This is a genomic window from Shewanella sp. 5_MG-2023, assembly GCF_030547465.1.
GTDB lineage: Bacteria > Pseudomonadota > Gammaproteobacteria > Enterobacterales > Shewanellaceae > Shewanella.
The window spans coordinates 1-57,671 of record NZ_JAUORC010000016.1; the positions used below are offsets into that span (position 1 = coordinate 1).

The 57,671-nt window shown below is 40.6% G+C and carries 41 protein-coding genes, 2 tRNA genes and 2 pseudogenes (1 of these 45 running past the window's edge); 30 read left to right on the forward strand and 15 right to left on the reverse strand.

Annotation, left to right across the window (positions count from 1 at the left end):
* Window positions 1-2: 2 nt before the first annotated feature.
* Window positions 3-75: transfer RNA gene (locus Q4557_RS10890), tRNA-Asn, on the reverse strand.
* A 1,424-nt stretch (window positions 76-1,499) separates the two neighbouring features.
* On the opposite strand from Q4557_RS10890, the gene uvrB reads away from it, so the two are divergent.
* Window positions 1,500-3,539: an excinuclease ABC subunit UvrB gene (gene uvrB, locus Q4557_RS10895; RefSeq protein WP_102531716.1), complete on the forward strand. Its 2,040-nt coding sequence runs from the start codon at window positions 1,500-1,502 to the stop codon at window positions 3,537-3,539.
* A gap of 167 nt (window positions 3,540-3,706) precedes the next feature.
* Here uvrB and asnS read toward each other — a convergent pair whose 3' ends face one another.
* Both asnS and Q4557_RS10905 read right to left on the reverse strand, forming a co-directional pair.
* Window positions 3,707-5,107, reverse strand: a complete 1,401-nt coding sequence (asnS, locus tag Q4557_RS10900; RefSeq protein ID WP_102438161.1) for an asparagine--tRNA ligase — start codon at window positions 5,105-5,107, stop codon at window positions 3,707-3,709.
* Between the two features lie 538 nt (window positions 5,108-5,645).
* Window positions 5,646-6,239 carry a CoA pyrophosphatase gene (locus Q4557_RS10905; RefSeq protein ID WP_102438159.1) on the reverse strand — a complete coding sequence of 198 codons (594 nt, stop codon included), beginning with the start codon at window positions 6,237-6,239 and terminating at the stop codon, window positions 5,646-5,648.
* A gap of 404 nt (window positions 6,240-6,643) precedes the next feature.
* Between Q4557_RS10905 and malQ the strand changes: the two genes are divergently transcribed.
* From malQ to Q4557_RS10935, 6 genes are all read left to right on the forward strand, one after another.
* On the forward strand, window positions 6,644-8,830 hold the full coding sequence (gene malQ / locus Q4557_RS10910; protein WP_303412648.1) for a 4-alpha-glucanotransferase: 2,187 nt from the start codon (window positions 6,644-6,646) through the stop codon (window positions 8,828-8,830).
* A 54-nt stretch (window positions 8,831-8,884) separates the two neighbouring features.
* Window positions 8,885-11,122, forward strand: a complete 2,238-nt coding sequence (glgB, locus tag Q4557_RS10915) for a 1,4-alpha-glucan branching protein GlgB (protein ID WP_303412650.1) — start codon at window positions 8,885-8,887, stop codon at window positions 11,120-11,122.
* A 2-nt stretch (window positions 11,123-11,124) separates the two neighbouring features.
* Window positions 11,125-13,254: a glycogen debranching protein GlgX gene (gene glgX, locus Q4557_RS10920; protein WP_303412652.1), complete on the forward strand. Its 2,130-nt coding sequence runs from the start codon at window positions 11,125-11,127 to the stop codon at window positions 13,252-13,254.
* Window positions 13,241-15,754, forward strand: a complete 2,514-nt coding sequence (locus Q4557_RS10925) for a glycogen/starch/alpha-glucan phosphorylase (protein WP_303412654.1) — start codon at window positions 13,241-13,243, stop codon at window positions 15,752-15,754. The genes glgX and Q4557_RS10925 overlap by 14 nt, the downstream gene beginning before the upstream one ends.
* A 55-nt stretch (window positions 15,755-15,809) precedes the next feature.
* Window positions 15,810-17,072 (forward strand): glucose-1-phosphate adenylyltransferase, encoded by a 1,263-nt coding sequence (gene glgC / locus Q4557_RS10930; protein WP_102438149.1) that lies wholly within the window; start codon window positions 15,810-15,812, stop codon window positions 17,070-17,072.
* Window positions 17,073-17,234: 162 nt separating this feature from the next.
* Window positions 17,235-18,959, forward strand: a complete 1,725-nt coding sequence (locus Q4557_RS10935) for a glycogen synthase (RefSeq protein WP_368506494.1) — start codon at window positions 17,235-17,237, stop codon at window positions 18,957-18,959.
* 164 nt (window positions 18,960-19,123) lie between these two features.
* Here the strand turns inward: Q4557_RS10935 and pabB are convergent, their stop codons facing one another.
* The gene (pabB, locus tag Q4557_RS10940) at window positions 19,124-20,539 is read right to left on the reverse strand and encodes an aminodeoxychorismate synthase component I (protein ID WP_303412656.1); all 1,416 of its coding nucleotides are present in this window, start codon (window positions 20,537-20,539) and stop codon (window positions 19,124-19,126) included.
* A 157-nt stretch (window positions 20,540-20,696) separates the two neighbouring features.
* Here pabB and Q4557_RS10945 point away from each other — a divergent pair, with 157 nt between their 5' ends.
* From Q4557_RS10945 to Q4557_RS10985, 9 genes are all read left to right on the forward strand, one after another.
* Complete coding sequence (locus tag Q4557_RS10945; protein WP_303412658.1) at window positions 20,697-22,238, forward strand: fumarate hydratase; 1,542 nt, start codon at window positions 20,697-20,699, stop codon at window positions 22,236-22,238.
* A gap of 286 nt (window positions 22,239-22,524) precedes the next feature.
* A complete protein-coding gene (locus tag Q4557_RS10950) occupies window positions 22,525-24,585 on the forward strand; it encodes a S9 family peptidase (RefSeq protein WP_303412660.1) in 2,061 nt (686 codons plus the stop codon).
* A gap of 612 nt (window positions 24,586-25,197) precedes the next feature.
* On the forward strand, window positions 25,198-25,830 hold the full coding sequence (locus Q4557_RS10955) for a YchE family NAAT transporter (RefSeq protein WP_303412776.1): 633 nt from the start codon (window positions 25,198-25,200) through the stop codon (window positions 25,828-25,830).
* Between the two features lie 236 nt (window positions 25,831-26,066).
* A tRNA-Ser gene (locus tag Q4557_RS10960) sits at window positions 26,067-26,154 on the forward strand.
* Window positions 26,155-26,632: 478 nt separating this feature from the next.
* Entirely contained in the window at window positions 26,633-26,806 is a 174-nt protein-coding gene (locus tag Q4557_RS10965) for a hypothetical protein (protein ID WP_157936124.1), read from the forward strand.
* 47 nt (window positions 26,807-26,853) lie between these two features.
* Window positions 26,854-27,255 (forward strand): DUF3465 domain-containing protein, encoded by a 402-nt coding sequence (locus Q4557_RS10970; protein ID WP_303412802.1) that lies wholly within the window; start codon window positions 26,854-26,856, stop codon window positions 27,253-27,255.
* A 43-nt stretch (window positions 27,256-27,298) separates the two neighbouring features.
* Window positions 27,299-27,520, forward strand: a complete 222-nt coding sequence (locus Q4557_RS10975) for a hypothetical protein (protein ID WP_303412663.1) — start codon at window positions 27,299-27,301, stop codon at window positions 27,518-27,520.
* 50 nt (window positions 27,521-27,570) lie between these two features.
* Window positions 27,571-28,422, forward strand: a complete 852-nt coding sequence (locus tag Q4557_RS10980) for a CPBP family intramembrane glutamic endopeptidase (protein WP_303412665.1) — start codon at window positions 27,571-27,573, stop codon at window positions 28,420-28,422.
* Window positions 28,423-28,797: 375 nt separating this feature from the next.
* Window positions 28,798-30,384, forward strand: coding sequence for a BCCT family transporter (locus Q4557_RS10985; RefSeq protein WP_303412668.1), 1,587 nt, complete (start codon window positions 28,798-28,800; stop codon window positions 30,382-30,384).
* Between the two features lie 70 nt (window positions 30,385-30,454).
* Here Q4557_RS10985 and Q4557_RS10990 read toward each other — a convergent pair whose 3' ends face one another.
* Window positions 30,455-31,171 carry a 3'-5' exonuclease gene (locus tag Q4557_RS10990; RefSeq protein ID WP_102436210.1) on the reverse strand — a complete coding sequence of 239 codons (717 nt, stop codon included), beginning with the start codon at window positions 31,169-31,171 and terminating at the stop codon, window positions 30,455-30,457.
* 3 nt (window positions 31,172-31,174) lie between these two features.
* On the reverse strand, window positions 31,175-33,058 hold the full coding sequence (locus Q4557_RS10995; RefSeq protein WP_102476849.1) for a DUF294 nucleotidyltransferase-like domain-containing protein: 1,884 nt from the start codon (window positions 33,056-33,058) through the stop codon (window positions 31,175-31,177).
* Between the two features lie 267 nt (window positions 33,059-33,325).
* On the opposite strand from Q4557_RS10995, the pseudogene Q4557_RS11000 reads away from it, so the two are divergent.
* The 7 genes and pseudogenes from Q4557_RS11000 to Q4557_RS11030 all read left to right on the forward strand — a co-directional run bounded on the left by Q4557_RS11000 (window position 33,326) and on the right by Q4557_RS11030 (window position 38,398).
* A pseudogene (locus Q4557_RS11000) lies at window positions 33,326-34,324 on the forward strand (transposase).
* 429 nt (window positions 34,325-34,753) lie between these two features.
* A complete protein-coding gene (locus tag Q4557_RS11005; RefSeq protein WP_102436214.1) occupies window positions 34,754-35,101 on the forward strand; it encodes a hypothetical protein in 348 nt (115 codons plus the stop codon).
* 53 nt (window positions 35,102-35,154) lie between these two features.
* Window positions 35,155-35,484 (forward strand): annotated as a pseudogene (locus Q4557_RS11010) (DUF885 family protein); the annotation flags it as partial.
* A gap of 205 nt (window positions 35,485-35,689) precedes the next feature.
* Window positions 35,690-36,454, forward strand: a complete 765-nt coding sequence (locus Q4557_RS11015) for a response regulator transcription factor (protein ID WP_303412673.1) — start codon at window positions 35,690-35,692, stop codon at window positions 36,452-36,454.
* A 209-nt stretch (window positions 36,455-36,663) separates the two neighbouring features.
* Window positions 36,664-37,794, forward strand: a complete 1,131-nt coding sequence (locus Q4557_RS11020) for a M14-type cytosolic carboxypeptidase (protein ID WP_102436220.1) — start codon at window positions 36,664-36,666, stop codon at window positions 37,792-37,794.
* 8 nt (window positions 37,795-37,802) lie between these two features.
* Complete coding sequence (locus Q4557_RS11025; protein ID WP_076536453.1) at window positions 37,803-38,120, forward strand: zinc ribbon domain-containing protein; 318 nt, start codon at window positions 37,803-37,805, stop codon at window positions 38,118-38,120.
* Window positions 38,117-38,398 (forward strand): YeaC family protein, encoded by a 282-nt coding sequence (locus Q4557_RS11030; protein WP_102436222.1) that lies wholly within the window; start codon window positions 38,117-38,119, stop codon window positions 38,396-38,398. The genes Q4557_RS11025 and Q4557_RS11030 overlap by 4 nt, the downstream gene beginning before the upstream one ends.
* A 104-nt stretch (window positions 38,399-38,502) precedes the next feature.
* Here the strand turns inward: Q4557_RS11030 and ansA are convergent, their stop codons facing one another.
* Together ansA and sppA are read right to left on the reverse strand one after the other, a co-directional pair.
* A complete protein-coding gene (gene ansA / locus Q4557_RS11035; RefSeq protein WP_102435808.1) occupies window positions 38,503-39,513 on the reverse strand; it encodes an asparaginase in 1,011 nt (336 codons plus the stop codon).
* Window positions 39,514-39,675: 162 nt separating this feature from the next.
* Entirely contained in the window at window positions 39,676-41,517 is a 1,842-nt protein-coding gene (gene sppA / locus Q4557_RS11040) for a signal peptide peptidase SppA (protein ID WP_102519905.1), read from the reverse strand.
* Between the two features lie 163 nt (window positions 41,518-41,680).
* Here sppA and Q4557_RS11045 point away from each other — a divergent pair, with 163 nt between their 5' ends.
* Entirely contained in the window at window positions 41,681-43,696 is a 2,016-nt protein-coding gene (locus Q4557_RS11045; RefSeq protein ID WP_303412678.1) for an FAD-dependent oxidoreductase, read from the forward strand.
* Between the two features lie 148 nt (window positions 43,697-43,844).
* Window positions 43,845-44,510, forward strand: a complete 666-nt coding sequence (locus tag Q4557_RS11050; RefSeq protein WP_102439803.1) for an SDR family oxidoreductase — start codon at window positions 43,845-43,847, stop codon at window positions 44,508-44,510.
* Between the two features lie 117 nt (window positions 44,511-44,627).
* Here Q4557_RS11050 and Q4557_RS11055 read toward each other — a convergent pair whose 3' ends face one another.
* Both Q4557_RS11055 and Q4557_RS11060 read right to left on the reverse strand, forming a co-directional pair.
* Window positions 44,628-46,487 carry an SLC13 family permease gene (locus tag Q4557_RS11055; RefSeq protein ID WP_303412682.1) on the reverse strand — a complete coding sequence of 620 codons (1,860 nt, stop codon included), beginning with the start codon at window positions 46,485-46,487 and terminating at the stop codon, window positions 44,628-44,630.
* A gap of 61 nt (window positions 46,488-46,548) precedes the next feature.
* A complete protein-coding gene (locus tag Q4557_RS11060; protein ID WP_102439805.1) occupies window positions 46,549-46,731 on the reverse strand; it encodes a hypothetical protein in 183 nt (60 codons plus the stop codon).
* Between the two features lie 522 nt (window positions 46,732-47,253).
* On the opposite strand from Q4557_RS11060, the gene Q4557_RS11065 reads away from it, so the two are divergent.
* From Q4557_RS11065 to Q4557_RS11075, 3 genes are all read left to right on the forward strand, one after another.
* On the forward strand, window positions 47,254-48,093 hold the full coding sequence (locus Q4557_RS11065; protein ID WP_303412685.1) for a hypothetical protein: 840 nt from the start codon (window positions 47,254-47,256) through the stop codon (window positions 48,091-48,093).
* A gap of 2 nt (window positions 48,094-48,095) precedes the next feature.
* Window positions 48,096-49,103: a kelch-like protein gene (locus Q4557_RS11070; protein ID WP_303412687.1), complete on the forward strand. Its 1,008-nt coding sequence runs from the start codon at window positions 48,096-48,098 to the stop codon at window positions 49,101-49,103.
* Window positions 49,104-49,313: 210 nt separating this feature from the next.
* Entirely contained in the window at window positions 49,314-49,820 is a 507-nt protein-coding gene (locus Q4557_RS11075) for a cupin domain-containing protein (protein ID WP_102439808.1), read from the forward strand.
* Between the two features lie 111 nt (window positions 49,821-49,931).
* Here the strand turns inward: Q4557_RS11075 and Q4557_RS11080 are convergent, their stop codons facing one another.
* Entirely contained in the window at window positions 49,932-51,527 is a 1,596-nt protein-coding gene (locus Q4557_RS11080; RefSeq protein ID WP_102439809.1) for a BCCT family transporter, read from the reverse strand.
* A gap of 392 nt (window positions 51,528-51,919) precedes the next feature.
* On the opposite strand from Q4557_RS11080, the gene Q4557_RS11085 reads away from it, so the two are divergent.
* Window positions 51,920-53,473: an AbgT family transporter gene (locus Q4557_RS11085; RefSeq protein WP_303412691.1), complete on the forward strand. Its 1,554-nt coding sequence runs from the start codon at window positions 51,920-51,922 to the stop codon at window positions 53,471-53,473.
* 86 nt (window positions 53,474-53,559) lie between these two features.
* Here the strand turns inward: Q4557_RS11085 and Q4557_RS11090 are convergent, their stop codons facing one another.
* On the reverse strand, window positions 53,560-54,966 hold the full coding sequence (locus tag Q4557_RS11090) for an MATE family efflux transporter (RefSeq protein ID WP_303412692.1): 1,407 nt from the start codon (window positions 54,964-54,966) through the stop codon (window positions 53,560-53,562).
* Between the two features lie 115 nt (window positions 54,967-55,081).
* On the opposite strand from Q4557_RS11090, the gene Q4557_RS11095 reads away from it, so the two are divergent.
* Window positions 55,082-55,972 (forward strand): LysR family transcriptional regulator, encoded by an 891-nt coding sequence (locus Q4557_RS11095; protein ID WP_102439812.1) that lies wholly within the window; start codon window positions 55,082-55,084, stop codon window positions 55,970-55,972.
* Between the two features lie 70 nt (window positions 55,973-56,042).
* Here the strand turns inward: Q4557_RS11095 and yfaE are convergent, their stop codons facing one another.
* The 3 genes in view from yfaE to nrdA are tightly spaced (at most 55 nt apart) and all read right to left on the reverse strand, a layout consistent with a single transcriptional unit that may run on beyond the window.
* A complete protein-coding gene (yfaE, locus tag Q4557_RS11100; RefSeq protein ID WP_102476838.1) occupies window positions 56,043-56,381 on the reverse strand; it encodes a class I ribonucleotide reductase maintenance protein YfaE in 339 nt (112 codons plus the stop codon).
* The gene (nrdB, locus tag Q4557_RS11105) at window positions 56,371-57,501 is read right to left on the reverse strand and encodes a class Ia ribonucleoside-diphosphate reductase subunit beta (protein ID WP_102439814.1); all 1,131 of its coding nucleotides are present in this window, start codon (window positions 57,499-57,501) and stop codon (window positions 56,371-56,373) included. The genes yfaE and nrdB overlap by 11 nt, the downstream gene beginning before the upstream one ends.
* Before the next feature lie 55 nt (window positions 57,502-57,556).
* Window positions 57,557-57,671, reverse strand: partial view of a class 1a ribonucleoside-diphosphate reductase subunit alpha gene (gene nrdA, locus Q4557_RS11110; RefSeq protein ID WP_303412699.1) — the end only. Its footprint extends 2,174 nt past the window's final position; 115 of the gene's 2,289 nt are visible here — the last part of the coding sequence; the start codon falls outside the window, past its right edge — the gene reads right to left on this strand; its stop codon occupies window positions 57,557-57,559.

Below are 57,671 nucleotides of genomic sequence, written 5' to 3' on the forward strand. Positions count from 1 at the left end.
GGCTCCCCGGACTGGACTCGAACCAGTGACATACGGATTAACAGTCCGCCGTTCTACCAACTGAACTACAGGGGAATCGTCTTTAGCAATGTATTGCTGAGAACGGAGCGCATAGTAAAACGCCCTGATCAATCCGTCAACTCGAGATATAAAAAAAAGTGAAAAATTGATGTTAACTGCTCACCTAATACACATTGAGGCTTATAAATGGCCGTTATGGGTGTTTTTTAGTTAACTTATTTTTTGATTAAAACAGCTTTTAGAAATAAATGCTTGGTATTTCTAAAGCTTATATTTTCATATCGGCGCTAAAACAAGCTGATTTAAATGTTCAATACGCCTAATGTCACTTTTAGATTACTTTTTAGTGCTCAAGTGAATCTGCAAATAAGCCTGCCTGGTCAATTTAAGCTTTATGGTCATTACCACTTGTCGCAACTAAAGGACAGTTAAACGCTTCTATATAAGCTAAGTTCAAGCAAGCTGAGTAAAATAAAGACGTATCCCACTGCTTGGTCAAGCGGCTAATATAAGATGCTCGCTGTACATTTATAGGGCGACTTGAGTTATAGCGTTTGCTGGCTTGATATCTCTAGTCATAACTGCCATCAAATTGATCCATCAGCTAGCGCTATTCGTAACGTTATTAATTGGATTTAAAATTGATTGAAGCTTTGCTTATGTCACAAGGCTGGTATCAGCGCTTATTCACCATTCTTAACAACACCGAATAGGGAATACCAATAAAGGTTGCGCAGCAGTTTGTTTCACTCTTGGCAGAATAGTTAAAAATGGAGTAAGTATACTAGTAGTAATGGGTGATATGCAGCTTGAGTGTACTGAGCTAACGTCTTGATTAAAGTAAGTCAGGATATAGACTCAAGCAGGTATTTTAAGCTAAATGCTTGATGTTAATCACATGCTATTTAATTTGCTAAAACCTAATAATCGAAACAGTGCAATTGTTATGTAAATTTTTTCTAGTTCGTAAGTCTAACTTTCAAATGTAATTTTATTTCATGATAGTTTTTTTACGATTTTATTAAACCGCACCTATTGAAATAGCCCATCAGTATTGGGTTAGAGTGACTTATCCACTAAATCTGTGGATAAGCCTGTGTGTTACTCTTGAAATATGCCCTCAAGCCCTTATAAACATTGGTAGTGACTTAAAATCTACCAATATTCAGCATAAATAAAATTCTGTTTAATTTCATAGTGATAAGAAATGCAATGCTTTTATTCTAATGAATGTTGTTTAGCGAGCCTTAATGTAAACAAGCTTAAGTTAATGTTGTGTATTAAATGGTGCATTCATGAAGGGATTTAGGCACTTTGTTCACCTAATGCAGCCTAAAACTCCGTTTGTAGCAATATTTCATATTTCTAAGCTTGAAATGTAATAAATTACTGCTAAGTGTTGTTTTCTATAAATCTCATTCGCAAAGATGGATGGCTTCAGTATAAAATGCACCTTCAACAAAGAAGGATATATCCTAGTGTCAGAATCGGTTTTTAATCTTGTATCAGACTATACACCTGCTGGTGATCAGCCCACGGCAATCAAGCAATTAGTTGATGGCTTAGATGCAGGCGTGGCTAAGCAGACCTTATTAGGGGTTACGGGCTCTGGTAAAACCTTTACGGTAGCCAATATTATTCAAACCTTAGGACGCCCAACGATTATCATGGCGCCAAACAAAACCCTTGCAGCGCAGTTATACGGCGAAATGAAAGAGTTTTTTCCTAATAATGCCGTAGAGTATTTTGTTTCTTATTATGATTATTATCAGCCAGAAGCCTATGTTCCGGCGTCAAATACCTTTATTGAAAAAGATGCCTCGGTCAATGCGCATATTGAACAAATGCGGCTCTCTGCAACCAAAGCCTTATTAGAACGCAAAGACGTGGTGCTGATAGCCTCAGTGTCGGCAATTTATGGTTTAGGTGACCCCGAACTTTATATGAAAATGCTATTGCATCTTCGTCAGGGTGATCTGATGGGACAAAGAGACATCATTACCCGCTTAGGTGAATTGCAATACACTCGCAATGATATTGATTTACAGCGTGGTACTTTCAGGGTTCGCGGTGAAGTGATTGATGTCTTTCCTGCTGAATCAGAGCGTGATGCAATACGAATTGAATTATTTGATGATGAAATTGAGCAGCTCAGTGAATTTGATCCATTAACAGGGCAGGTTACTAAGCGCTTAGCAAGAACCACAGTCTATCCTAAAAGTCACTATGTCACTCCTCGTGAAACGATTATCGAAGCAACGGAACATATTAAGGAAGAGTTAAGAGAACGCCGTCAGGAGCTTTTGGATAACAATAAGCTAATAGAAGCGCAGCGGATCTCCGAACGGGTGCAATACGATATTGAAATGATGGTCGAACTGGGTTATTGCTCTGGTATTGAAAACTATTCACGCTATCTATCAGGTCGTACAGAAGGCGATGGGCCGCCTACCTTATTAGATTATCTACCAGCAAATGGCCTGCTGATTATCGATGAATCACACGTTACTGTGCCACAAATTGGCGCTATGTATAAAGGTGATAGAAGTCGTAAAACAACCCTAGTGGAATATGGCTTTAGACTACCGTCAGCGTTAGATAACCGGCCGCTTAAGTTTGAAGAGTTTGAGCAATTAATGCCTCAAACCATTTTTGTCTCTGCCACGCCCAGTGATTATGAGTTTGAACAAAGTGATGGCGAAATTGCAGAGCAGGTGGTTAGGCCGACAGGTTTATTAGACCCTGAATTAGAAGTGCGCCCAGTGGCGATACAAGTAGATGATTTGTTATCTGAAATTCCAAAGCGTGTCGCGGCCAATGAAAGGGTTTTAGTCACAACCTTAACCAAACGGATGTCAGAAGATCTTACAGAATACCTCGATGAACATGGGGTGAAAGTACGCTATTTACATTCAGACATCGATACCGTTGAGCGAGTCGAAGTTATTCGTGACTTAAGGCTTGGCGTTTTCGATGTATTGGTGGGGATTAACTTACTTCGTGAAGGACTCGATATGCCTGAGGTGTCTTTAGTGTGTATTCTTGATGCTGACAAAGAAGGCTTTTTGCGCTCTGAGCGCTCTTTAATCCAAACCATTGGCCGCGCTGCACGTAATGTTAACGGTAAAGTGATCTTATATGCTGACAAAATTACCAACTCTATGGCAAAAGCCATGGAAGAAACCGAACGTCGCCGCACCAAACAACATGAGCATAACCTGAAATTAGGCCAAGTACCTAAAGGGGTAGTTAAGAAAATCACCGATGTGATGGACTTAGGCGATCCTCACCGTGGTAACAGTAAACATCAATATACCGCCTTCGGTAAAGTTGCAGAGAAATCGCCTGAATATGGCGATAAAGACACTAAGGTGCTAAGTGTTGCAGAGTTAGCCAAGCAGATTGATGTACTTGAAAAGCAGATGCATCAACATGCGCGAGACCTTGAATTTGAACAAGCTGCAGCCTTAAGAGATGAAGTAAAACAATTGCGAGATAAAATCATTATTAACAGTTAACGATTAAAATATCAGTTCTTAAAAAACCTATTAAGTAATGGCTTAAAGTGATAATTACTTTGCTGAGAGCCTTTTTTATTGAATGAAATTCAAAGGTATTTTGCCATATTTAAGCCATAAAAAAACGCGCTAATTAAGCGCGTTTTTATTGAGTGAGCCAGTTAGATTTAGAAGTTGGCTGACTTAGGTGAACGTGGGAATGGGATCACGTCTCGGATATTGCTTACGCCAGTAACATAAGATACTAGACGCTCAAAGCCTAAACCAAAACCTGCGTGTGGCACAGTGCCATAACGACGTAGATCACGGTACCACCAGTAATCTTCTTGGTCTAAGTTCATCTCAGCAAGACGAGCATCAAGAACGTCTAAACGTTCTTCACGTTGTGCGCCGCCAATAATTTCACCAATACCTGGTGCTAATACGTCCATTGCTGCTACAGTTTTACCGTCATCATTAAGACGCATGTAGAATGCTTTGATGTCTTTAGGGTAGTTTTTAACAACAACAGGCGCTTTAAAATGCTCTTCAGCAAGGTAGCGTTCATGCTCTGAATGTAAGTCGATACCCCATTCAACATCAAACTCAAACTTCTTATCACAAGCTTTAAGAATCTCAATGGCATCAGTGTAATCGATTTGGGCGAAGTCACTGGTCACGAATGCTTCTAAACGCTCAATGGCAGTTTTCTCTACTCGTTGAGCAAAGAATTCTAAATCATCACGACGTTCTTCAAGAACGGCTCTGAAACAGAATTTCAGCATGTCTTCAGCAAGTTTGGCCGCATCATCTAAATCAGCAAAAGCCACTTCAGGTTCAACCATCCAAAATTCAGCTAAATGACGGCTAGTATTTGAGTTTTCAGCGCGGAAAGTCGGGCCAAAGGTATACACTTTTGATAATGCACAAGCGTAAGTTTCAGCATTTAACTGACCTGATACGGTTAAGAATGATTCTTTACCGAAAAAGTCTTCGCTGTAATCAACCGTGCCTTGATCGTTACGGGGTAGATTTTCTAAATCTAACGTCGAAACGCGGAACATTTCACCCGCGCCTTCAGTATCAGAAGCAGTGATAAGTGGTGTAGAAACCCAGATATAACCTTGTTCATTGTAAAAGCGATGGATAGCTTGAGATAAACAGTTACGAACACGGGCCACTGCGCCAATAATGTTAGTGCGTGGGCGAAGATGAGCTAATTCGCGTAAATGCTCAATTGAGTGACGCTTAGCAGCCATAGGGTAAGTATCAGGGTCTTCAACTAAACCTGCAACTTCAACCTTGGTTACTTGCATTTCAAATGCTTGGCCTTTACCCGGAGATTCAACAACTTCACCAGTCATGATCACAGAGCAACCAGCAGTAAGCTTTAGCACTTCATTGGTATAATTTTCTAAATTATTCGGTACAACACCTTGAATAGGATCAAAACATGAACCGTCATAAACGGCTAGAAATGAAATACCAGCTTTAGAATCGCGGCGTGAGCGAACCCAACCACGTACCGTAACTTGCGAACCGATCGCAAAGTCACCTTTAAATACAGAAGCGACAGATGTAATGCTCATTGTTGCTTAGTTCTCCAATGAATCAATGATATAAATAGGGGCTTTATATTACCTTGAAATGGGCTTTTCACAAGGGTAAAAGCCGCTTGCAGGCAGATATTTTCACAAGTTTTAACAAACCCAGCAGAATCTGCTTAAAAATATTGCGGCAATATTACTTTTTTATCTGAAAATTCAGTTATAAGCGTATGACAAAGTGATGTATTTAAAACCTGCCAAACTTAACTAGCGGTGATATGTAGATGACCAAGGCTAATACAAGTCTTACTTAGGCTGCTATCAGTGGCTGGCGCTTAGCCGTTTACCAGTTTGGGGATTTTAGTGAGACTTATGCTAATAGAAGCCGCTGTTATAGCGATTTAAATTATAGCTAGTTCCAATATAGCGAGCTCAAAAGGATTGAGAACCGATTATTCTGGGAGCCTGCTTTAACTGTAACACTTGAATATGTCACAGGTAGCGGGTTTGTAATTCGCTAGCTTATTTGAATGGTTGTTATCATCTCGTTTGTAGGGAAACTAAACTTAAGTTTCTTTTATTAACCATTAAAAACGTTAGCTGAATTGTTTAAATGACAACAGAGTAAATTAATGATTGCCGCTGTTACTCCCCAAATGAATTTACCTTGATAGGGCATATAATGGACATCATAAAAGCTGCCATGACGTTGATACTGAATACTGTGTCGATTTTTAGGGTTTAAAAAGTGTTTAAGTGGCACCCAAAAAGCCTCGGCGACTTCTCCTGGATCTAGCGCTATCTCAAAAGGTTGTTTAACAATGCCGATAACTGGGGTTATTTCAAATCCGGTAAAGGTTGTATGGGGCGGAAATGTACCGATCACATCAACATTTTCAGGTAATAAGGCAATCTCTTCTTCAGCCTCTCTAAGGGCAGTAAAAATCATACTGCTATCTTGTTTATCTACTTTACCGCCAGGGAAACTAAATTGACCTGGGTGGGCGCGTAAATGTAATGCTCTTTTGGTTAGCAACAGTTGAAGCTCGCCATCTACTTCGAGTAAAGGCACTAATACCGCGGCTTTTCTAGAGCGAAGCTCTTTTGGTGGGGAAACAATATGGTTTGTTAATGTTTGCAATGAAAAGTGAATATTGAACTGCGTAGTATTCATCAAACGTCCCAGATAATCATATTGGTTTTATAAAAATAAAATGGCGCAAGTCTTCCCTTTAAATTAGCACAATAACCGTAAGTTTGACGGTTTTCAGCTGTTTATAAGCAAAGTTTTATGGCTGTTATTTTACTTTATAGGCCCTGCAGTAAAATTGGGTTTGGTTTTTTTGCACGTTTGCTGTGCGTTAATGCACCAAAGTGATTGTTTTTAATTACGCTTTTAATTTCGTTTTAAACAAGTTTGTAAATTTAATTTACAATCAGTTGGTTTTAAGATCTTGAAATTTAATCTTTTTATTCTGTAATCTGATTGAAATTAAACTGTCGTTAAACTGTGATGTTGTGCTGGCATGGTAACTGCTGGGTTATTAATCAGTTAAGACATTCGCGAGGGCGACAAATATGGGACTAGGGAAGTTACTGTATTTGCAAGGCGTAGGCGCTGAGTTTATAGATTGCTTTGGCAACAATGTACAGATCCAGCCTCTAGATAGAAATGGAATTTTACAATCCATGTGTGTTAATGATGCATCAACTAAAGGTGCATCAACGAGTGACACGCTAAATAATATTGCTGCTAATCGTTCTTTTGTTAGCTCGACTTTAAGCGATGAATTTATTCAGCAACGGATTTTTGAATTAGATGCCGCGCCATGGTTACAGCCTCTGCATGGGTTTCAATGGAGCTATGTGGATGACCCTATTGTTGAGTTTCATTTACCTGAGCATTTTACTGGCAGCATAAAAGTTGAGATTGAAATTGAACATGGTGATAAATTTCATTTTCCAATCAGCCTCGGCCAAATGCGGGTTGTGGGTGATTATGGCATTGATGGTATCAGTTATCTTAAATATCAGTATCAATTAAATGATGACATTAATGCCCCGCTAGGCCTTGGTTACCACGGTATCAGTGCCACTGTTGAATCTGCAAGCTCCAGTGAAACATATACCGGTCAATTAATGATTGCGCCGCGCAGCGCCTATGTTCATGCTGACAGTAAAACAGCCAAATGGGGGCTTAGCACCCAACTTTATAGCCTTACTAGCCAAAGCCAGTGGGGGATTGGTGACTTTAATGATTTACAAAAGCTCATCGAGTTAGCTGCTGCCAAAGGCGCAGATTTTATTTTACTAAACCCATTACACGCTCTGGATTTACCAGAAAGTGCCAGCCCTTATAGCCCATCAGATAGACGTCGACTTAATCCGTTATACATTCACATCGAGTCAGTGGCTGAATACGCTGCCATTGAAGGGGTTATAACTTCTAAGCTTTGGCGAAATAAACAATATCAATTAGCTCAGTCTAGATTGCTTGATTACTGCGAGATACATGAAACTAAATTTTCTATTTATCAAATGCTGTTTAACGCGTTTATTAAAGAGCATAAAAACAACCACAGTAAACGCTATCTAGACTTTGCCTGTTTTAAGCAACAGCAGGGTGAAGGTTTAAGCCAATATGTCACCCACCAGCAACAGCGAAATTCGTGTTTTACAGATGCAGAATTTCTGTGTTATTTACAATTTATCGCTTATGAGCAATTACTTCAGTGTCAGGCAAAAGCCAAAACTGCAGGCATGTCCTTAGGGCTAATTCGTGATATGGCAGTCGGTGCCTCGCCTACGGGGGCTGAAGTCTGTGCAAATATCGATAATTTTTGTACCAATGCCAATATTGGTGCACCGCCAGATCCTTTTGCCCCTCAAGGGCAAAACTGGGGTTTAACGCCATTTGACCCTATCAAATTAGCCCAGCATAAATTTGAGCATTTCATTGATTTGATCCGCTCGAATATGGTGTCTTGTGGCGGTTTACGAATTGATCATGTCATGGGCTTATTACGCTTATGGTGGTGGCCTAAGCAGGAAGGTTTAGGCAATGGGGCATATGTGTATTACCCATTGGATACTTTATTAGCCATTTTGTGCCTAGAAAGTCAGCGAGCCCAATGTGTGTTAATTGGCGAAGACCTTGGCATAGTGCCGCCAGAAATTGTCGCCAACCTAGCTAAAGCAAAAATATTTTCAAACGAACTATTTTACTTTGCTAAACATCATGACGGCTTTATGAACCCCGCCTTTTATAAGTCTCACAGTTTGATGATGCTAGCAAACCATGATGTGCCGACATTAACGGCGTGGTGGACTGCGGCAGATATTGAATTACGGCATCAGTTAAATCTGTATGACAACGAGCAACAACTTGATGAGGCGAAATCGCTAAGGCTGATAGAGAAACAACAACTACTGGATTTACTTAGTCAGCATCATCTTATCAAAGCCAATATTGTGATGGGTGAAGTTGATTTTGAGCAATTAATGCTTGCTTGGCTCCAGTTATCGGCATCGGGTAATTCAGCCCTATATAGCATTCAAATTGACGATCTGATCGATGAAGTCAAACCGATAAACATTCCCGGTACTTGGAAACAATACCCCAATTGGTGTCGACGCTTAAGTCGCACTTTAGAACAAATTTCAGCAGATTCAACAGTCAATAACAGGCTCGATGCCATCAATAAAACCAGACGTAGCAAATATATAGATGGCAGCGGCAAGCCTGAATGGGCTGTTTACGGCTAATGCGAATAACGAACAGCGTAATCATTAATTCAAACATTTATGGAGCAATGCAAAATGACTAATAATGCCCCTTATTTTAATCATGGAACCGATACCGCATTACTGAGTGGTAATTTTACTGATGTATTTTCATTACTGGGTATGCATAAAGCCGACAATGGCAAATCTTTGATCGTTAGATGCTTCGTCAAAGGTGCAATAGAAGTTGAAGTGATCAGTCTAAAAGATGGTAAAAAAGTCGCTTCATTAACCCAAGTTGATGAGCAGGGTTTATTTGCTGGCACTATGGGACGACGGGTTAAGCCATTTTTATATAGCTTAAAAGTGACTTATCCAATGAGTATTGAAACCATAATCGATCCCTACCAGTTTGGCAGCTTGCTGAATGATGATGACATCTACTTATTTGCTGAAGGAAAGCAGCAAAAAAGCTACCAATTTCTAGGTGCGAACTGGAAGACTATCGCAGGTGTAGAAGGTGTTCATTTTTGTGTCTGGGCGCCGAATGCTCAAAAAGTTGCCGTAGTAGGTGATTTTAATCATTGGGATGGCAGAGCCCATATCATGCGCTTTCATCCTAGTAATGGCATTTGGGAAATATTTATTCCCAATGCTGTTGCAGGCCAATTTTATAAATTTAGTGTCACTACACAAGATGGCGCTTTAACTGAAAAAGCCGACCCTTATGCGATTCAAATGCAAGCAGCGCCGGGTAATTCATCGGTTGTTCCACACAAAACTGATTATAAATGGCAAGACAAAAAATGGCTTAAGCAGCGCGCAAAACAGCAACTACATCAATTGCCTATGTCTGTTTATGAAGTTCATCTCGCTTCATGGAAGCGTAAAGGTGAGTGGGGCGATAGTTACCTCAGTTATCAAGACTTAGCTGATGAATTGATTCCATATCTTAAAGAAATGGGCTTTACCCACCTGCAACTGATGCCAATCAGTGAATACCCATTTGATGGCTCTTGGGGTTATCAACCTGTTGGTTTATATGCAGCAACTTACCGCTTTGGTGATCCCGTTGGCTTAAAAGCCTTTATAGATGAATGTCATCAACATGATATTGGAGTTTTATTAGATTGGGTGCCGGCTCATTTCCCTAAAGACCCTCATGGACTGGCTAAGTTTGACGGCAGTTGTTTGTATGAACATCAAGATCCACGTCAAGGGGAGCATCCTGACTGGGACACTTTAATATTTAATTACGGCCGCGGCGAAGTACAAAGCTTTTTACTCAGTAATGCCTGTTATTGGCTTGAAGAGTTTCACTTCGATGGGCTAAGGCTAGATGCCGTGTCTTCCATGCTATATCTCGATTACAGCCGAGAATCTGGTCAATGGCTGCCTAATGAGTATGGCGGACGCGAAAACATTCAAGCCATTGAATTTTTGAAATTGCTCAATGAGCGAATCTATGCCGCCTACCCAGGTGTCACTATGGTGGCAGAAGAATCAACCGCTTGGGGCGGAGTGACTGACACCACTGAAAATGGTGGCTTAGGCTTTGGCTTTAAGTGGAATATGGGCTGGATGAATGACTGCTTGAGTTACCTTAGTCGCGATCCCATTTACCGTAAACATCACCACCATGAAATGACCTTTAGCTTAGTGTATGCCTATACCGAGCAATTTATTTTGTCCTTAAGTCACGATGAAGTGGTGCACGGTAAAGGCTCGTTACTGCATAAAATTCCCGGTGATGATTGGCAAAAGTTTGCCACCTTAAGAAGCTTTTTAGGCTTTATGTGGGGCCATCCAGGTAAAAAACTGCTGTTTATGGGCACAGAGTTTGCCCAACGTGATGAGTGGAATCATAACCAAAGCCTAGATTGGCATTTACTGCAATACGCGCCGCACCAAGGCATGCAAGATTGGGTTAGAGATCTCAATAGCTTATACAGTGAAAGCCCAGCCTTATATGAACTGGACCATCAGCCATCAGGTTTTCAATGGCTGGATTGTGATAATGGTGATGCCAGTATCTTTAGTTTTATTCGCTATGCCAAAGACAGTGGGCAGCATTTAATATTTGTGGTCAATATGACCCCGCAAGTGCATTACGACTTTAGGGTCGGTTTACCTTCTGAAAATGATTATATCGAAGTGCTCAATAGTGATAGCCCGTGTTATGGCGGTAGCGCGGTAAGCAATGACACCATTATTAATACCGATGTTGACTGGCAAGGGATGGCACGCAGTGGTCTGGTGACTGTACCGCCATTGGCGACGATTGTGCTCAGTGTTAAGGCCGCCCGCACCAGTTTAGAATCTGAAGAGGATTAACTATGGAATCGGTTAACCCTTTGCTTACAGGAAAGCCTTACCCCTTGGGCGCCAGCGTTGATGATAATGGCGTGAACTTTGCGCTATTTTCAGCTAACGCCACCCAAGTGGTGCTATGTCTTTTTGACGAGTTTGGGCTTAACGAACAACAATTTCCGTTAACCCAAAAAACCAGACAAATTTGGCATGGTTACTTGCCACAAGCGAAAGCGGGTACCTTATATGGTTATCGGGTTTATGGACCCTATCAACCCTTACTTGGGCACCGCTTTAATCATCATAAACTATTGCTAGACCCTTACGCCAAGCAGCTGTTTGGTGAACTTGAAGCTAACGATGCAACTTATGGCTATCAAATTGATAGCCCTGATTCTGATTTATCTTTTTGCAGCAAAGATAACGCCAAATACATGCCCAAATGCTGTGTAGTAGATGACAGAGCACTAAGAAACAGACCGGTTAAAAGGCTTAATATTCCTTTAGAGCAAACCATCATTTATGAAACCCATGTGAAAGGTTTTAGTGTGTTAAATCCTGAAGTAAATGATGATATTAAAGGCACTTATGCTGGCCTTGCAGCCCCCAGCAGTATCCAATATTTAACCCAGTTAGGGGTTAACTGTGTTGAACTACTGCCAGTGCAAAGCTTTTTCAATGAGCCATTTTTAATCGAAAAGAACCTCAGTAATTACTGGGGCTACAACAGTATTGGATTTTTTGCACCCAACGCAGCTTATATGAGTGGCGAGAGTATTACTGAGTTTCGTGACATGGTTGATAGCCTGCACGATGCGGGTATCGAAGTGATCTTAGATGTGGTTTATAACCATACCGCAGAAGGCAGTCGTTTGGGGCCCACCTTAAGCTTTCGCGGCATCGACAACGCCAACTATTATCGATTGGTGTCTAACGAACAGCGTTTGTATATCAATGATACCGGTTGTGGTAACACCTTTAATTCCAACCATCCGCAAGTGTTGCAATTGATTATGGACTCATTGCGATATTGGGTTGAAGTCATGGGAGTCGATGGTTTTAGATTTGATTTAGCCAGTTGCTTAGGCCGTGAAACCTATGGTTTTGATCCAGGATGCGGTTTTTTTGATGCCTTAGCGCAAGATCCCGTGCTGTGTCAGGTGAAACTGATTGCAGAGCCTTGGGATATTGGCCCTGGGGGTTATCAGCTGGGTAATTATCCTATTGCCTTTAGTGAATGGAACGATCGCTACCGAGATACTATGCGCCGTTTTTGGCGCGGCGATCATGGCATGCTCCCTGAATTTGCCAGACGCTTTCATGGTTCAGATGATTTTTTTGAACACCATGGTCGCAGTCCGTCGGCGAGTATCAATTTCATTACCAGTCATGATGGTTACACCTTAAAAGACTTAGTCAGTTTTAACCAACGGCATAACTTGGCCAATGGTGAAGGAAACCGTGACGGCCATCATGAAAACCTTAGTGCCAATTACGGCGAAGAAGGCGAAACCAGCAAAGTTGTGATTAACCAAACTCGTCAACGTCAGCAACGAAACTTTCTTGCCACGCTATTGCTGTCTCAAGGGGTACCCATGATCTTGTGTGGTGACGAGATGGGTCACAGTCAGCAAGGCAATAACAATGCTTATTGTCAAGACAATAAGATTAGCTGGATAGACTGGCAAACTATTGATTGGTCATTAGTTGAATTTACCTCGCAATTAATTAACTTACGTCAGCGCTTCCCGATTTTATGTCATAAAGACTTTATTCATGTACCTGATAATAAACGTGATAGTGGCTTTGTTTGGTATGGGCGTGATGGCGAACCTATGTCCAAACGCCAATGGAGTGAACAAAGCTGTCGCAGTTTGGCGGTGGTGATAACTTCCGGTGAATTGGCGCAACAACCCCACGCACTATTACTGCTACTCAATGCTGATGTTGAAAATCAATCATTTACCTTACCGAGTTTAAATTGTTACGGCCCTTGGCAATGCTTGCTGTCAACCCAAAACCTTAATAACGACAATTTAGCGCAAAGTGAATTGATTAAAGAAAGTAAGGCAGTACTCCAAAGTCGAAGCCTGATGTTATTTCATGCCAATTTTCAACTAGTTCAAGATAAGGAATTAATCGATGACAGTCACTAAAAGGAAAACCCGCGAGAAAAAACCGGCCACTAAAGCGGCTAAATCGACACTCAAAAGTGAACCAAAAAGTAATGACCATCTAGATTGCGATCCTTGTGACAGTTTAGATGCCACCTTTAAGCGACAGCTTCAAGGGGTGTTAAGCCGTGATGAAAATGCCACCAATGATATGTATGGGGCGTTAGCGTCAGCGGTTAAAGCCAATTTACTGCAGCAATGGCGAGAAACACGCTTAAAGGATAACCAATATCAGCAAAAACAAGTGGCTTATTTATCGCTGGAATTTTTAATGGGCCGCACTTTAGGTAATGCTTTACTCAGTTTAGATTTAACTGACCAAACTCGTGAAGCACTAAATAGCTACGCAGTAGATTTAGAAACCTTACAAGAAGCCGAGCTTGATGCTGGGTTAGGCAACGGCGGTTTAGGCCGCTTAGCCGCGTGCTTTTTAGATAGTTGCGCTAGTTTAGACCTTGCGGTTGTTGGTTATGGTATTCGCTATGAATACGGCATGTTTAAGCAAAAAGTGGTTGATGGATATCAAATAGAGCAACCGGATCGCTGGTTAAGAGAAGGCAATCCATGGGAAGTGAGATTAGCCAATCACACCATTAGTGTGCCATTTTTTGGCCATACTGAATCCTATGTCGATCTACAAGGTCATCGTCATTATGTGTGGATTGATACTCAAGATGTCAACGCAGTGCCACACGATATGCCAGTACCCGGCTATAAAAACGATCGGATTAATACGTTAAGGCTGTGGAAAGCTGAAGCCACTGATGATTTTGATTTAGCAGAATTTAATGATGGTGATTATACCGAGGCCGTGGCCCGTAAAAATATGGCCGAGCAAATTACCATGGTGCTGTACCCCAATGACGCCAGTGAAAATGGTAAAGAGCTGCGTTTAAGGCAGCAGTATTTTTTATCTTCGGCCAGTTTACAGGACATTTTACTGCGCTATGTGGCGGTTCATGGCAGCGATTTTAGTCGCTTTAGTGAGCTTAATGCCATGCAACTTAATGATACTCACCCCAGTATTTCAGTACCTGAATTAATGCGTTTGCTCATGGATACCTATGGCTTGGATTGGGATCAAGCATGGGATATTACCTCAAGCAGCGTGGCATACACTAATCACACCTTGCTACCAGAAGCGCTAGAGCGCTGGCCTGTGCGCATGCTAAAGCACATGTTGCCACGCATTTTGGACATTATTTATGAAATTAATGCCCGTTACCTCGAAGCCGTTGCTCACCATTGGCCAGGTGATAATGACAAATTAGCGGCGATGTCGATTATCGAAGAAGGCCACGAACCCCATGTGAGAATGGCATACCTTGCAATTGTGGCTAGCTTTTCGGTTAATGGCGTCGCAGGTCTGCATACCCAATTATTAAAGTCTGGTTTGTTTAATGATTTTTATCAGCTATGGCCACACAAATTCAATAATAAAACCAACGGTGTGACGCCAAGGCGCTGGCTGGCCCATTGTAATCCGCGCTTGGCACAGCTAATTACTCGCCGTTTAGGTGATAGTTGGGTGACCGATTTAACCCAGCTAACAGCCCTTAATGCCTTTACCGATGACCAAGCCTTTTTGAAGCAGTGGCAGACCGTCAAATTTGATAACAAGGTAGATTTAGCCAAATTAGTGGCAGCTGAGTGTGAGGTTGAGTTTGACCCTAAGATGATGTTTGACGTACAGGTTAAGCGCATTCATGAATACAAACGCCAGTTACTGAATATATTGCATGTTATTCATTTATATCAACGCATTGTGGCGGGTGATACCCAAGGGATGCAGTCCCGTTGTGTGCTGATTGGCGGCAAAGCGGCGCCTGGTTATGCCATGGCCAAGCAAATCATCAAACTCGCCAATAATGTGGCCCATATGGTGAACTCAGATCCTGTGGTAACGCCATATTTACGTTTTGCTTTTTTGCCAAACTATAACGTCAGCGCCATGGAAAAAATTTGCCCGGCCACAGATTTATCTGAGCAAATCTCCACTGCTGGTAAAGAAGCATCGGGCACCGGCAATATGAAATTTATGATGAATGGCGCTCTCACCATAGGCACCCTCGATGGTGCAAACGTTGAAATGCTTGAAGAAGTGGGTGATGACAACTTCTTCTTATTTGGTCTTAATGCTGACGAGGTTAGTCAGCTTAAATCTCACTACAACCCCCATCAATATATTCAACAGTCACCCGCACTCAAACATGTGTTAGAGATGCTTAAAAGTGGCCATTTCAATTTAGTGGAACCGGGTATTTTTGACAGCATTATTGCTGCCATTGAAGACCCATATGATCAATGGATGATCGCCGCCGATTTTGATGCATATCGCGTTGCACAAGAAAACGTCGCTGCTGCCTATGCCAATCAAGAACACTGGACTCAAATGAGTATTAGAAATACTGCATCCAGCGGACGTTTTTCTAGTGACAACACTATTAGTGCGTATCGTGACGACATTTGGTTTGCCAAATAATCACGCCATTATATTTTCAGCAAGTTGCTGAGTTTAAAGTTAGGAGTCTTAATATATGTCAAATGCTCGTTATATTAGTAATCTTACCCGTGATACCTATGCATTAATTCTAGCTGGTGGTCGAGGCTCTCGCTTACATGAGTTAACCGATTGGCGTGCTAAACCGGCGTTATATTTCGGAGGTAAGTTCCGCATTATTGATTTTCCATTATCAAACTGCATTAACTCAGGGATCCGCCGAGTTGGGGTTGTCACCCAATACAAATCTCACTCGTTAATTCGCCATGTTAGCCGTGGTTGGGGCCACTTTAAGAAAGAGTTAGGCGAGTCAGTGGAAATCTTGCCAGCATCACAGCAAACCTCAGGCAACTGGTATGAAGGCACTGCTGATGCGGTATTTCAAAATATCGATATTATTCGTCATGAGTTACCTAAATACGTGATGGTGTTATCTGGGGACCACGTTTATCGAATGGATTATGCCGGTTTACTGGCCGCTCATGCGGAATCTGGCGCTGATATGACAGTGTGCTGTTTAGAAACGCCCATTCCTGAAGCTGCTAATGCGTTTGGGGTAATGGAAGTGGATGAAGATATGCGGGTGGTCGGCTTTGAAGAAAAACCTGCCGTGCCAAAATCTATTCCAGGTAATGAAGAGTTTTGTTTAGCATCGATGGGCAATTATGTGTTTAACACTAAGTTTTTATTCGATCAGTTAAAGAAAGATGCCAATAACGAAAACTCAGACCGAGATTTTGGTAAAGATATTATTCCGTCCATTATCGAGCACGCCAATATATTTGCTTTCCCGTTCACCAGTGCAGTACCTGATGAGCCAGCATACTGGCGTGATGTTGGCACCTTGGATTCATTTTTTCAAGCCAATATGGAGTTATTGTCACCCACACCAGCACTGAATTTATATGATGCTAAATGGCCAATTTGGACTTATCAGGAGCAACTTCCACCCGCTAAATTTGTTTTCGATGATGATGATCGCCGTGGTATGGCGGTAGATTCAATCGTTTCTGGTGGTTGTATTATTTCAGGTGCTAAGGTCAAGCGTAGTGTGCTGTTTGATGAAGTGCGGGTGTGTTCATACTCATTAGTGAAAGACTCGGTGTTGTTACCTGATGTAGTGGTACTTAAAAATTGCCGTATTCAAAATGCCATTATTGATCGCGGTTGTATCATTCCTGAAGGTATGGAAATTGGCTTTAATCGTGCCCAAGATATTGCCCGTGGATTTAGGGTGTCAGAAAAAGGCATAACCCTAGTTACTAGAAAAATGCTCGGTTTACCTACGGGTTATGAGTAATTGATTTAGTCGACTTATTCAATTTAGTCGGCTTTTCAATTTAGTCGGCTTTTCAATTTAGTTGAGCTGCAGGTTTACCCTTTGGTTAAACTTGGCGGCTCAGCATTTTACATCATGTAACACCGAATAAAAAACCTAATAGCATTTAAAAGGTATTCACTAGTGAAAAAAGTATTAATGATCGCAGCTGAGAACGACGCGATATCTGGCGCGAAAGTCGGTGGTATGGCTGATGTTATTCGCGACTTGCCTCCAGCATTAGCAAGCGAAGATATTATTGTGGATGTGGCTATGCCTAATTATGGCTATATTGCACAAACTTATAATGCTAATAACATCGGCACTGTAGCGGTAAAATTTGGTGCTAATATTGAAATCGTCAGCGTGGCGCTGATGCCAAGACCCAGAACCAGTGTTGACGGCAATACAAACCTTAACAGCCAAGTATACTTATTTGAGCATCATTTATTTAATAGCGAGGGTAATCAAGTTTATTGTGCAGGCAGTAATGATAGGCCCTTTGCTGATGACGCCACTAAGTTTGCCTTATTTAATTTAGCGGTAGCCCAAGCTTATATTGATGGTTTAATCCCCGAAGTTGATGTGATGCATATGCATGACTGGCACGCCGGAATGCTGGTGATGTTACGGGCATTTGACCCACAATATGCCATGTTAAAGCAATGCCAATGTGTATTCTCAATTCATAATTTAGCCCTGCAGGGCATAAGACCAATACGTGATGATGTCTCATCATTTGCTGCATGGTTTCCTGAGCTAACGCACCTTTTAACAGATGAGCAAAAAGCTCATTTAAGCGATCCACGATATCCTAACTGTGTAAACCCAATGAAAATGGGTATTGAGCTCAGTGACAAGGTACATTTAGTGTCGCCGACCTATGCTCATGAGGTGTTAATGGCATCCGATCATCAAAATGGTTTTTTTGGTGGTGAAGGCTTAGAAGCATCCATGTTAGATAAACATAATCGTGGCGATATTGTTGGTATACTCAATGGCTGCGTTTATGAGAATGATGACAGTGGTGTTAATGATAGTGGTGTTAATGATAGTGGTGTTAATGATAGTGATGTTAATAGTGCTGAAAGTGAATTGACCACTGCAAAACCTGATAAGAAAACCGCCTCCCAATCGATCAATCAGCTATTAGTGAAATCACAAGATGCAGTCATTAAATGGTTAGGTAAAACAGACTCTGCTCGCAGTGTCGATCAAATAGCTTTAGTGCGTTTACAACAATGGCAAATGCAACAAATCAACCAAGCGAGCTCGATTGATTTCTTAATGACATCAGTAGGGCGGTTAACAGATCAAAAGGTGTTGCTGTTACGTCAGCCTTATCCCGCTGAGGCAAGCAGTGCCGGCCAAAGTTTATTAGACGCTATGTTGATTGAGTTAAAACGATTAAAACCCCAAGGGGTGTTTATGCTACTGGGGAGTGGCGATCATGTCATAGCCAAAGAGTTTCAACAGGTCGCATCAAGGCACAGTAACTTTGTGTTTATTAATGGCTATGATCAGCAATTATCCGATGAACTTTATCAGTTAGGTGATTTGTTTGTCATGCCAAGTAGCTTTGAGCCTTGTGGTATCAGCCAATTATTAGCCATGAAGCAAGGTCAGGTGTGTATTGCCCATGGGGTAGGTGGTTTACGAGATACCATTAAAGATCAGCAAACCGGTTGGTTATTTGAAGGTCATAATTTAGCTCATCAAGCGGAACAATTTATTCAGGTGTTAATTAACGCCTTAAGCTTGAGTAATGAGCAACCTGAGCAATATCGTCAAATGGAGATTGCTGCCAGTCAAGAACGCTTTAGCTGGCAACAGGTGGCTAAGCAATATCGCCAGCAGTTATACAGTTGAATACCTTTTTACTACTAAGTTAAAGGTTAAGTAAAGCGGCAGTGTGATGATTGTGAGATTTAACTCAACCCTTAGCTTAGTTAAGTTTTAGCTGAGTTAACTTTCGTAAGCTTCAGCTTAACCCTTAACAGAGCTATTACTATGGTTGAATTAATATGCTTGTTTTAGAGCTTTTCTAATATAGGCAGAATCTTACTGACCTTATCAAAGCATTCTTGATACTCAGCATCGGCATTAGAATCTGCCACTACACCGCCACCGGCCCAGCAATAAATCTTATCTTCTTCAGTCAGCAAGGTTCTAATGGTAATGCTGGTATCCATAGTGCCATCTTGACTGATATAACCAATACTGCCGCAATAAATACTGCGTCTTGATGGCTCTAATTCTTCGATAATTTGCATGGATCTAATTTTGGGCGCGCCAGTGATAGAACCACCCGGAAAGGCTGCCTTGATAATATCGATGGCAGACAAATTAGCCGCGAGGGTAGCTTCAATGGTGCTCACTAAATGATGCACCGCAGGGAAGCTTTCAATATCAAATAACTTGGGCACATTAACCGACCCCGCAGTGGCGACTTTACTGATGTCATTACGCAGCAAATCCACAATCATCACGTTTTCAGCGCGATCTTTTACTGAGTGCTGTAACTGCTGGGCTTTTTGTTTATCAATTTCAGCATCTGCTGAGCGAGGCAAGGTGCCCTTAATAGGCTTAGTAGAAATCTTATCACCAGAAAGTTGAATAAATCGCTCTGGCGAAATTGACATTATGCAGTGATTATCCAATCTCAAGAAGGCTGAAAATGGGGCTTTATTGGCTGCTGATAACGCGCAATAAGCTTGCCATTCATTGCCATGATAGTTAGCTGAAAATCGCTGAGTTAAATTTATTTGATAGCAGTCGCCAGAATGCAAATATTGTTGCACCCGATTAAATTTGTCTTGGTATTGCAGGCTTGTAGTTTGATTAGCCCAAGGAGAGGTTAGTTTGAATTTTGGCTGCGTGGATTTGTTTTTGGTTATTTTATTAGTAGCGACTTCAATTTTATTCAATGCAGTATCAAGGGCAATTTGGCCTTGATAATGTAAACCAAACCAACATTGCTGCTGATAGCAATAGATTAAGCAAAAGTCATAAAAACCCACGCTCATTTCAGGCAAGTGAATATCTTGGATAGCACTGTCTGGCAGTTTTTCTATCACTCTACCCAAGTCATAACTAAAGCTACCTAATGCGCCGCCGCTAAAAGGGAACTTGCATGGCTGTTTTGTCGGGTAAAGTAATTGCTGCAGCTGAGTTAGATTATAAAAAACAGCTTGCTTACTATCAAAGCTTGCTAGTAACGGGCTTAACGCTTCATCGACAATAGTGAGTTTACTGAGGTTTTTTTGATATGTTAAACAAGCAATTGGACTAATAACGATAATGTCGTATTTGGCATCAGTATGGGCTGCGTTGGCCGAATCTAACAGCATAGCCCAAGGCTGGTGGCAGAAATGTTCAAACAAGGTGTGCGTACTAATATCCCAATCCAGTTGCTGAATTGCCAGTGATTGCTTGCCCCGAGAATGCATGTTGTAACCTATTTAAAATGTGATGTAGCCCAAAAACGTTGGAAAGAGTATCATATTGTCCCTGAAAGGATTAATAGCTAATTGAATGCAATTTTAAAATTGCATTCATATAAAAATAAAACAAGTTATGCCGCAATGGCTGCTGGAGCGCCCCTATATGTCTACAAACTCATCTGCTAATGTCGTGATCAAGCAAGCTGACTTTATTGAAAGCATTGCTGATTCTCTGCAGTATATTTCGTACTACCATCCTAAAGATTTCGTTGATGCAATGGCTAAGGCCTACGATCGTGAAGAAAGCGAGGCAGCAAAAGATGCCATCGCACAGATTTTGATTAACTCACGTATGTCAGCAGAAGGTAAACGTCCTTTATGCCAAGACACAGGTATTGTGACCAGTTTTGTCAAAATTGGTATGGCAGTGCAGTGGGACAAAACCGATATGACTATTCAGGAAATGGTAGATGAAGGTGTACGCCAAGCTTACCTGAATCCTGATAACCCTTTACGTGCATCAATCGTTGCCGATCCTGCAGGTTCCCGCAAAAACACTCGCGATAACACGCCATCTGTAGTTCATATTGATATGGTGCCAGGTAATCATATTGAAGTCATGATCGCAGCAAAAGGCGGCGGATCAGAAAACAAATCAAAAATGGTGATGTTAAACCCGTCAGATGATATTGCTGCGTGGGTTGAAAAAACCTTACCGACTATGGGCGCAGGTTGGTGTCCGCCAGGTATGTTAGGCATAGGTATTGGTGGCACAGCTGAAAAAGCCGCGGTACTTGCAAAAGAGTCGTTAATGGACCCGGTTGATATCCATGAGCTAATGGAGCGCGGCGCTGAAACCACTGAAGAGAAGCTTCGTTTAGATATCTTTGAACGTGCCAACAATACGGGTATTGGCGCGCAAGGCTTAGGCGGCTTGACCACGGTACTTGATATTAAAATTAAATCAGTGCCGACTCACGCAGCGTCAAAACCTGTGGTAATGATCCCTAACTGCGCAGCAACACGTCACGTGCATTTCCATTTAGATGGCACTGGCCCTGCTGACTTAGTGCCGCCATCATTAGCTGATTGGCCTGAAATTACCCGTGAAGCAGGTGAGAATACTCATCGTGTTAATTTAGACACAGTCACTCAAGCTGAAATCGAAACCTGGAAAAGCGGCGATACCTTATTACTTAACGGTAAAATGCTAACAGGTCGTGATGCGGCTCATAAGCGCATTCAAACCTTGATTGAATCAGGTGAAGGTTTACCTGATGGCGTCGACTTTACTGGTAAATTTATTTACTACGTAGGGCCTGTAGATCCAGTAGGCGATGAAGTTGTGGGCCCTGCAGGCCCAACAACCGCAACCCGTATGGATAAGTTCACTGATCTTATGCTAGATAAAACAGGTTTGATGGGCATGATTGGTAAGTCTGAACGTGGGCCACAAACCGTTGAATCAATCAAAAAACACAAAGCCGTTTATTTAATGGCTGTCGGCGGCGCTGCTTACTTAGTATCTAAAGCGATTAAGAAATCTCGTGTGGTGGCTTTTGAAGACTTAGGTATGGAAGCTATCTATGAATTTGATGTTCAAGATATGCCTGTTACCGTGGCTGTGGATACTCAAGGCGTTAATGCCCATGAAACAGGTCCGGCAATTTGGAAAGTTAATATTGCTAATGCCAAAACCAAATAAGCGTTAATTTTAATTTCACGTTATGGTTTTTGTGGTTAATTTAGTCAAATAGCGCAAATAATCTCGCTCAGGTTTGGATTGTGTCAAAATCCTATTGCCTGAGCGTTTTTGTTTGGGTAGTGTGCTATCAGTACTTATTATTGGTATTTTTGAAACAGTGTACTTTCAGTCTGTAAACTGTTTGATAACAGCATTTCATCGATTAATCATTTTGCTGTGATGTAGCACTAAAAAAATAACACAGACATTGGTAACACAACAAAAATTAAAAAGAGAACTTCATCAAATGAAAAAATCGTCACTTTTACTCGCTATTGCAACTGCAGGCTTTGCCTTGTCAGTACAAGCAGCAGAGCCTGCTAAAACCCCCTTTAATGTTCAACAACTTGTAAAGCTGAATAAGCTTCATTCTGCAGCTGTATCAAATGATGGCAGCAAGTTAGTGTATGCCGTTAAGTTAATTGACGAGCAGGGCGACAGCAGCTCTGATTTATACTTACTGGATCTGAGTGATAAAAATGCTAAGCCAGTTCAAATTACCTCACATAAAGGCACTGAACATGACGTAACTTTTAGTGTTGATGGTAAATCAATTTACTTCTTAGCAGCGCGTAACGGTTCTAGTCAGTTATTTAACTTAGCCTTAACTGGTGGCGAAGCGATGCAAGTGACTGACTTACCATTGGATATCAATGGCTATAAGTTATCAAATGACGGCAAACAAGTTGTCATGAACATGCGCGTATTTCCTGACTGTAAAGACTTAGCTTGTACGGTTGATCGTATTGAGGCTGAAGAAAACAAAAAGACCACGGGTCGTGAATACAAACAACTCATGGTTCGCCATTGGGATACATGGGAAGATCACGCCCGTAACCATTTGTTTGTCGGTCAACTAAATGGCAAGCCAGTAACAGATGTTGTTGATGTTACCCAAGGTTTAGATACTGAAACCCCGCCAAAGCCTTTTTCAGGCATGGAAGAGGTGACCTTTACCGCAGATGGTAAACACATTGTTTATAGCGCCAAAGCCCCAAGCAAAGATCAAGCATGGACGACCAACTATGATCTATGGAAAGTGTCTGTAGCTGGTGGCACGGCTGAAAACCTAACGCCAGATAATAAAGCATGGGATGCACAACCGACTTATTCTAAAGATGGTCGTCAACTGGCTTATCTTGCGATGAGTAAGCCTGGATTTGAAGCTGACCGTTACCGCATTATGTTGCGTGACACAGTTACTGGCGCAGAAAAAGAAGTGGCACCGTTATGGGATCGCAGCCCAAGCTCACTGACCTTCAGTGATGATGGCCGCACGCTTTATGTCACGGCGCAAGATGTAGGTCAAGTGACCATCTTTGAAGTTAACACTCAGTTTGGTGATGTCCGTCCGATATACAATGATGGCAGTAACAACCTTGTCGCAGTGACAGAGTCAGGGCTTATTTTCAGCAACAAATCATTAGTTGAGCCGGGCGACTTATATAAAATTAGCCTTGAAGGTGAAAACCTCACCCGTTTAACCAATGTTAATGAAGACAAATTAGCTGAAATTCAATTTGGTGAGTTCCAGCAATTTAACTTCAAAGGTTGGAATAACGAGACAGTACACGGTTACTGGATTAAACCTGCTAATTATGAAGCCGGTAAGAAATACCCAATCGCATACTTAGTTCACGGTGGCCCGCAAGGTTCATTTGGTAACTCATTCAGTGGTCGCTGGAATGCACAACTTTGGGCTGGCGCAGGTTATGGTGTGGTTATGGTCGACTTCCATGGCTCAACCGGTTATGGACAAGCCTTTACTGATTCAATCACCCAAGATTGGGGTGGTAAACCGCTTGAAGACTTGCAAAAAGGCCTAGCAGCGGTTGGTCAGCAACAAAAATGGCTAGATACCGATAATGCCTGTGCATTAGGTGGCTCATATGGCGGCTACATGATGAACTGGATCCAAGGTAACTGGAGCGATGGCTTTAAGTGTCTTGTAAACCACGCTGGTTTATTTGATATGCGTAGCATGTACCACGTAACAGAAGAGCTTTGGTTTCCTGAGTATGAATTTGGTGGTACATACACTGAAAATAAAGAACTATATGAGAAGTTCAATCCAGTAAACTATGTTGAAAACTGGAACACACCAATGTTAGTGATCCACGGTGAGAAAGACTACCGCGTGCCTTATGGGCAAGGACTAGCGGCATTTACATACATGCAGCGCAATAACATCCCATCAGAGCTATTAATGTTCCCTGATGAGAACCATTGGATCTTAAATCAAGATAACCTACAGCAGTGGTACAAAAACGTACTAGGTTGGATGGATCGCTGGACTGAAAACAAATAGTTTTACGGTTAGGCGAACAAAAAAGAGATGCTATTTAGCATCTCTTTTTTTATGGGCTGAAAAATTAATTACTCTGAAATGGGTAATTTTTCAGCTAGATAGTTTCGAGGCTTGTTTTATCGACTATATTGAGTTCTGTAGATGGGCACTTTTGAGCCGTTTTAGTAATACATACAAGGTAAGTTAATCTTCTGCGTGAACCCGTCATTTTTCGATGACCATTTTTATGACAGATCCTAGTACGTTTACTCATAGTGTTTACCCATAGTGATTTCAATCTACTTACTGTCGTTAATAACGCCGATTAAGTAACTAACATTCAATAATGAGGTTTATTGTAACAGTACAAAGCTTGATGATGAATTTTTATAGCGCTTTTTTACTCGATTATGTCATTAAATTTCATTTATGTCGTAAGTGGTGTTTGTAGACATTGAATTTTGTTAATTGGCTCCGAAAAGCTATTGTCGTAAAAGTAAATTAAGGTCAGATTAGGTTTATTATTAACTAGCTCATATTTGTAAGAAAATACATTTGTAAAATGCATAAAAAGCAGTAGAGTTGCGCGATTATTTTTTTGACCACAAAACCATTGATATAGAGGGTAAGCTCGTGGATTTAATGCTTTACGTTAAGTTTTTCTTAGGATTGATAGCAATTATCAACCCTGTGGGCTTATTGCCTGTGTTTGTGACCTTAACCAGTCACCAAACTGAGGTAGAACGTAACCATACAGGTAAAGTGGCAAACTTTGCCGTGGTGATTATTTTGTTAACCACGATTTTTATTGGAGAGCATATTTTAAATATGTTCAGTATCTCTTTATCAGCCTTTAGAATTGCCGGTGGCAGTTTGATTGCCATCATCGCGATGTCTATGCTGCAGGGTAAATTGAGCCAAGTGAAACGTAACCAAGAAGAAGACCGTGAAGCATCAGGCATGGAGTCGGTTGCTGTGGTACCACTGGCATTGCCATTAATGGCTGGTCCTGGCGCCATTAGTTCAGTTATTGTATTTTCTTCTACCAATAACTCGTTAGTGGACATGATTGGCATGTCTATTACCGTGATAATTTTTGGTTTAATGAGTTTTGGTTTGTTCAGAATGGCACCGATTATTTTTAAGGTGCTTGGTACAACAGGCATTAACGTCATCACGCGTTTAATGGGGCTGCTAATGCTTTCAATTGGTATTGAAGTGATAGCTGCCGGTATTAAAGGTTTATTCCCAACGCTAATGAGTTAATAACGTGCTTTATTTAATCAATCGAGCAACGGAATTGCTCGATTTGAACAGCAAACGTTCAAGAGTTTGTAAAACATCGATTTCTGCTTGACCTCAAATACGCATTTGCGTAAAGTACCGCTCGTTCTACAACATAAGGTTTTTCATAATTACCTTATATTCAATAGTGTTAACTTATAGCAGTATAGATAAATAGAACCGTGCCACTCACACGTTAAAATGAATGCAACAAATTAGGTGACGTGTCCGAGTGGCTGAAGGAGCACGCCTGGAAAGTGTGTAAAGGGCAACCTTTCGAGAGTTCGAATCTCTCCGTCACCGCCAAATTCTCCAAGCTATTTTTATTTAAATCCCCAAGTTATTATTTAAACTCCCAAGCTATTATTTAAACTCCCAAGCTATTATTTAAACTCCCAAGTTATTATTTAAACCTCTAAGCTATTAATTAAATCCTCAAGTTATTCTTTAATTTAAAAAATTGATTTGTTTTAGCAAACTCAGTATAAAAACTAGGATTTTATTAATGCTTAGTATTTTTATACTGACATCAGCAATTAATCATCACTATAAAATTATCCCTCATAAAGACTTTGTCAGCCTTAACACTGTTCTATCATCTACATTTAGTGTCGTCGATATGAATTTGACAAGTCAAAGCGTGACTTATTTGAGTCTTGTACCTTTTGAGTCTGTTGCTATTTTGTTGTATCAGTTCAATGATTTAGCTAAACTAATTTTCCTTTCGATTTTGTTTTTAGCGGCGTTAAATTAATTTAGGTATCTAATTAAAGGGGATTTTTATATGTTCGCACAAATTTTTATCGTTTTTGTAGGCTTAGCCAGTTTGATTTTAGGTATACAAGATGGCGATTATTTATGGGCTTTTTGTGGGCTGATTATGTTTACAGCTTCGGTTGTAACACTCTATTACCTTAAAACGGGTAAGGTATTTGGCGACGATAAAAACAACCAATAAATGATTCACTTGAACGATTAAAGCAAATACTTTTAAGGATAATAATGATGAAATGGCTATTTATTTGTCTATTTACTTGCCTATTGGCGCTGACAAGTGTGTCACCCGTCGGGGCAAATGATACTGTCATTCAGCGCGCTTATGAGTCTAAAAGCGGCGATGTTCAAGTTAACGGCAGTGGTCGTGTGGTTCATATTCTTGCTGATGATAATCAAGGCTCAAGGCATCAAAAATTCATTATAAAACTCAATAGTGGCTTAACCTTGCTGGTAGCCCACAATATTGATTTAGCCCCGAGAGTTTCAAATTTGCGTGTTGGTGACCTTGTTGAGTTTTATGGTGAATATGAATGGAGCAAAAAAGGCGGGGTGATCCATTGGACCCATGCAGATCCTGCAGGGCGACACGCCGAAGGCTGGTTAAAGCATGATGGTACTACCTATAAATAATTAATGTTTTTTTAGTTTTATTAGATCAACAAGGAAGTTTTAAATGAATATTAGTATCACCAACAGAAATCTACTACTGCGCATCTTAATCAAAGGTGTTTTACTTTGGGGGATCTCAACTACGATTTTATTCCAGTTGATTATGCACTTAACAGGAGAAGAACACTTTTTTGATGGCATAGTGCTATCTTTAATTACTTTTCCTATTGGTGGTATTTTTTATGGTTATTTAACTTGGCGATTGCAGCATAAATCAAAAAAATAGCTTTATATATTATAACGGCCATATAGGTCGTTCATTTAGTGGAGTAAAGCTTGAACATTACTAGAGATAGCGTACTAACGCTGGCGACATTTTTCTCACTGGTTATCGTATTTTATGTTGTAGGCTACTGGTTAATTTTTAGGATGGGTCAAGCAACACCGCTAATGCTCTCTGTTGGCGCTGCCACTATCTTAACGTGTATTATTCGTAAGCGGAGCCTTTCAGGTCTTGGTTGGCACTGGGGGCAGTGGAAATACCAATGGCTAAGTTATCTTGTTCCTTTTGCCATCGCGTTAATGGCATACCTGTTGGTTTGGTTATTAGGTGTCGCAGACTTTTATGATGCTGATTTCTTGTTTACACAAAAACAAAAGTACAATTTAGTTCATTGGAACGACGCCAGTATATTTTTATTTCATTTTATATTAGTTGCGACAATCAGTTTTTTTGTGTCTTTACCTTCGATATTAGGCGAGGAGATTGGCTGGCGTGGTCTACTTGTGCCTGAGCTGTCTAAGTTTATGTCTTTCACTGGTGTTGCCCTCGTGAGTGGATTGGTTTGGTCCGTATGGCATTGGCCACTGATCATCAAAGGCTTATATGGAAATGATGTCACTCCTTTATATTATCAGCTCATCATTTTCAGTGTTTTTATCATTTCAACTGGGATGATAATGACTTATCTGCGGTTGAAAACAGGTAGTTTGTGGACTGGGGTGATATACCACATGAGTTCAAATATTTTTATTCAAAAAGTATTTACACCGATTACGCTGCAAAAAGCCGATTCGAGTTGGTATATGGATGAATTTGGTGTCATTACTGCGCTGGTAGCAGCTTGTGCTGCGTTTTATTTTTGGCGCAAAGGCAGGGTTGAACTCAATGATTTGAAAACGCTTTAAATTAAAAATGACTAATGCTATCTACGCATTTTAAACATTTATCTCTAGTCGATATTTAAGGGCTTACTCATAGTCAATTTTTGAATCGCTGATATGGCTTAACAATAAGCCATATCACTGGTTGATAAAACAGCCCAATCACTTCAAAAAAGCAGAATTTCAAATGCTTGGCCATTTATGCGCTAAAGTTAACTAGACTTTAAACTTAGTTGCTAATCCGACTAAACCTTAGCAGACATTTTAGCCAGAACGTTTAACTCATAGTGTGTCAGGTCACATCAAGGGCAGCTTTTGCCAGAATAGACAGCAAGTTGCCGCTAAATAAAGTAAAATAACCTTTCATGTACTAATGAAGTTTGTTCTAAATGAGGATTAATGAATAGCAATAACGATAAATATAGTATAGACAATACCGATTACACAGTCGGACAAGATAACATTCAAAAGTGGGGCTTTGACGTCCACAACCCTGTTTTTGGGATCAGCGCCTCCTTAATTGGACTCTTCTTAATCGCCATTCTCTTGGTTGAACCAGAAACATCAAAATCTGTATTAGATGGCATAAAATGGAAAATTATAGGTACTTTTGATGGCCTATTTATGTGGTCTGCCAATCTGTTTGTGTTGTTTTGTTTGGCAATGATCATTTCGCCATTTGGTAAAATTCGCTTAGGTGGTGATGAAGCCAAGCCCGATTACTCAATGTTGTCATGGATAGCCATGCTATTTGCCGCGGGAATGGGCATCGGTTTAATGTTTTGGGGGGTAGCAGAGCCTGTAGCTTATTTCACTGGCTGGTATGAAACCCCACTTAATGTCGAGCCAAACACACCTGAAGCTGCGAAGTTAGCACTGGGTGCCACCATGTTCCATTGGGGCTTACATCCATGGGCCATTTACGGTGTAGTATCACTATCACTTGCTTTTTTCGCTTATAATAAAGGCTTACCGCTTTCAATGCGTTCAGTTTTTTACCCAATATTGGGCGATAGAACTTGGGGTTGGCCAGGCCACGTTGTTGACATTTTAGCGGTACTTGCCACTTTATTTGGTCTGGCGACATCCCTCGGCCTTGGGGCTCAACAGGCTGCCAGTGGTTTTCACCATGTATTTGGTATGGATAATGGCTTAATGCTGCAAGTCGGCATTATCGTGATAGTGACGTTAATTGCTGTGGTTTCTGTGGTTCGCGGTATTGACGGTGGTGTAAAAGTTATCAGTAATGTCAATATGTTGTTGGCGCTGGCATTAATGTTATTTGTTATATTAGTGAGTTTTGCGGTTTCTATGGGTACCATTCCCATGACCGTAATGGGCTACATTGAAAATATCATTCCTTTAAGTAACCCAATGGGTCGTGATGACGAAGCTTGGATGCATGGTTGGACCGTGTTTTATTGGTCTTGGTGGATATCATGGTCTCCTTTTGTAGGTATGTTTATAGCGCGTATTTCCCGTGGCCGTACCATCCGTGAATTTATGATGGCTGTATTGATTGTACCTACAGTGGTGACAACCTTGTGGATGTCAGTATTCGGTGGCGTTGCGATTGATCAAGTGGTCAACAAGATTGGTACCTTAGGTGAGAAAGGCTTAACAGAAGTGCCTTTAGCGATGTTTGAGATGTTTGATGCATTGCCAATGGGCAATATATTATCGTTATTGGCCGTTGTATTGGTACTCGTATTCTTTGTAACCTCATCAGATTCTGGTTCACTGGTGATTGATAGCATCACATCAGGCGGTAAAGTCGATGCACCCGTTCCTCAGCGTGTATTCTGGGCCTTTATTGAAGGTGCGATTGCTGCGGGTCTACTTTGGGTTGGTGGCACCCAAGCCATTGAAGCATTGCAGGCTGGTGCGATTTCAACGGCTTTACCATTTACCATTATTTTATTGGTGATGTGTGTCAGTTTGATTATGGGTCTGCGAACTGAAAAAAGGCCTGGGTTAAGGAGCTAACCTAAACCTAAATCAAAACCAAAGCCCAGTTTCACTTGTCATTATTCAAGTGAAACTGGGCTTATTCGATCTATACCCATAGCTTTTTTATCGGTGTGTCTGGGCTAAAGTGGTACTGAATTTGAGCTTGCAGTAATTCAGCGGTTGCGATGGCATCGGTTAATGCATCGTGTGGTGGATAGGTGGGTAGATTGTATCGGCTACGACTATTAGCAAGTCGAATTGATGCTGGGCGAGTGTTTCTCAGCCAATCTAAAAAGCTTCGGGGTTTTGCCTGTTGAATATTAGCTTCGAGCTGCATGGTATCAACTACAGGGAATACAATCCCTTCGTTTATTAAACTGCGAAGTGCGGCGTCAAAAAAATCTCGTTCTATTCTGCGATAATGCACTACCACAATTTTGCCTGCCAACTCATCTAATAGTTGTTCTAAAATTCGGAGTAAATCAGGTGCGCCTTTTAAGTCTGAATGGGTAATACCATGGATGATGATGGAGTCTTCTTTGAGTTTATCTTCTGGTGAGATAAACCAATGTTTCGCCTTTCGACAGGCGATGCGATCTAAGGTAAACGGCACCAAACCTATACTTATAATGCTGTTTTGGTTGGCATCTAAGCCAGTTGTTTCGAAATCTACAGCGACAAATTCAATATCTTTCAGTTTGATTTCTTCGTGGTAAGTGCTGGCATTATAGAATTTTTTTAATCTGCTATCTTTACTTTCTTTGGCTTTGATTTGCAAAAAAGCTTTCCAGTTTAAAATTTCTTGGTTTGTAAAAAGTCGCATTAATTATCCTTGCATGCTGCTAGCACTGTAGCGGAACTTTAAAAAGTTTTGCGCACTGCTTAGTACCAAAAAAGCATCTTTTAAATTACGTCTTTCAAAATCAGACATGTTTTCAGGTTCAATATTATTATCAGGTTCTTGATCCGATTGAATATCTAATGCTTGATGGCGAATGCGAACTAAAGAGATAAACTCCATTGCATGCTGTAAATCTTTACCTTTTGACGGCGGTAAAATTCCGGCTTCGATAATGTCTTCTAAGCGATCAAATGAATTTTGCGATTGTGAGCCAATGGCGAGGGCGTGGACACGGATAAGATCAGCTAATGGCGCGGTGCCACGGCGCTTTAAATTAATTGAGTTGTTATGGCGACCGTCTTTTTCCATGACAAAGTCTTTAAAAAAGCCCAGTGGTGGGGTGCGATTAATGGCGTTTCTTGCAAGGCAGGCTAAAAAGCGATTATTCTTTTTTGCTTTTCTGAGTATAAAGGCGTTGAGCTGTTCAGCCCATTTGGGTCTACCGTATACCCCATAAAGATCAAAAAAGATTGAGCAGTTTAATAGTGCTTGAGGCTTTGGATTATCAATCCAGTCGGCAAAACACTCTTCCCATTGGGATTGGGTTTTTCGATACTCTGGATTTGTTGCCATTATGTCACCGGTGCAATAAGTGTAGCCACAGGCAGCTAAACCATCACATACATAGGTGGCTAATTGCTTAAAGTATTCACCATGAAGTGATTCTTGATATTGATTATCTAAAATAATCGCATTATCTTGATCCGTTACAATAAGTTGCTCATCACGAGCCATAGAGCCTAATGCTAAAAAACAATAGGGCACGGGTGGCGGTCCTAATCTTTCTTCAGCCAACTCCAGTAAACGCTGCTTAAAACTTCTACCAATTTCAGACATGGCGCGACCCACCATGTGTGAGTTTGCATCTTCGTTGACCATACGCACAAAACAATCTTTAAGCTGATGTGACAAGATAATTAAGTCATCAATACTGTTTTGCTGAAAAATACTGCTAACAATCAATAAGCTGTTTTGGGATTCATAGCGAATAATGTCACTGACTTCAATTAAACCAATAGGTTGTTTGTTTTTTAATATCGGTAAGTGATGAACGTTATACCTGAGCATCAGCAGCATGGCTTCAAAAATATAGGCGTTATGATCTAAAGAGATAAGCTCGGTGGACATGACCTCTGCAACTTGGGTTTCTACATCTAACCCTTGGGCGAGCACCTTTGCACATAGATCTCGCTCAGTGATGATTCCCACAAAGCTATTACCACCTTCATCGGCAAGATTGGGGTCGTTAATAATGGCCGCTGATACATGCTCTTCAGACATGGTTTTAGCCACGTTTTGAATGGTGGTAGTAATGGGTAGCATCACAGGTTCGCGACTCAGTAGCGTTTTAACCTTCGAAGTAGTGAGTGAGTTAGCATCGTCGCTATTGTCCTCAACCGCTTGCTGTAAACGAATGCTACCTTCGACCTCAACAAAGTCAGCAAAGGCGTCATAGCGCTCGCAAAAGTCTTCAAAAATACTTTCAGGAATACAGTAGAGTAGGGAGTCTTTGAGGGATTTTGCAGGTAAGCGTACTTTATTATTGGTCAGTAGCCCCATTTGGCCGAATAAGCCTCCTTGATCAAGGCGGTTATACAGTTCCCCTGAACGTCGGTAAACCTCCACGACACCACTGCGGATCATATAAAGTTCGTGTATTTTATCATTAAAATCAATGATCATACTGTTAGCACGACTATAGGATATCTCGACACTTTGTGATACTTCGATTAATGCCTCTTCTGGCAATTGATCAAAAGGTGGGTACTGGCGGATGAAGTTACGAATTTCAAGTAGCTCGACTTCCATTATTCGCTCGATATTAGGGGGATTTGAATAGATGTTAACTAGTATATGGCATATATAGGTGATCTGCAGCTTGGTGGGTCGCAGACTGGTATTAATATCTAAATATTTTCATCGTTTTAAAATAATAGCAGCGAAATATCGTTAATCTTTAACCATTCAATCAAGTCTGTTGTAAAAGCTTAGTCATGGTCATACAGTCGATTTTATGTCTTTGCTCATTAGCGGCTAAAAACCACCTCTAGGTCTTTTTAATGGTGGGTAAAATAGATGCCGCGCCCTCGTAGAAGCCAAATTAGCCTAGAACTATTACCAACGAGATAACCCTTATTGCCATTGTTGCAGCCGTGTGGTTGGCCGTGCATTCTTTTAGAGTAAAGAGTATGTGGTGGTGATAAATACACAGGTAACAACTATGACCACAGACGTGGCTGGGTTGAATCACTCATTCTTTAACTGACAGATGTGTTTGCCATTGATGTGGCGGCTTATGCGGTGATGTCTAATCATCTGCATGTGGTGTTACACATTGATATTGAAACAGTAAATAACTGGAGTGACCGCGATGTGGTGATTCAATGGCATAAGTTGTTTAAAGGCGATGGGTTAACCCAAAAATTTGCTAAAGGTCAGCTCATTGAACCTCACGAGGTGGTAAGGTAAAAGCACTGCATCGCTATTTACCGTAGCCGCTTATGTGACATCTCTTGGTTTATGCGCTGCTTGAATGAACCGATAGCCAGACAAGCCAATCAAGAGGATAACTGCTCGGGTCGATTTTGGGAGGGCAGGTTTAAATCTCAAGCGCTTTTAGATGAAGCGGCAGTTTTAGCCTGTATGGCCTATGTGGACTTAAACCCCATACGCGCCAATATGGCCGCCACACCAGAGCAATCAGACTACACCAGTATCCAACAACGAGTAAAAGCGGCTATCAAAGGTGAGCAGCCTAAAACCTTGTTGCCATTTATTGGTAATGAACGTGCTAACCAACCCAAAGGCATTGCATTTTCATTAAAAGATTACCTTGAGTTAGTGGATGATACAGGGCGCATTATTCGTGATGATAAACGCGGCGCAATCAGTCAAAGCAGTGCGAAGTTACTCACCAGGCTTAATATTCCGAAACAAAACTTGCTTAAAATCACCACCGAATTTGGTCAGCTATTTCATGGCCCAGTGGGCTCACTGCAAGAGCTAACACAATACTGTGAGCATTTACAAAAGCGGCGACGGCACTTTGCTACAAGCTGCCAGTATTTTCAGTAAGCAGGCACGTTAAATAGGTTCAATATAACTAATATCACCAAAGTTAAACACTCAATAACCATCATCCTTGCATGGTTGCAAAGTAACGGCTTAAAAACGGTAAATTAAGCCGAAAACACTCAAATATCATCATTATCAACCTTCCAAGCCCACAACCAAACGCCGCGGGCTACTTAATCAAGCATGTTCACTTGTACATAGTTGAAAAGGTCGTTATGTTATTGATTTACATTGGCTGTCTAGTTTGTTTCGTTTTATTTTTTTTTAGTAAAGATGGCTGGCGCATAAAGTTATTCTGTCAGCTACTAACAAGCTGCTAAATCCAGGTTCACCAAGGTTGTCACGCCATTGCTGAGCAAATAGCCCGCCAGCATATGGTCCACTTATTAGCAGGGCGTTATGCGTTTGTAGAAATGATAGGTAATTATTATGGATGATTTAGTAAACTCATTACAAGATATCGGTTTTAAAGCCAAAGTCAGAAAAGGAAAGGTTTTGGTTACACTTGACGGGCTGTCCAATCCAGTTTCAATAGTGAAAGATATTGCCGCCGATGAATACAAGGTGAAAACGAATGACTCGATTCAAGCGATAATGGCTTTTATTTTACTATTTTTTGGCCTATTCGGTGTTTTAGCGGACAATGATTTAAAATTTACAAACGCTGCACTTATTTCAATAGCAATGTTCTCTTTCATCACCGTGTTACTTACAGAGTTCAAAGTAAATAATCTGCGCTCTGCGATAGCGGAAATCAATCGTGGAAGATGCGCATAGCAAAGCGTTTAAGAGGGATTCTTGCCGCGTGGCATTTTTGGTATGCGGTGATTTTTGTGGTGAAATTGGTCTGCGGAAAGTTGGTTTAGGCGGCACTCACCCCTTAACGCAGCGTTAACGGCATGACAGAAGAACAAGCCATTGAGTTAATGACTAACGAGGCGTTCCAGCAGCAAGCTGAAGCAGAAGGAAAGTGGCGCAGGGCAACATTAAGCCAAGTGCAACTAACCAGTTACTACTCTGGCTATCGTGAAATTTATGATTTACGTGAAGAACTAAAACAAACACAGGGTGAAGACTTCGATTTAAAGAGCTTCCATGAACAATTTTTAAGTTATGGCAGTGCACCAGTAAAATATATTAAGCAATTAATGGTTAACTAATTATGGCAATAAGCCATCAATGTAAGTTGCTTCATTAAGCAAATCTGCATTAGTAATACCTAAAAAAGGCCTGAATAATCAGGTCTTTTTCATTTTTGTGAGCTAGGTTCAACAACCGTGCAGAAGCTTTACACTCCACATATAGTATTTTGATCATGACAGTGCTAATCTAAATGGTAATAGTTACCATTTAGATTAAGTCGTCATGAAAAAGATCCTCCTCATTGACCAGCAGCTAAAAAAAAGCTTGCCCTTATGTCAGCAATTACAACTTTTAGGCTATGTTATTACCATTGTTGATAACGGCTTTAATGCCTTAGTTGCAATGGAAAGTAATCAGTTTGAAGTGATTTTACTGGACTCTTCAGTAACACAAATGGATGCTTTTTGGTTACTCATGGGTAAGCATTGTCAAACACCTGTGATTGTTATTACCAACAATGCCAGTGTCGATGAACGTATTGCTGCATTTGAACTGGGCGCTGATGATTATTTACCTGAGCCTATTAATGTGAAAGAACTTTTACTGCGTGTGAATGTGCTTAATCGACGCACAACAAAGCAAACTCACGATTCAATGACTCATATTGCCAATATTGATTTTGCTGTTATCGAATCACAGTTAACCAGTGGACAAATAGAGCAAACTACCGAAAAACAACATATTGAACAAAGCGCCAATGTGGAGTTTGATGATGATAATAACGCGGTAACATTTAATGGTCAGCAATTAAATCTTACTCAAACAGAGTATCGTTTGTTCAAATATTTGTTTAAGCGTAAAGGAGAAATCGTCACTAAATCAGAATTGCAAATGCGCGTGTTGCATAAAGAGTTAGGCGAGTTTGACCGTAACCTTGATATGCACATCAGTAATACCCGTAGAAAAATGGCCAAAGAAAGTCTACCAAGAGAACTCATCAATACGGTTAGAGGTAAGGGCTATTGCTTTAGTCCATTATTTAGCTAATCTCATTTAACGTATCCGTTAACACCTAGCTAATGTGATCTTACAGGGGCTTTTTATTGTATTGGTATTAATAACCCTCATCAGCAGAAAATTAAGTCACCATATTGAATAGATGTAGAGCAGATGCTGTGGATTTGATTTTATTGCGTAACGGCTTTTGATAAGATGCAGGGATAACGTCGATTATAACCTTACATAAAGGAAGTCCTATGCGTATTAGCGCGAATTTTGATGGCGGCAACATTGAGACCATTAGTTTAGACAAGCACGATGACATTCAACTCGCCATTAGACCTGATGAAGGTGGAGAGTTTTACCAATGGTTTAACTTCCGTATGGAAGGTCAAATTGGTCAAACTTACACATTGAATATCGTTAACGCAGGCAGTGCCTCTTACCCGAAAGGTTGGGAAAATTATCAAGCCGTTGCTAGTTACGATCGCCAGCATTGGTTCCGCTTACCGACAACATATCAAGATGGTAAATTATCAATCCAAGTTGATTTAGATTGCGATGCCATTCAAATTGCTTACTTTGCGCCTTACAGTTACGAACGTCACTTAGATCTGATTAGCTCAGTACAACTTCACCCATCAGTTAAACTAGAAAATTTAGGTTTAACCCTTGATGGTCGTGATATGAGCCTGCTAACTATTGGTGATAACGATCCTTCAAAGAAAAATATTTGGATTACCGCAAGGCAGCACCCTGGCGAAACCATGGCTGAATGGTTAATTGAAGGCCTGCTAAACCAATTATTAGACAGTGATTGTCCAACCTCGAAACTGCTATTGGATAAAGCTAATTTCTATATCGTGCCAAACATGAATCCTGACGGAAGCGTCAGAGGCCATTTACGTACGAATGCTGTTGGAACTAACTTAAATCGTGAGTGGGAGTCGCCTAGTTTAGAGCGAAGCCCTGAGGTTTATTATGTTACCAATAAGATGAAAGAGACTGGTGTAGATTTATTCTATGATGTTCATGGTGATGAAGGCTTACCTTACGTGTTTGTTGCTGGCTGTGAAGGCGCACCAAATTACACTCCACATATGGCCAAGTTACAAGAACAGTTCCTTGCAGCGTTAAGTATGGCAAGTGCTGATTTCCAAACTAAATATGGTTATGACAAAGATGAGCCAGGAAAAGCGAACTTAACCGTTGGTTCTAACTGGGTCGGCAACACATTCAAATGTCTAGCGAATACCTTAGAAATGCCATTTAAAGACAATGACAACTTAGCCGATCCTGTGGTTGGTTGGTCACCGGCGCGCTGTGAATATTTAGGTGAAGCATCACTAGTTGCGATGTTGGCTGTGGTTGATAATTTAACAGAATAGGCAGTTTTATGGCGTTAATCGAATGTCCTGTGTGTCAAAAGCGAATTTCGAGCAAAGCAAAACAGTGCCAATACTGTAAGGCTTCTGCTGATGGCGATAGTGATTCAAAAAGAACAATTTCACACATTCAGAAGTCTAATAAATTAATGAATCAAATGATGTTGTTTCTAACGCTATTTATTGCAGGTGCAGTATATGGTTTTTGGGGCGGCGAAGTTGCCACTGGAACGGATGCATATATTGCAGGTAGTTGTTTTGCTTTTGGCTTTGTTGGCTACATTATTACTCGAGTCAGAAGTCTAATCCATAAGCGGAAAAGTGTATGAATGATATTAATAAAGTCATAGATGAAATGCCTGATGAGGTTTATCAACGTTTACGCGCAGCGGCAGAAACGGGTAAATGGGAAGATGGCACAGTGCTATCTAGCGAGCAAAAAGAGTCAACGTTACAGGTAGTGATGTTGTATCAAGCGCGTAAGTTAACTCAAACTGATCACTTTACAATTGCTGCTGGTGGCGAGATAAACGAGCTGTCTAAATCACAGTTAAAAAAACAATTTCGCGGTGAAGCTATCGCAGAATTTAAAGAGCCAGAACTATAAACTGATTTTTAGTTATCTCTAGTGAATTTATTTCAGCAAAAAAGCCGCATCAAAGATGCGGCTTTTTATTGTCTAAAGTATATTACATGTTTATTTTCAGAAATTTATTCAGTTAGCTCACCCAGTAAGTTTTGCTGCATTGCGATTTTTACTTCATTTGAAGTTAAATTTTTTGATAGTAAATAATGTAATTTAGCCAATGCTGCTTCAATGGTCATATCTGAGCCGCTAATCACTCCAGCTTTGGCTAATGCATTACCCGTCGCATAACCCCCCATGTTCACCTTTCCTTGAAAACACTGGGTTAGATTAACAATTACAATGCCACGTTCATCAGCTTGTTTAAGGGTATCTAATAAGGCTTTATCTTGAGGCGCATTCCCAACACCAAAGGTCAGTAAGATAAGTGCTTTTACTGGCTGCATTAAGATGTTGTTAAAAATCTCAGTTGAAATACCTGGGTATAAGGTGATCACGCCTACAGGTTGCGGGCTGATGTTAATCACCTCTAAGGGCTTAGTGGTGGGCTCGGTGATCTTACCTGCACGTAAATTAATTTTGATCCCAGCTTCTAACAATATAGGAAAGTTAGGTGACGCGAAAGCATCAAAACCATCAGCATGGGCTTTGGTTGAGCGGTTGCCCCTAAACAACTTATTATTAAAGAATAAACACACTTCAGCGACGGGATAATTCGCCGCAATATACAGTGAATTAAGCAGGTTAGTTTGCCCATCTGAGCGCAGCTGAGCTAATGGGATTTGCGAACCGGTTACGATAACAGGCTTGGATAGCCCTTGTAACATGAATGACAAGGCAGAAGCCGTGTATGCCATGGTGTCAGTGCCATGCAAGATCACAAAGCCGTCGTAGTTATGGTAATTGGCTTTGATGTCATTGGCGATGCGCTGCCAATCAGGTGGTGCCATGTTTGAAGAATCAATCAATGGTGAATATTCATTAATGACAAAGGTTGGCATTTCTTCATGGTAAAACTCTGGCATGGACTTTACACAATCAGTTAAAAATCCTGCCACAGGTGCAAAGCCATCATCGGTTTTGCGCATACCAATCGTACCGCCAGTATAGGCAACGTATATGGAGCGTTTTGTCATTGTAATGAATTCTCAACCACTTAAATTATATAATCTGCAAATTATACGGCTTGAGCTGAATAAAACCCAATAAAAAAGCCCGAATAACGGGCTTTTTTGAAGATAATTCAATTTGATCTTATTCTGACTTCATGCCTAACAAGATTAAACAATCACAATAGCTTAGTAATCGCAGAGTTCGCAATACATGTATAGGCCATTGGGATCATCAAACTGAGTCATTTGTTCAACAACAGTGCGCCATTGACCCATAAATTGTTCAACCATAGGTGACTGTGTGGTTGCTACAGGTAAATATGTTGCAGCAGATGCGAGCATTTTTTGCATGAAGATTTGCTCGGTTGTGAGCTCTTGCTCGATGAGTTTAGTATCAAACTTTACCATTTCAGCCATTTCAGCCGCTTTAGCAATGGCGCTATCCATATCGCCAAGTTCGTCAACCAACCCCAGTTCAACGGCGCGGGTGCCAGACCAAACACGGCCTTGGGCAATGCGGTCTACTTGTTCTAACGACATGTTTCGTTCAGTGGCAACTAACGAGATAAATTCATGATAGCCGTGTTCAATATGGCGTTGTATGACAGCAGAAATATTTGGGTCTAACTCACGGGTCGCCGAAATACCAGCCCATTGCGAGGTCGACACACCATCTGAGTTAATGCCCCAATTGGACAAGACTTTTTCAAAGGTGGCAAACATGCCAAAGATCCCGATAGAACCAGTGAGGGTAGTTGGAGTGGCATAAATGTAATCTGCACTTGCTGAAATCCAATAACCGCCAGATGCCGCTAGGCTACCCATACTGACCACTACGGGTTTACCAGCCTGTTTAAGGGCAATGACTTCTTGTCTAATTTTTTCAGAAGCAAATGCACTCCCACCTGGGGTGTCGACACGTAGCACGACTGCTTTAACTTTGTTATCAAAGCGGGCTTTCTTTAATAGTGCTGAAGTGCTCTCGCCACCAATTTGGCCCGCTTGTTGTTTGCCATTGAGGATATTACCTTTGGCGACCACAATGCCGACAGATTCTTGTTCTATCAGTGAAGGAATTGGCTGTACTAAATTAAAATATTTAGAAAAAGAGATTTGCTTGTATGAGTCGCCATTGGCTTCTTGACCTACGGTTTTAAGCATGGCGAGTCTAAATGACTCATCTGAGACTAATTCATCAACCCAATTCATTTTTATCGCTAATTGAGCTGAGTCACCGTTAACACTATCAAGTTCCGCTAGGTAGGTTTGTGGGCTTAATACGATATTCTCGGTCGCAATTTGACGGTTAGTGGCAATGGTTGTTTCAAAGTTTTGCCATAAGTCAGTAAGCAGGGCGTTGCTGGCTTCTTTTGCCGGCGCTGACATATCATCACGGATAAAGGGTTCGACCGCTGATTTGAAAGTGCCGACTCTAAATACATGGGTGCTGATGTTCATTTTCTCAAGTGCGGTTTTAAAGAACATACGGTAGCTGCTAAGGCCTTCAAGTGACACGCCACCTTTATGGTTGAGATAAATGGTATTCGCATAACTTGCCAGGAAGTATTGATTTTGCTCGTATGAATTGCCAACAGCAACCACGGTTTTACCCGCTTCTTTAAACTTGTTTAAGGCATCACCAATGGCGGTCATTTTACTGATCCCACCACTACGTAAATTGCCCATTTTCAATACGATGCTATTAATACGTTTGTCATGAGTGGCATTTTCAATGACGTAAAGAATGTCGGCTAAAAGTATTTCTGCTTCCGGATCATCAGTGTTACTTTGTTTAAATATCGCTTCAATCGGGTCAACATGACGTTTTTGATCCACAATGCTGCCAGATAGGTTTAAGACTAAGGCAGATTGATCTTCAATGGTGATTTCTTCTTCAGATGTCATAGCCATAATGATCATGGCAATGATGCCGAAGAAAATGATATTGAGGATTAATTTACGAATACCGTTGATGGTTTTCCAAATAAATCCAAAGAATCTCTTAATTAATGAGGGTTTAGCGGACATTAGCCACTCCTGTAACATTCTAATAGTGTAATGCTAACTGATCTTGAGTGATTTTGGGAAATTGAATTGTAACGGTTTTTAACAATAGCTACGCTAAATGATTGAGCTTATGATTATGTCGTTGTATGCTAGTTTAAATCACTTGTTTAAAAAGGATGTTTGAATGTCGTTTCCACATTTATTAGAACCCTTAGATCTAGGCTTCACCAAGTTAAAAAACCGTGTATTGATGGGTTCAATGCATACGGGTCTAGAAGAAGAAAAGGGCGGATTTGAGAAACTAGCTGCATTTTATAAAGAACGTGCAGCAGGTGGCTGTGGCTTAATTGTCACCGGTGGCATAGCGCCAAATTTCAGAGGTCGGCTAGCGCCTCATGCATGCCAATTAAGTTTTCCTTGGCAAGTAAGCAAACATAAAATTGTTACCGATGCAGTCCATGAAGCGGATGGCAAAATCTGTATGCAAATTCTACATGCAGGCCGTTATAGCTACCATCCATTTTCATTAGCGCCAAGCAAAATAAAATCACCTATTACCCCTTTTACGCCGTCAGCAATGTCATCAAGACAAGTGCGTAATACCATTAAAGATTATGCATCTAGCGCTGCGCTTGCAAAAAAAGCGGGCTATGACGGTGTTGAAGTAATGGGCTCAGAAGGCTATTTAATTAATCAGTTTATCAGTTCGCGTACCAATAAACGTACCGACGAGTGGGGCGGTGACTTTACTCAGCGTGCTAAATTCCCCGTTGAAATTGTTAATGCTATTCGTGCCAAAGTCGGTAGCGATTTTATCATAATATTCAGGCTTTCTATGCTTGATTTAGTCGACAATGGCTCAAGCTGGGATGAAGTAGTGCAACTGGCTAAATGGCTAGAAAGTGCTGGTGTGAGCATCATCAATACCGGCATCGGTTGGCATGAAGCACGTGTACCTACCATTGCCACCAGTGTGCCGCGCGGCGCTTTTGCATGGGTGACTGAAAAACTCAAATCAGAAGTTAATGTGCCATTAATTGCGACTAACCGTATTAATACCCCTGAAATTGGTGAATCAATTATCGCATCGGGTCAGGCTGACATGGTATCAATGGCGCGGCCTTTCTTAGCCGATGCTGAATTTGTTAATAAAGCGGCAGCTGATCAAAGTGAATTAATCAATACCTGTATTGGTTGTAACCAAGCGTGTTTAGATCATACCTTCTCAATGAAACGTGCTACCTGTTTAGTTAATCCACGTGCATGTTATGAAACTGAGATTAATTTTACCCCAACCACAGGTAAAAAACGTCTTGCGGTTATGGGCGCAGGCCCTGCTGGAATGGCGTTTTCTGTATATGCCGCTTCACGTGGCCATGAAGTAGTATTGTTTGAAGCTAAAGACGAAGTGGGCGGCCAATTTAACTTAGCGCGTAAAATTCCAGGTAAAGAAGAGTTTCACGAAACCATTCGTTATTTCAAAAATCAAATGAAGCTGCATAATGTCGAATTACGATTAAACACCCGTTTAGATGCAGGAGTATTAGCCACTGAAAAGTTTGATGAAGTGATTATTGCCTCTGGGGTTGTCCCACGGGCGTTATCCTTACCGGGATTTGATGATCCTAAAGTGGTTGATTATCAGCAAGTGCTAAAAGGTGAAGTAGAGATTGGTGATAAAGTTGCGTTAATCGGTGCTGGCGGTATTGGTTTTGATATGGCGCATTTCCTGTGCGAGAAGGAATCATCAACATTACAGCCTGAAAAGTGGTTAAAGCAATGGGGTATTGATAAAAGCTATCAACATGCTGGCGGTTTAACTGACGAATCAGAGCATAACCCAAGTCGCGATGTGTATTTACTGCAACGTAAAACCACTAAAATGGGTAAAGGTTTAGGTAAAACAACCGGCTGGATCCATCGTAGTGTTTTAAAGCAGCATCAAGTGAATATGAAAACCGGTGTTAGCTATGAAAAGTTTGACCAACAAGGGTTACATATTAAAGTCGGTGAGCAGTCAGAAATTCTTGCGGTTGATAATGTAGTCTTATGTGCAGGGCAAGAGTCTAACCGCACATTAGTCGATGAGATGAAAGCGTCAGGGTTACCAGTTCACCTTATTGGTGGTGTTGATGTTGCCGCTGAATTAGATGCTAAACGCGCTATTAGACAAGGCGCTGAGCTGGCCATGGCGATTTAAGCTTAAGGTGAGTATTAATTAAAAAACCTAGCAATTTGCTAGGTTTTTTTGTTTACTGATAATATTCACTATTTGTATTAAATATAATTACTAAGTTTACTTATTGAGGTTTGTTTCAATGCAGAGCTCAGTGTTTAAGGATTATCCTATGTCAAAAAACGTTGTTATTACGGGTGCAAACCGCGGTATTGGTTTAGCACTAGCAAAACTATTCAAGCAGCAAGGTTATAAAGTGTTTGGATTATGCCGTCATACTTCTGATGAGCTCGACGATTTGGGTATTAACGTGATAACTCAAATTGATGTGGCTACCGATGAGGGGATTCATAATATGAAAACCTCACTTGCTGGTGTGTTAATTGACGTACTGGTGTGCAATGCGGGTATTTTACGTGATGAGCAGTTAGCTCATCTGAACATAGATACGATTCGCCAGCAGTTTGAAGTAAACGCACTGGCTCCGTTGCGTATTGTTGCTGCGCTACAATCACAACTAAATGTTGGTGGTAAAGTTGCGATGATAACCTCAAGAATGGGCTCTATCGAAGATAATACCTCAGGTGGTCGTTATGGTTACCGTATGTCAAAGGCTGCTTTAAATGCTGCATCAATGTCGTTAAGTCATGACTTAGCATCAAAAGAGGTTGCGGTCGGTATATATCACCCAGGTTATGTACAAACAGATATGGTAAATCATGGCGGTGATATATCAGCAACTGAATCAGCTGCGCGTATTGTAGGTTTAATAACGCAACTTGATATGAGTCAAACTGGCGTATTTAAACATTCAAACGGTCAAGTGTTGCCTTGGTAAGATTAAAGGCAAAACGTCAAAACTGATTATTAAAAAGCCCATTGCTGATCACAAGCGATATGAAATATAGCTTGTGAATGCATTATGTGGAAGCTATTAGAAATTCAGCAATGTTGATTAAAATGGCCACACCCATAGCAGCATAGGTATGCTCACTGACACCACAATAAGTTCAAGTAATAAACCCAGTCGCCAATAATCCCCAAAGCGAAACCCACCAGGACCGAGGATCAGGGTATTGTTTTGATGACCTATTGGCGTTAAAAACGCGCATGATGCCCCAATCGCTATGGCCATTAAGAATGTATCAGGGTTAACCCCAAGTTGGGCAGCAGTACTGATCCCGATCGGGCACATGACTGCTGCAGTGGCGACATTATTCATCAAATCAGATAAAAACATGGTCACAATTAACACCAATAATAATGCGCCAATGGCATGGCTCTGGGCAATATTATCCAGTAAAAACTGGGCAATTAAATCTGCGGTGCCAGTTGTGTACATAGCATTAGCAACAGGCAGTAAAGCCGCAAGTAAAACAATCACAGGCCAGTCGATTGAAGTATAAATAGAGCGGATTGGTACTAAGCCAAATAAAGTAAAGGCAAGGGCGCCTGCTACAAATGCTACCGCTGCTGGCAGTATTCCGAACGCTACAGTAATGAGGGTAATTATCATGATCAGTGACGCGGTTAGTGCATGTCCTTTTTTGGGGACGCGAATATCACGCGCCGCCAAAGGTAAGCAGCCGTACTGAGATGCAAAACCTGATACAGATTCAGGATCACCTTGAAGTAATAATACGTCACCGGCTTTTATCGGGGTAGATCGTAAACGTTTTACTGAGCGGTGGCCTTGGCGAGAAATGGCGAGTAAATTGATACCATAGCGGTTACGTAATTCAATATCGGATACCGAGCGATTAACTATTGTGGTGCCTGGCATTACGACTAGCTCCTGCATGATAATTTCTGCAGGCTTACTTGTGTCATTATCATCATCTTTAGCAGATTCTGGTGTTGATTCGTCGCCTTTTTTTTGCAGTTTAGTTTCAACCACTGCTACAGTTTGCGCTTCTTCTGTAATAGCGCTTTCTGGTTCAAGTTCTAGCCCTAGGCTAGAAAGTGCTTTAGGGATAGATTCCGGTTCGACTTCTATGATCAGGATATCACCAGTTTGTAGCACTCTATTTGGATTTGGGGCCGTGAGGTGTACCTCGCGACGGATCATGCTGATAATTTGAGCATCGGCCTCATCAAGCAATTTATCTACTTCTCGCAGATTCATTTTTTCAGCAATACTGCCAGCCACAATATTAACTTCACAGAAGTAATTACCGGTATCAAAACTGCCAGATGAAGATTGTTTGCGACTGGGTACGATATGCCAGCCAAATAAACCGACAAACACGATTCCAGCCAGAGCAATACAAACACCTACTGGCGAAAAGTCAAACATGGTAAAACTACCTAATCCGCTGGATTCACGAAATCCAGAAACGACGATATTTGTTGGCGTACCAATTAAAGTTGTCATCCCGCCTAAAATTGAACCAAATGCCAGTGGCATTAATACTTTCCCTGCAGGTAAGTCATATTTAGCAGCCATTTGAATCGCAATAGGCATTAGTAATGCAAGGGCGCCTACATTATTCATAAACCCTGATAGCAAGGCCGCCAAACTGATCAGCGCCAGTATACTCAAGGTTGGTCCCGCTTGAGCTGGTAATAAGTACTTTGCCAATATATCGACAGCACCGGAGCGTTGCAGGCCATAGCCTAATACCAGCACACCGGCCACAGTGATGACTGCTGGGTGACTGAAACTTGTAAAAGCTTCACTGCTTGGGACTAGACCTGTGAATACACAAACAAGCAAGGCAGACATAGCGACTAAGTCATGACGCCAGCGCCCCCATAAAAAAAGCGCCATAGTAACGAATAAGATTATGACAATGATAATTTGATTTGGTGACATGGTATTTGGTCTTTAGAGGATGGTTGTTGAAATGATTATTTAGACCTATCGGCTATTGAAGTCACACCACCTCGTCAATAGATTTAAATTGCGGTAAACGTGGGTCTCGCTGTTTTCTGCGGTCATAACGAACGATAGCCGATTTGTTTTTGCGGCGCTCAACATAAGATCGTTGCTCAACTATGTAATGACCATCAACTAAAACAGTATCGGCAACCTTGGGGATGCTTTTTCTCACAGTCATGTACAACCTACAGATTTATATTCAGATTATCTAAAGCATAGGTGACACATTGTAGTTCTGCTAAGTAAGTCGATAATTATTTAATGTTTAAAGGAGGGGTACCAATGTATAGATTGCTAATCTTGCTGAGGTTTGCCAATATTTTTTGACCACTAGAGCTTTGAAAATTCACATCTAATTAGGTGACCGCATTAAGCATAACACTCCAGTCTAAATACATTAGTTTAAGGCAATAAAGAGTAGATTTTTCAATGGTTAAATCTTGGGTGATAAAGTTGTTAATAAAAAGTTGTTGAACATCGTATCGTTAAGACGTTATGGTAATGGTCAGTATAACCATAACTGTTGATGGGTTGATATTTTGACAGTCAATTTGTTCACTAAAAAAACAGCTAGCATAACTTTATTCTTTCTAGCTGTACCTGCTGTTTAAGTTCGCTAACAGTCGAAAAATCAATGCTTTTGATAGAAAATAATAACTTAATGTTTGTCTAAAAATAATAAATAACCATGAGGATCTACATGAAATACATAACTCAATCTCTCTTGTTCATCATTGCGCTATTTTTATCATTTAATGGCGCTGCCACGGAACAAAAGTTCGACATAGACAAAGACTTACTACTTTTAAACTTTGATCTTAAAACGGATGTTGATGATGTTCATACCATTGCAGCATTCGATTTATTACTGCAATCAAAGGAATATGAAAACTTGAATTACTACGCTATTAGCGGCACTTACGGCATACAAGCAGGCGCCTATGTACCGGCAAATAACCTATTCGATATGGTGTTCAAGCAAAACTGGACAGATGCACATAACGACAGACAAAACTCTATCTATAGAAGCATCAAAAAGATAAACAAAACATTATCTTTAGGTGGCAATGTTTGGATGGTAGAGGCAGGGCAAAGTGATTTTACTCAAGAAATATTAGTAGCACTTAGTGAATTCAATATCTCATTTTCCAAAGATCAAATAATCGTAGTGCAACACGCCGATTGGAATGAACAAGAAACTAGCGTGGATGCATTAAATTACGTTAAGCAAAACACCACTTACATAAGAATTGCTGACGGTAACAAAGAAGGAAACGGTACCCCAGGATTTAACAATCAATCCTACTCAAGTAAAAATCTTGAAGATACCAAGCTTTTGTCAGCAAAAGTTTGGAAACAGGCCAATGAAATATGTACAAAATATAATGGTATTAATGGGCGCTACGATAACAAGGCGATTTCAGCTGGCGGTACTGACTTTTCTGATTTAGTTGAAGTCACTTATATATTAGATATTCAAGACACACCAACGGTAGCGGCGTTTTTTACTAAGTATAACAAAACGCTTTCAGAGAAATAGCCATGAAAATTACCCATTCCCCCCTTTCTTTGGTGGCCTTGTTTGTTTCACTATTTGTTGTACTTAACGCAACAGCCACAACCACTTGGCAGCAAATAGCAACGTCGAACTCTTTCTCTGCACGCCACGAAGCGGGCTTTATCAAATTTGAAGATAAGGGTTATTTAATTGGTGGCAGAGGAATAAAAGCCGTTGATGAGTTTGACCCTAATTTGTTAATGTGGCGCCCTTTACAAGAATCCCCCATAGAGCTACATCACTTTCAACCAAGTGTATGGAAAAACAAAATTGTTATTGCAGGGGCGTTAACTGGAGCTTATCCCGCTGAGACGCCAGTTGAAAATATTTATTATTTTTACCCCAATGAAAACAAATGGGAAAAAGGTCCTGCTATTCCACCAGCAAGGTTAAGAGGTAGTGCCGTTGCTGTTGTTAAAAACGATTCCCTTTACCTTATTGGCGGTATTACTAACGGTCACCTAGATGGCAATGTTAACTGGGTTGATCGCTATGACTTTATGACCAATACCTGGACTATTCTAAATGATGCCCCACACGCGCGAGACCATGCTCAAGCTGCGCTAATAAATAATCATATTTATGTTGCAGGGGGACGAAGAACTCTAGGCAAGCACAATCAAGTCTTTGAGTTAGTTGAAGGCAAACTTGATGTATTTAATATCGAGACTAATCAATGGCAAGTAGTGCGAAACGAATTACCAATCCCACGAGCTGGCATTGCAATATTCGCTCATCAAAATAAATTGATAGTAGTCGGGGGAGAAAGTGCCGATCCCAATAAAGCTCATGAAGAAGTTCACTTATTTGATAGCCAATCAAAACAATGGCTTAAAAAGCCTTCTTTAATTCAAGGAAGACACGGGAGTGGTGTTATCGAAGCAAATGGCTACCTATGGATTGCCTCAGGTTCTGGTATGCAGGGTGGATCACCCGAATTAAATTCAGTTGAACGTATTAAGCTCGATGCTATTTTTAATAATGATAAATAGCTTAATAATGACAATGCAATATACCTAAAATTGATAAGTTAATCTGAATCACAGATAAGAATATATGTGTCTCTGGTTATATTAATACCTGAAAATTTAACAAGTTGGTGAAGGGGCTATTGGATCAGATAAATAGGTAGCCGGCTGAGTACTTTTTTATGAAAGTGCTTAAGTTAAAGTTGGCAATTTATTTACGATAAGGAACAAGCTATGAAAAATAATCTGTCAAAAATGGCAAAAGTATCGGGATTTTACTTAATTATTTCGATATCTATAACTTTTCTGACGTCGTGTGCCTTTGTAAAAAATACAGATTCGAATGAAACTAACGCTATAAATAATGAATCAAATAGTCATATTCAATCTAGTATTGTTAACTTTGAAAACACCCATAAGACAGCTTACGATGGTAGTGATTTCTACACCTATTTTTACGGCGAAACAATAGGCACCAAGGATACAATTGTGGGTTTGGCAATTATAGAACCTAACAACGAAATTCATCCGCCTCACCAACATGCTGAAGAGGAGTATTTATACATTGTAGAAGGCTCGGGTATTTGGACGTTAAACGGCGTAGAAACACCTGCAAAAACTGGCGATGTATTGTATGTTTCCCCCTGGGACTTACACGGCATATTTAATACTGGCGATGTATCAATGAAGTTTTTTATTACTCGAGCAAGTAGTAAAGGCGTTAATGTCGAAAAACCTTAACCGGTGAAATAATAGTCAGCTTTAATGCAAAAAAACCAGCAAATCTATTTTTAATAGTATTTTGCTGGTTTTATATTCTACTTAATGGAATTTTAATTAGAACTACAATTATTACTTAGCGTAGTTTTTCTGGTTAATATCCATTTCCGATTTCAAACCCATTGTTAAGCTTACACACATTGTCAGTAAGATAATGGTGAAAGGGAGTCCTGTGGATATAGCGCCCGCTTGAAGGGCTTGTATCGCTTCTGTACCACCAACATACAATAATACCGCTGCAATAGCGCCTTCTGTGGTTGCCCAAAAGATACGTTGTGGCACTGGTGCATCAATCTTACCACCGGATGTAATACTGTCTATGACCAGTGAAGCCGAGTCAGATGAAGTAATAAAGAACACCATGATCAATATGATTGAAAGAATCGAAATTATCGAAGTCATTGGCATTACGTCAAAAGCCTGAAATAACGCTAGCGTGATATCTGTTAGCCCATTGGCACCTAATTCACCGACTTGATTGATGATTTGATCAATAGCATTGCCGCCAAATGTTGCCATCCAAAAAATAGTAATCGCTGTTGGTATCAATAGTACGCCAAGTAGGAATTCTTTTACTGTTCTACCGCGAGAAATACGTGCAATAAACATCCCCACACATGGTGACCAAGATATCCACCACGCCCAGTAAAATACTGTCCAGCCATGCATCCAAGCTTCGTCTTCTCGACCATGTGGATTGCTTAATGGAATAATATTTTCAATATAGCCCATGATAGTAATCGGTAAATAGGTCAGAGTGACGGAAAAAGTCATTATTATGATAAATAACAATAAAGCAAAAGCTGCCAGTAAATTAATATTGCTGAGAACTTTAACGCCGCCGTGCATACCGCGAATCACTGAAAATATGGCTAATGAAGTAACAAATGCAACAATAATAAGTTGAGTTGAAATGCCATTACTGATCCCAAATACATGACTTATACCACTGGCAGCTTGTTGAGCGCCCAAGCCTAGTGATGTTGCTAAACCAAACAGAGTGGCAAGCACTGCCAATATATCAATGATATGACCAAACCAACCCCAAGTTCTATCACCTAAAATAGGGTAGAACGCAGAGCGCATAGACAGGGGTAAGCCTTTATTGAATGTGAAGAAGGCCATTGATAATGCTACTACCGCATATATTGCCCATGGGTGTAGACCCCAATGGAACATGGTAGCACCTAGAGAAGCTTTAATGGCTTCATCAGTAAATGGCTCGACACCACCGGGCGTTTCAAACCAACCAGTATAATGAGCTGCAGGTTCTGCTAAGCCCCAAAACATCAGCCCAATGCCCATTCCTGCTGCAAATAGCATCGCCATCCATGAAAATATGGAATATTCGGGTACTGCGTCATTGCCACCAAGGCGGATTTTTCTAAAGGGAGAAATAATTAAGGCGATACAAAATAGTAAGAAAAAGTTTGCAGACCACATGAAAAGCACATCAAAATTATTGATTATTTTCCATTTAACGCCATCGAGTGCTGCTTTTGCAGTGCTTGCATCGACTGAAAGTAATGCAATTAGAAAAACAGCGATTAAGCCTGCACTGATACCAAAAACAGGATTGTGGATATCAAAACCCCATTTCTGGATATTATCTTGTCCCACTTCGTAGTCAGTATTATTAATACTGTATTTGTCTTTTGATTGACTCATGTGCCCTCAACAACTCATTTTATAGTAACTATTTTTATTAAAGGTTAACAGATTTAGACCCTGAGTGATGAGTGTTTTTATAATAAAAAATACCGCAAGTTACTGATGTTAATGGGTTGTTTGTTGTGTTACCACCTTGGGTTTGTCTGTTTTTTTTAGTAGTGCTGTAATTGTCAATATATCTAAACTGCGGAATAAAGTTCTGAATATTGTGTTTGATGCTTTTTTTATAAGCATTGTGGCTCTTTTTTTAAGTTTGCTTAAAGGTTGGTTTAATAAACTGAAAAATACAAAAATTCAAAAATAGATATAACCTCTATCCACTAGCGATAAATGTTGATGGCATTTATGCTTTGCTAATGGATTAAGGTATCAATGAAGGTAGGGCTAAAATGACAACTACAAGTGAGTCTTCAGAAAAAGCACCCGGCTTTTTAGGAAGAGCATTAGATAGTATTGAGCGAGTGGGTAATAAATTACCAGATCCTGCAATGCTATTCTTAATTTTGATGTTTGCAGTATGGGGAATTTCAGCTTTATTGTCTGGGGTAAGTTTTGAGGCAATTGATCCAAGAACCGATAGTCCAATCGTGGTTAATAATTTGCTTAGCGCTGAAGCATTAACGCACTTTTTAACCTCTATGGTGTCTACCTTTACCGCGTTTGCCCCATTAGGGGTGGTCCTTGTTGCCATGTTAGGTGTCGGCGTTGCAGAGCAATCGGGTTTTATCAATACCGCGCTGAAGCAAATGCTAAAAATAACCCCGGCAAAGTTTTTAACACCAGCGGTTGTGTTAGTGGGGATTATTTCTCATACCGCAACTGATGCGGGTTATGTGGTCGTTATCCCACTTGCTGGGGTGATATTTTTTACTGTTGGTCGCCATCCATTAGCTGGTATTGCCGCGGCGTTTGCAGGGGTATCAGGCGGTTTTTGCGCCAACTTTATTCCCTCAGGAATTGACCCACTATTACAAAGCTTTACTCAGTCGGCAGCGCAAATTGTCGATCCTGATATTCAAGTCAACCCACTCAATAATTGGTTCTTTGCAGCTTCATCATGTATCCCAATTACCTTAACAATTTGGTATTTAACCGATAAAATTCTTGAGCCAAGACTTAATCGTAGCCATAAAGTAAAGCGTGAAGAAGTAGATTTACCAGCAATGGAAGAGGTTACTTCTAAAGAAATAAATGCATTTAGAGTGGCATCGGCGGTGATGTTGGCCGCGATAGTTGGCTTTTTCTCATTAACTATTCCTGAAACATCAACCTTACGCGATGCTAGTGGTTCGTTAACCAGTTTTAGTGCGCCATTGATGCAATCAATTGTGCCGTTAATCTTTATCTTCTTTGTATTGCCAGGTTTGGTTTATGGCTTTATGACTGGCACCTTTAAAAGTTCAGCCGATGTGGTGCAGGCGATGTCAAAATCAATGAGTGGCATGGCGCACTATATTGTAATGGCGTTTTTCTGTGCCCAGTTTGTCGCTGCATTTTCAGCGTCAAACCTTGGTGCGTTAATTGCGGTAGAAGGCGCAGGCGGCTTAAAAGCCATGAACTTGCCTGCTGAAGTTACCGTTATTGGCATGGTAATTTTAGTTGGTTTCGTTAACCTATTTGTTGGTTCATCGTCGGCTAAATGGGCACTGATTGGGCCGGTACTGGTTCCTATGTTGATGCAGCTCAATATTAGCCCAGATTTATCCCAAGCCGCTTACCGAGTGGGCGATTCAAGCTCTAATATCATTACCCCATTGATGCCATACTTCCCGTTGGTGGTAGTTTACTGTCAACGTTATGTGAAAGGCATAGGCATTGGTACGTTAATTTCTATGATGCTGCCATTTAGCTTGGCATTGTTGTCTATTTGGAGCGCTTGGTTATTGATCTATTGGTCAATTGGTTTCCCATTAGGCCTTGGTGCAAGTTACACCTACGGTTAAGCCCTTAATGATTTAGGCCTACAGTCTACAATCGAATAAACTAAAAAGGACTGCATTTGCAGTCCTTTTGTATATTTGCACAGCGCTTACGCGTGCACACTCGTTGTTTGGGGACTTTGGTGTACTACCGTTACAGGCTGGTGTTGTTCGTCGATCTTTTTAATGCGTTTTAGTTCATTAAATACCATCGGCATCAGTAAAAGACATAAGCTTATATTGGAAAGTGGCACAGCCAGCCAAATACCATTGACCCCAATCATCAACGGCAAAAGCATCAAAAATGGAAGTTGGATCAGCATATTACTTATCGAAATGGTTAAGGATTTACGGCCTTGATTAACGGCCATAAAATACACTGTGGCCACAAAGATAATACCGTCCAAGATTAACGCAAACAGATGTAATCGAATTCCGATTAAAGCTTCAGCCATTAATGCGCCATCGCCATGACTGAACAGCTGCAGCACATTGCTAGGAAACAAGTTTAATACTACAACCAATAACAGTGCGAAAATACAAACGACTTTTGTCGCAAGAATCACCGTTGTTTTGATGTTGGCTATTTGTTTTTTGCCGTAATAATAACTTACCGGTGGCTGCATACCCCCAGCAATCCCTTCTGCTATGAGATAAAACATTGTGGCGATATAGCCGATAATCGCGAAGGCGGCGACATGCACAGCCGAGCCGTAAACCATGAATGAGTAGTTATGTAAGGCAATAATAAAGCTAAAATACATGAACATAAACAAACTGGATAAGCCCAATGCCATTATAGAACCCATAGTCTTAACGTTAATGACATTCAAAGAAAATTGTAATTTAGTATTCGATTTACTCGACATAAAATAACAGCCGCCTAATATCACGACTAAGGTTTGAGAAATCATGGTAGCCAACGCAGCACCATGCAAGCCCATTGGGTAAAGGACAATCAGCAGGTAATCCAATATGATATTTACACAGGCACCTAGCACCATAAGTTGTGTCGCGATAGCCGGGTTTTCATCATTACGAATTAACAGTGGTATTGCAGTAGCCGCGGTTGTAAAAAATGCGCCATAAACAAAAACGTCTATATAGGCCATTGCCATAGATAAGTTCTCACCTTCAGCTTTTTGTAATAACAATAAGTCTTTAGCAAAAAATTGAATGAACAGCGCAGCCATTATGCTAAAGCCAATGAGCAGGGCGATGGCATTATTTAAAATGCGTTTTGATTTTATAGGGTTATTCTCGCCACGGCTGATCGATAATAAGCTGCCTGCACCCATGCCTATCATCATGCCAACACCAATAATACCGCTGATAATTGGCCAAGCGAGGTTGATCCCAGCAAGCCCCTCGAAACCAATGTAATGGCCAACGAAGATACCGTCGATGATTTGATATAAGCCACTGACTAGCATTGCGCTAATCGATGGAATGGCATATTTCCAATAATGTTGCTTCACATTATTAGGGTTAACTTTTTGAGATATGATTAACGACATTTTTTTAAGGCTTGTTGAGAATGAAGCATTATTATCGCACCATATAAGATAGACTAAAGTTGGTTACTATCCGCTAAACGGATAGATTGTTAATGATTCAATTAAGAGTATGAATATGAATTGGTCTATAGAGCAATTACAAGCATTTGTTACTGCCGTGAATTTAGGTTCATTTTCTGCTGCTGCCCGTTCTTTAGGAAAAGCGCAGTCAAGGATAAGCAGTGCTATAGCTAACTTAGAAATTGATTTAGGTTTTAAATTATTTGATAGATCTGGGCGTTTACCTGTGCTGACAGAGCAGGGCGAACAAATGTATATTGAAGCCAATGCCGTTATAGCACAATGTGAGCGTTTAAACGCTAGAGCTATGTCGGTAATGACTGATGATGAATTGTCGCTAACAATCGCTATTGACGAAGCTGTACCTATCTCTATTTTCGAAGATTTCTTTGATAAAACCGCTCACCAATTTCCATTATTAAAACTGACTATCTTAAATGGAACCCGAGACGATATTGCACAGTGGGTTGAAATAGGAAAGGCTGATTTAGGTATTTTGTTCTTGGGTGAACAACTGAGTGACAGTTTAGAGTTCTTTACCATTGATAGTTTTCATCAATCTCTAATTGTTGCACCGAAACATCCGTTAGCGTCAATACCAGTGCCAAATATTTCACAATTAAACATGTATAAACAATTTGTTATTTGTGACTTAGAAACCACAGGTAAACCTATTTCAGCTAATTGTTGGCACGTGGACAGCTATTATTATATTACTTCTCTCGTTGCCCGTGGTTTAGGTTGGGCCTTAGTACCGGAGCATATTGCCCATTCAGATTGGTATACAGGCGAGATAATTGAGTTAAGCTGTTATCACATATCGGATTCACTCACCATTGAAATGGGATTAGTGAAGCGACGGGATAAAGGTGCGGGACACATAATGAACTGGATGTTTGGTGAGGTGGAAAAAATGTTCATCGCAGCTAAAAAAGAAAGAATATAATTCAATTTTTATGTCTATCAAAGATGCTATTACTAAAAGTCAGGTCATGACTTAGCGTTAATTAGTGATATTACTCAGTCACTAATAAATGTCTGCGTTGTTGAACGTAAATATTACTGGGTTCATCTGTGGTGAGATCTAAATCAATATTGCTATCGGGTACGCAGCAACATGGCAGGCATTCATCAGCTTCTAACTCAACAAGTGGCTCAGTGATATAGCTCACCTTACCACTAATGATTTTGGTTTTACAGGCACCACAAAAACCACGTCGACATTCAGAGAAGACGTTGACTTTTTTTATTTCTAATACTTCTAAAAGCGTGTGTTGCTGTTGATTAAACAGCAACACAGGTTCCCCATTTAAGCTAACAATGGGGGCTTTTTTTAAATGTCTATTATAGGTCAAAATCTAAAAACTCATCGCTATCAACAGCTGAATCAATTTGTCCTACTAAGTAAGAAGAGACTTCTACTTCTTGTGGGGCAACTTGTACCGCATCACTTTCAAGCCAGTTTTTCATCCAAGGAAGTGGATTAGTTTGCTCAGCATAAGGCTGTTTTAAATTAACCGCTTTCATGCGCTGGTTAGTAATATATTCAACGTACTGACATAAAATCTGTTCATTTAATCCAATCATTGAACCGTCTTTAAATAAGTACTGTGCCCACTGCTTTTCTTGTTCTGCAGCTTTATAAAAGATGTCATAGGCTTCTTGCTCACATTCAGCCGCAATTTCACCCATTTCAGGATCGTCTTTTCCACCTTGCATAATATTTAAAATATGCTGAGTACTATTAAGGTGTAATGCTTCATCACGGGCAATCAAACGAATAATTTTTGCATTGCCTTCCATTAAGTTACGTTCAGCAAAAGCAAATGAACATGCAAAGCTAACATAAAAACGAATTGCTTCTAATGCGTTGACTGACATCATGCATAAATACAATGATTTTTTAAGAATACGGCTATTAACGGTAATTTCTTTACCGTTGATGAGGTGCGTGCCTTGTCCGTGTAGATTCATCACTTGGGTTAATTCAATCAAGTCATCATAATATTGAGCGATATCACCGGCCCGTTTTAAGATTTCTTGGTTGACGACGATGTCATCAAAAACTACAGAAGGATCATTAACAATATTACGAATAATATGGGTATATGAACGAGAGTGAATAGTTTCAGAGAAAGACCAAGTTTCAATCCAAGTTTCAAGCTCAGGTAACGACACTAATGGCAATAATGCTACGTTTGGTGAGCGGCCTTGAATTGAATCAAGTAAGGTTTGGTATTTGAGGTTTGAGATAAAAATATGCTTTTCATGCTCAGGTAAACTTTGATAATCGATTTTATCTTTACTTACATCTACTTCTTCCGGACGCCAGAAAAAGGATAATTGTTTTTCAATTAACTTTTCGAACACTTCATATTTTTGTTGATCGTAACGTGCAACGTTAACGGGTTGTCCCATGAACATAGGTTCATACATTGGGTTGTTCGGAGTTTGACAGAAAGTAGAGTAAGCCATTTTTATATCCCAAAAAAGCGGGGAAAACTCCCCGCGTTTATATGCTAATTAGTGATTAAATCTTACAAGCGCCGCTTGCACAACCATCGTCTTCTTTTTCAACGACAGTGATGTCATCAAACTGATCCGATGCACCATCACGGGTGTTGTGATAGTAAAGGGTCTTAACC

Coding starts and splice junctions, on each gene's coding strand:
- asnS (WP_102438161.1), bottom strand. CDS start 5,107: ATGAGCATTACATCTGTCGCTTCTGTATTTAAAGGTGACTTTGCGATC.
- Q4557_RS10905 (WP_102438159.1), bottom strand. CDS start 6,239: ATGAATACTACGCAGTTCAATATTCACTTTTCATTGCAAACATTAACA.
- malQ (WP_303412648.1), top strand. CDS start 6,644: ATGGGACTAGGGAAGTTACTGTATTTGCAAGGCGTAGGCGCTGAGTTT.
- glgB (WP_303412650.1), top strand. CDS start 8,885: ATGACTAATAATGCCCCTTATTTTAATCATGGAACCGATACCGCATTA.
- glgX (WP_303412652.1), top strand. CDS start 11,125: ATGGAATCGGTTAACCCTTTGCTTACAGGAAAGCCTTACCCCTTGGGC.
- Q4557_RS10925 (WP_303412654.1), top strand. CDS start 13,241: ATGACAGTCACTAAAAGGAAAACCCGCGAGAAAAAACCGGCCACTAAA.
- glgC (WP_102438149.1), top strand. CDS start 15,810: ATGTCAAATGCTCGTTATATTAGTAATCTTACCCGTGATACCTATGCA.
- pabB (WP_303412656.1), bottom strand. CDS start 20,539: ATGCATTCTCGGGGCAAGCAATCACTGGCAATTCAGCAACTGGATTGG.
- Q4557_RS10945 (WP_303412658.1), top strand. CDS start 20,697: ATGTCTACAAACTCATCTGCTAATGTCGTGATCAAGCAAGCTGACTTT.
- Q4557_RS10950 (WP_303412660.1), top strand. CDS start 22,525: ATGAAAAAATCGTCACTTTTACTCGCTATTGCAACTGCAGGCTTTGCC.
- Q4557_RS10965 (WP_157936124.1), top strand. CDS start 26,633: ATGTTCGCACAAATTTTTATCGTTTTTGTAGGCTTAGCCAGTTTGATT.
- Q4557_RS10970 (WP_303412802.1), top strand. CDS start 26,854: ATGAAATGGCTATTTATTTGTCTATTTACTTGCCTATTGGCGCTGACA.
- Q4557_RS10975 (WP_303412663.1), top strand. CDS start 27,299: ATGAATATTAGTATCACCAACAGAAATCTACTACTGCGCATCTTAATC.
- Q4557_RS10985 (WP_303412668.1), top strand. CDS start 28,798: ATGAATAGCAATAACGATAAATATAGTATAGACAATACCGATTACACA.
- Q4557_RS10990 (WP_102436210.1), bottom strand. CDS start 31,171: ATGCGACTTTTTACAAACCAAGAAATTTTAAACTGGAAAGCTTTTTTG.
- Q4557_RS10995 (WP_102476849.1), bottom strand. CDS start 33,058: ATGGAAGTCGAGCTACTTGAAATTCGTAACTTCATCCGCCAGTACCCA.
- Q4557_RS11005 (WP_102436214.1), top strand. CDS start 34,754: ATGGATGATTTAGTAAACTCATTACAAGATATCGGTTTTAAAGCCAAA.
- Q4557_RS11015 (WP_303412673.1), top strand. CDS start 35,690: ATGAAAAAGATCCTCCTCATTGACCAGCAGCTAAAAAAAAGCTTGCCC.
- Q4557_RS11020 (WP_102436220.1), top strand. CDS start 36,664: ATGCGTATTAGCGCGAATTTTGATGGCGGCAACATTGAGACCATTAGT.
- Q4557_RS11025 (WP_076536453.1), top strand. CDS start 37,803: ATGGCGTTAATCGAATGTCCTGTGTGTCAAAAGCGAATTTCGAGCAAA.
- Q4557_RS11030 (WP_102436222.1), top strand. CDS start 38,117: ATGAATGATATTAATAAAGTCATAGATGAAATGCCTGATGAGGTTTAT.
- ansA (WP_102435808.1), bottom strand. CDS start 39,513: ATGACAAAACGCTCCATATACGTTGCCTATACTGGCGGTACGATTGGT.
- sppA (WP_102519905.1), bottom strand. CDS start 41,517: ATGTCCGCTAAACCCTCATTAATTAAGAGATTCTTTGGATTTATTTGG.
- Q4557_RS11045 (WP_303412678.1), top strand. CDS start 41,681: ATGTCGTTTCCACATTTATTAGAACCCTTAGATCTAGGCTTCACCAAG.
- Q4557_RS11050 (WP_102439803.1), top strand. CDS start 43,845: ATGTCAAAAAACGTTGTTATTACGGGTGCAAACCGCGGTATTGGTTTA.
- Q4557_RS11055 (WP_303412682.1), bottom strand. CDS start 46,487: ATGTCACCAAATCAAATTATCATTGTCATAATCTTATTCGTTACTATG.
- Q4557_RS11060 (WP_102439805.1), bottom strand. CDS start 46,731: ATGACTGTGAGAAAAAGCATCCCCAAGGTTGCCGATACTGTTTTAGTT.
- Q4557_RS11065 (WP_303412685.1), top strand. CDS start 47,254: ATGAAATACATAACTCAATCTCTCTTGTTCATCATTGCGCTATTTTTA.
- Q4557_RS11070 (WP_303412687.1), top strand. CDS start 48,096: ATGAAAATTACCCATTCCCCCCTTTCTTTGGTGGCCTTGTTTGTTTCA.
- Q4557_RS11075 (WP_102439808.1), top strand. CDS start 49,314: ATGAAAAATAATCTGTCAAAAATGGCAAAAGTATCGGGATTTTACTTA.
- Q4557_RS11080 (WP_102439809.1), bottom strand. CDS start 51,527: ATGAGTCAATCAAAAGACAAATACAGTATTAATAATACTGACTACGAA.
- Q4557_RS11085 (WP_303412691.1), top strand. CDS start 51,920: ATGACAACTACAAGTGAGTCTTCAGAAAAAGCACCCGGCTTTTTAGGA.
- Q4557_RS11090 (WP_303412692.1), bottom strand. CDS start 54,966: ATGTCGTTAATCATATCTCAAAAAGTTAACCCTAATAATGTGAAGCAA.
- Q4557_RS11095 (WP_102439812.1), top strand. CDS start 55,082: ATGAATTGGTCTATAGAGCAATTACAAGCATTTGTTACTGCCGTGAAT.
- nrdB (WP_102439814.1), bottom strand. CDS start 57,501: ATGGCTTACTCTACTTTCTGTCAAACTCCGAACAACCCAATGTATGAA.